This is a genomic window from Caloramator mitchellensis, from assembly GCF_001440545.1.
Lineage (GTDB): Bacteria > Bacillota > Clostridia > Clostridiales > Caloramatoraceae > Caloramator > Caloramator mitchellensis.
In genome coordinates, this window is record NZ_LKHP01000011.1 from 1 (window position 1) to 57,671 (window position 57,671).

Below are 57,671 nucleotides of genomic sequence, written 5' to 3' on the forward strand. Positions count from 1 at the left end.
ATATTACACTTTAGTATGTTCACTTGTTATTTTAAATTATATTTATCATGCTGCATATTTCTCTCTTTTTCTTCTTTTTTCGACTATCGACACACTAGGTAGTGTGTATTGGTGACATTCACTTGATTTCTTTACTTCTTGAGTTGTCTGTCAATTAGGACAAGTTAAAGTCATAGAATTAATGGTAAATATGAAATACTCAACCAAACAAATTTCGCATTTTCAAAGCATTGAAAATACATAATTTTTCAATTTACAAAATCTATATTTCTTAACTTGATAAATCTAATAATTAATGAATGAGAAACTCACAAAACTCTTTTTCTTTAACTGCTTTAATTGCTATGATATTAACTCAAACCTGATTGGGTTCATCGGAAATACATGTCAAACAAAGAAAAAGTATATGTAATTAGATAAGCTACTGTTTAATTGTGCAACTCCTAAGCAAAAACAATAAGGAAATATAGTGAAAAACTGAATGGTTGATTTAATTAACATAATCGATTTAAACCATTCATATTTCTAGTGTTTTTTATACCAGCAGGAGAAATAGGTTAACGACATCTGTCACCTACTTACAGAGGTAGGCGAGTTCTACTAGTATTAAATAAAAAATCCATGAAAGTTTATTATAAACTGCCATGGACTCGTCCAAATTGCTAAACAATTCAAGAACTCAAGAAATCAAGTGAATGTCACTTCTTGAGAAATTTTATTGCAATGATGAATATTATTATGCTTATGAACTGTGAAGTTGAGAGCATGCCCACATTTCCACGGAAGTCGCCGCGGAAAAATTCTATTATGAATCTTCCAACGCTGTATAAAATCATGTAAAGGCCTGCTACTTGTCCGTCTTTTCTCTCTTTCTTTGCAAACCATATGAGTATTAGAAAGAAGGCGAAGTTCCCTATGCTGGATATAATTTGCGTTGGGATTAGTTTTACCCCGTTTGGTGCAAAGGGTGAAATTTTAAATACTATACCGAATATTGAGTTGGTTTCTCGTCCATAGCAGCAGCCTGCTCCAAGGCATCCTATTCTTCCTATGCCCTGTGCAAATGCAATCGCGGGTGCTGTAAGGTCAAAGTATCTTATAAAGTTTAGCCCCTTTACTTTGCAGTATATGTAAGCTGCAAGGACTCCACCGATAAGTGCCCCGTAAACTACAAAGCCGCTTGTTAACATATATATTATTGCCTTTGGGTTTTTAAAAAGGGTTGGTGCTTCTGCTATTATATAAAGAAGCTTTGCCCCTACAATACCGCCTATTATTCCGTAAAAGGCTATGTCGTAAATGCTGTCCTTTGAAAATCCTCTTTTTTCTCCTCTTTTGACGGTTATTAAAATGGCTGATAGAATGGCAACCGCCATTAAAAATCCATATGTGTAAATTGTAACTGGTCCTATTTTAAATAATATTGGATGCATATTGCCCTCCTTAGTAGTATATTCTTTCTATTAACATTCCAATAGAAAGTATGATTATTGAGTATAATACGATAAAAAGTCCATTCCAGAACCCTTCGCCCTGAAATTCTTCTAATGATTCTGCCTCAGCAGCTTCGGCGTAAGGATTTGAAAATAAATTGTAAAATCCGTAAAGTGGACTTTTGCGCCTTAGCATTGCAATCTTAGGGTCCTCGTCCTTTTTAAAAAGCTGTGGGACTGAAAGTATTGAGGCAAAAATCCCGAATCCATATAAAGTGTAAAAAATATATTTAAGCATATCGCCTTTTTTGGCAAAGGCAATTAGCGCAGCTATTACTGATAATGCAAAGCATGTTATTAATGCGTAAATTATACTCTTTTTAAATCCGTTTATAATATACTTTTTCTTTTGCTCCTTCATACGACACCTCTTCCTATGTTTTCAAATTAATTTTATCACTATTTTGAAACTTTAACAACAATAATAAGAAAAGCACCCGCATTGGGTGCTACATCATTACCATTCCTGTCCATGGGTTATATATCATTATCCACATTCCTTTTTTATCGTCAATTTTCAGCCACTTTTTAAAACCGGTTGCTCCAAAATACGGCTGGTCTTTTTTGTTGTTTTCTCCTTCTATTCCATAGATTACATATTCTATCTCGCCCTCATCGTCGTATTTAAGTCCAAAATAGTAGTGTCCTGCCTTTTTAGCATACATGATATAGTTCATGTATGGATATGCAAGAAGAATATGATAGATAACACAGAAGTATGGCATATATTTAGGGTCCATCATCGGCCTTTCAAGTGGAATGCGCCACCATCTTGTGTTTTCCATTTCTGTCTTTAGCCTTAACTCTTCGTGTCGTTTTAAAAGCTTATGAAATACCTTTGCATAACCTGATTCTTTATATTCATATTTTTCCTTTTCACCATCTCTTGTTTCGGTAATCTCAACTTCCTCGTTGTTTATCTTCTTTATCTCATCCTTTATTCTCTCTTCATACTCCTTAAACTTTAATGCCTCTTCGCTAAGTTCCTCTTCCTCTAATTCATCAGGGGTTTCCTCTATCCTTGCCCTTAAATTCAGCCTTTCCTTCCAGCTGCTTCTATCTTTACCAACCTGCCCCGAAAGCGGTGCCACTACGCTTTCTCCTTCAACAAGTATTGCGGCTACATTGAACCTGTCGATGTGATTTCCTGTTTCTGCAATGTCATCCTCCCTATATTCCCACCAAATTTCCCCGCGTCCTGTTTCATCAACATTTATATTGCCGAGCCTCGCAAGAATAGGTGGATTCTTTGTTGAGTCAATTAGACAAGCTGTATATGGCCCCTTTTCCGTCAAAAGGTTTTGAACATAGAAAGTTACTTTGCTTCTTCCATTTTTATTCTCTATTTTAGCATACCCAGTAGGCGGTTTATCCTGCGCAATCCCAAACCCCTTATCATCCTCTTGAAATATAATAAAATATCTTGTATAAGCCCTCTTATTTGCCACCTTTTCCCCTCCCAAAAAATTCATCATTACATTATATGCATGATGAGGGGAAAAAGTGACATTCACTTGATTTCTTGACTTCTTGAATTGTTTGTCAATTTGGACAAGGAAAATGAAACCTCATTAGACAGTGCTGCATACTCTTCAATGGATAGCGTCTCTCCCCTTCTTTTGGCATCTATCCCTGCCCTTTCCATAGCGCCTTCGAGAATGTCCTGGCTTATTCCAAGCGTTTTTAGAGCATTATGCAGTGTTTTTCGTCTCATGTTAAATGCAGCTTTTATAATGTTGAAGAACAGTTTTTCATCTTCAACATCCACTCTTTTCTTGTCCAATACATCCAGTCTTATAACAGCCGACTCAACCTTAGGAGGTGGCACAAAACAGTTTTGGCTCACCTTTGCAACCTTTTTAATATCGCAGTGATACTGGCATAGCAGCGACAAAGTCCCGTATTCATCTGTATCAGGCTTTGCAACTATTCTGTCCGCCACTTCCTTTTGAATCATAATAATCATGGATTTAATTTTTGCACCTTCGTTAAGTATCTTCGCAATTATTGGAGTCGTAACATAGTAGGGTAGATTTGCAACAACCTTAACATTGTCAAGCTGCTCCTTTTCGATTATTTCATTAAAATCAACCTTCAAAGCGTCGGCGTTAATTACCTTTATATTTGGATAATTTGCAAGAGTTTCATCCAAAATTGGAATAAGCGTTTTATCTATCTCAATTGCAATAACCTTTTTGGCCCTTTTTGCCATCTCCTGCGTTAGTGTTCCAATCCCAGGGCCTATTTCTATAACGCTTGAATTTTCATTCAGCTCAGCTGCGTCAACAATCTTATTTAAAATATTTTCGTCAATCAAAAAGTTTTGTCCAAGATTCTTGTTGAACTTAAATTCAAAATGTTTAACTATGTCCATTGTTTTTGATTTGATTCCCATTATTTCACCTCAATTTTTTAAGGGCATTTTGAAACTCTTCCCTTGTTATTCCGTATCTGTTTAATCTGTTTAGAAATGTCTTTGCGTTGCAGTGGCCTATTCCAAGCTCTTTGCCTAATATATCCCTTAGCTGTGCAGAATTTTCAAACCCAGTTAACTTGTTTTTCAAAAGGTCATCGTATGTAAACTCATTTCTTGATACATCCACCTCAGTCTTTACCTTAGAAAGAGCCTCTATAATGGATTCAACTGATGCATTCTCGATGCCTATATCCCCATCCTTCATGGCAAATTCCCTGGGCAGAAAAGCGTGCTTTGCCTTAGGAAATATTTTGGACAACTTTTCCCTTATCTTTTCTCCCGAAAAGTCAGGGTCCGTAAATATTATTATTCCCCTTTTTTCATATGCACCTTTAATCTCATCCAATATTTTTTTATTTATCCCAAAGCCGCTCGTTACAATGCAGTCTGCGTCTACTGCTCTTTTGACCGCCAAAAGGTCTCCCTTGCCTTCGACTATTATTACTTCTTTTATCATTTTTGCCTCCTGTAAAATCATTGTATATGCATCCAAACAAAGCCTAAATCAAGTTTTCCTAAAAATAATATAATAATAAAATGTTGAAAAGTCAAAATGCTGTGATTTACAAAAAAAACAAGGCAGATTGCTCTGCCTTATCTTAGGATGTAAACATCCACATATTTAGTATACCAATTTCTAAATTCCTTTGTCCCGGGCTCAAAGTAAAGGTCTATTTTGTTTCCATTTACTCCTCCGCCAACGTCTTCAGCAATAGCAAATCCATATCCTTCGATATAGAGTCTCGTTCCAAGAGGTATAACATCTGGGTCAACTGCAACTGTTGAGTAGCCGTTTGGGTTTCTTCTTGCCCTTGTTCCTGTGGCAGTAATTCCAAAACCAGGGTCTCCCGGACGTTTTCCGGTGCTCTCAAAACTTGCAGTATAGCTTGTCGCCTTCATAGTAAGCTTTCTTACATAGGCAACTGCTTCGCTACCTCTTGATGGGGTAAAAAATCCAAGTGTCCCAACGGAAATTATTTTATCTATTGGCTTTCTTTTGACTGTTTCTCCAATTTTCTTGGATGATATCATTTTACCATCCTCGTAGACTACCTTTGTGGCTACTTCGATTATTCCATCGGAGCCGTTTTGGATTATCTTGCTTGTTCCCTTTAACATATCAAAGTTAGGCTTTTTTACAACCTTGTAAGGGATAATTTTAGATGAAAGTATAGTCGTTTCGACTACTCTCGTCACCTTAACCTCCAAATTAGGAGAAACTAATGAGTTTAGTTTAGGATAAACCTTATCCTTTTCATTTAGAATTATCCCTTCGCTCTTTAGAAGGTTTTCAACCGTTTCTTCGGCTGATTTTACCTTTAGTTCCCTGCCGTCAACTTTGATTGTAACAGGAACTGCTCTTTTTATTGAGATTGTCATGTCCTTTTTAACTTTGCTGTCTATATTAGGATAAACTATGTCCTTTTCTCCTATGTTGATTCCATTGTCTTTAAGTAGTGCCCCAACCGTTCTTGAATGGGTTTTGAATGTTTTAATCTTGCCGTCAACAAGAACAGTCACTTTCTTCTCAGCCAAAGTGCTTATTGTAAATAGTGTGATAAAAATAAGCACGGCGAGTGCTATTGCCCGGGCTTTGTTGAGTCTAATCCCTTGCATTTGCATGCCTCCTTTCATGGGGTATCGGGACTTTTGAAATTATAAACCATTCGACATAATTTGTCAAATTTTGAATTTTTTATGAATAAAATATTGATAAGTCCGCTTTTCTCCCTATCCCTGAAAAGAGGTTATAATGTTTTAATTTTAATTTATTATAATATTTTTTGCAAGGCAAAATTTGGATATGTATATTATATCACTATTTTCCATTTATATCCATATATTTTTTGCCTCTTTTTATATTTTATACAATTTTAAATTGTTTTATACACGAAATAATTCTGCTGCATTTTTATAAGTTTTATTCTTCGCCTCTTCAAAGCTTATATTTTTTATTTCTGCAATCTTTTGAATTATAAAATGCAATAGGGATGAGTCGTTTCTCTCCCCTCTGTGCGGATGAGGTGCCATGTATGGACAATCTGTTTCTACTAATATATATTCAAGAGGAATGTTTTGAACCACCTCAACTGCCTTTTTAGCGTTTTTGAATGTAACAACTCCTGTAAAACCCAAAGAGTATCCAAGCTTTACAAATTCCTTTGCAAACTCAAGGCTTCCTGAATAGCAGTGCAATACTCCCCTTAGTCCCTTAAACTCCTTTAGAACCCTTAAAGTGTCATCGTGGGCTTCCCTGTTGTGAATCACAACAGGCATATCAAGCTGCCTTGCAAGGTCAAGCTGCTCCCTAAATGCCTTCATCTGCATAGTTCTATCATAGTCCCAGTAATAATCAAGCCCAATCTCTCCTATTGCCACTATCTTTTCATTTTTGGACAAATCCCCTATTAAATTAATATTCACATCGCGGCTAAACTCTGGATGAACACCCACCGCCCCATAAAAAACATCATGTTTTCTTGTAAGTTCTATTGTTGAATAACAGGATTCTATGCTTGAAGCACAGTTCAATACCCTTGTAACCCCTGCTTCCTGTATTTTTCTAATAACCTCGTCCCTATCCTCATCAAACGCTCTATCGTCATAATGTGCATGCGAATCAAACATAACTACACCTCCATTGGTGACATTCACTTGATTTCTTGACTTCTTGAATTGTTTGACAATTTATATTCCACTTATTAATTTAACATCCATATCAATATTTATAATTATACTGATGGAAAACACTAATGGAATTACTATAGCAATAATCAATGTCATCAACTTCTCCTTAGTATTAAACAAACTCTAATGTGGCACCTTACTATAAGGGATATAGTGTATATAATCCCACGAAATGATTTTTTTAACCTTATAATCATTTCATGGGATTTATATATTAAAACAAATCTTTTAAATTACTTCACCTGGCTTCCTGCGTCGATATCCTCATCAACAGTTCCAAGAACGAGCTTGCTGTAATCCTCAGTAGATGCTGCAAGAATCATTCCGTATGAATCTACTCCTCTTAATTTAACAGGCTTTAGATTTGCTACAAGAATTACATTCTTTCCAACAAGCTTTTCTGGTTCATAATATTTTGCAATTCCAGAAACGACCTGTCTTTCTTCTCCTCCAAGGTCAACTTTAAGTTTAAGCAGCTTATCCGCTCCTTTAATTCTTTCGGCCTCTAAAACCTTTGCAACCCTTAAATCTATCTTATCAAATTCGTCGATTGTAATCTCTGGCTTAATCGGCACCATCTTCTTTGCCTCCTTCTGCTGATTCAACTTCTCAAGCTCCTCAAGTTTCTTCTCAACGTCTATTCTCGGGAACATAATATCGCCCCTCTTAACTAAAAGAGCATCAACAGCTCCAAATTCGAGCGCCTTCTCCCAAGTTAAAATAGTTCCTTCAAATCCAAACTGCTCGTTTATCTTAACCGATGTTGATGGCATGAATGAAGAAATAAGTATTGATACAATTCTTATAGCTTCGGTTAGGTTGTATAGAACTCCCATAAGCCTATCCTTGTTTTCCTCATCCTTTGCAAGAACCCACGGCATTGTCTCGTCGATGTATTTGTTTGCACGTCTGACTAGGGTCCAAATTTCTTCAAGTGCATCTGAAACTTTTAAATCATCCATAAGTTTTTCAACTTTAACTGGAACTTCAAGTGCAACCCTTCTTAAATCTTCGTCAAACTCCCCTTCAAATTTTCCCTTTCTAAGCTCACCCTTAAAGTATTTTTCTATCATGGTTAAAGTTCTTGAAACAAGGTTTCCTAAATCATTTGCAAGGTCGGAGTTAATCCTTTTTATGAACATTTCGCTTGTGAAGTTTCCATCTGAACCGAATGGAATTTCTCTTAAAAGGTAGTATCTTACTGCATCAACACCGAAATGTTCGGATAATATAACCGGGTCAACAACATTTCCCTTTGATTTAGACATCTTACCGCCGTCAACCAAAAGCCAGCCATGACCAAATACCGTTTTAGGCAGTGGAATATCGAGCGCCATTAGCATTATTGGCCAAATTATTGTATGGAACCTTACTATATCCTTTCCAACAAGATGAACATCTGCTGGCCAGTATTTTTCGTATAATGATTTTTCATCGCTTCCATATCCAAGCGCTGTTATGTAGTTTGATAGAGCGTCTATCCAAACATACACAACATGCTTTTCGTCAAATGAAACTGGAATTCCCCATGTAAAGGATGTCCTTGAAACGCAAAGGTCCTCAAGCCCTGGTTTTATGAAGTTGTTTATCATTTCGTTCTTTCTTTTTTCAGGCAAGATAAAATCTGGATGTTCTTCGATGTATTTAAGTAGTTTATCCTGATATTTAGAGAGCCTGAAAAAGTATGCCTCTTCCTTTGTCCACTCAACTTCTCTTCCACAGTCCGGACACTTTCCATCCACAAGCTGTGTTTCGGTAAAGAAGGATTCACATGGCGTGCAATACCATCCTTCATAGTAGCCTTTGTATATATCTCCCTTATCGTATAGCTTTTTGAAAATATCCTGCACAGCCTTTATGTGATAATCGTCGGTTGTTCTTATGAACTTGTCGTAGGATATGTTCATAAGCTTCCACAAATCCTTTATAGATGCCACTATCTTGTCAACATATTCCTTAGGTGTAACTCCCTTTTTCTCTGCAATCCTTTGAATCTTTTGGCCGTGCTCATCTGTTCCAGTTAGGAAGAAAACATCGTAGCCATTTAATCTTTTGAATCTTGCAAGCGCGTCAGCAACAACAGTAGTATATGTGTTGCCTATGTGCAGCTTATCGCTTGGATAATAGATTGGTGTTGTTATATAATATTTACCCTTCATAGCGCTCCTCCTTTTTTATTACTGATAATAGTCGCGAGAAAAAATTATATGATAATGTTGATTTATTGATGTATTGTTTAATGGTTGACAATAAACATAGTTTTTAACACAAAGTTTAAATTGTTTCCTTGTCCAAATTGACAAACAAATCAAGAAGTCAAGAAATCAAGTGAATGTCACTCAAAAAGAAAACCCCGCCCGGTTTAGGGGCGAGGTGCCGCGTTACCACCCTAATTCGCTCGAGCCTCACGACTCAAGCCTTAGCAGGTTTAATCGATAACCTGAAGATAACGGATAAACCGTGAATGCCTACTAAGCTTCAGCAAACAAGCTCCGGAGCCATGTTCACACACTTTGCACTACCGGCTTTCACCTTCCCCGGCTCTCTTTTGAATGCTCTATGTGCTACTCTTTCCTTCACAGCTTTATTTATATTATGCTATTTATTCACAAGTTTATACAAAATATAGTATGTTGTCAACTGTTTTACTTAAGATCAAATGGCTTAAGCAGCAATTCAACCTCTTTATCCATTTCTTTCATTTTAGTAAAGGTCCATCCTTCTACCTTATTTACATCAACACCCATTTCCTTTAATTCGCCTGGATTTAATATTAAAACTAAATCCTTATCGTTTGTATCAACATCTTTTGCCCACTCTACTTTATATCCTTCTTTTAGTGTTAGACCAAAATGCTGCAATTCTTCATGATAGCCTATTAAATCCCTGTGCTTGTCTATTATGCTTGAAAATGTTACAGCGCCATCCTTTTGGTCGGATTTAATATCATTTTCGCTTATATCAAAATTGAATATTAACTTTTTTCCATCATATTTAATATATTCTGGCAGTTTGTTTGTATCAAGTCCTGCATTTATAAATGGAGTGGCATCAACTTCAAAAACAATATCGCTTTTATTTCCCTTAAAATTTGTTCCCCACTCAAATGTTTCATTTGAAGGCAAGCTGAATACAAATCTTTGTTTGTTTGAAACAAAACCTATACTATCAACGTTTTTTTCATACAACTTCTTGAATGAGCTCTTGCTGTTTTTTCCAACAACATCGGTTGCACTACATGCTGATAATAGCAATGAAATAGCAAGCGTTAAAACTAAAAATATCTTTTTCATGATTATACCCCCTTATGGTAAATTACTTTATATGATTAGAGCAGCCCTTAGGCTGCCCATTACATATTTTCTATTGATACTACATCATATCCTGCATCTTCAACTGCTTCTTTCATTTTTGCATCGTCAAGGTTTTCTCCTTCAACAAGAGCATATTTTCCATTTAGATTAACCTCTAAAACATCAACCCCTGCTTCTAAAAGAGCATTCTTAACATGCATTACACAGTGGTTGCAGGTCATGCCTTCTATGTTCAGCTTCTTCTTCATAACATCACCTCCTTTTCATTGGTGCCATTCACTTGATTTCTTGACTTCTTGATTTGTTTGTCAATTTGGACATGGTCACCTAAATCTTCTAAGCCTTAAAGCATTGGCTACTACTGAAACAGAGCTTAAACTCATAGCTGCTGCAGCAATCATTGGATTGAGCCTTGGCCCTCCAAATAATGTTAAAACTCCTGCTGCAACTGGAATTCCTATTACGTTGTAGAAAAACGCCCAGAACAGGTTCTGCTTTATATTTCTTATGGTAGCCTTGCTGAGCCTTATTGCCTTTACAACGTCTAATAAATCGTTCCTCATCAGAACTATATCAGCAGATTCGATTGCAACGTCTGTTCCTGAGCCTATTGCAATTCCGACATCCGCCTGAACAAGCGCAGGTGCATCGTTTATTCCATCACCAACCATTGCAACAACTCTGCCGCCTTCCTGAACCTTTTTAACCTCGTTTGCCTTATCCTGCGGTAGAACCTCTGCAAGAACCTTGTCTATTCCAACTTCCCTTGCAATAGCAGCGGCAGTTTTTCTATTATCACCTGTTAGCATAATAACTTCTATTCCAAGCTCGTGAAGTTTTCTTACAGCCTCTTTACTGCTCTCCTTTGGTGCATCTGCAACAGCAATAACTCCAACAAGCTTTTTATCCATTGCGATAAACATCGGCGTTTTGCCGTTTTCTGCATATTCCTCAAACTTAGCCTGACCAACAGATACATCCACGCCATTTGATTCCATAAGTTTTTTATTACCTATCAATATTTCTCTTTGTTCAATTGAAGCTTTAATTCCATGTCCTGGAACGGCAGTAAATGATTCAACATTTGATAAGTTTAGCCCCTTTTCTTCTGCTCCCTTAACAATAGCCTGTGCTATCGGGTGCTCAGATGCCTTTTCACAGGATGCAGCAATAGATAGAACTTCATTCTCATGCAAATCAATAGCATAAAGGTCAGTAACCTTTGGTTTTCCTTCAGTTATTGTTCCTGTTTTATCAAAAATTATAGTCTGAATTTTGTGGGCTGTTTCAAGCGCCTCTCCTGTTTTTATAAGAATTCCGTTTTCTGCACCTTTTCCTGAACCAACCATTATTGCAGTTGGAGTGGCAAGTCCTAGAGCACATGGACAAGCGATAACAAGTATTGCTATAAATATTGTCATCGAGAAGATAAAGCCCTTTCCAGCTATCATCCAAGCTATAAATGTTAATATAGCAATAGCAATCACTATTGGAACAAAGTAGCCAGAGATAATATCCGCCATCCTTGCGATAGGCGCCTTTGAACCCTGTGCCCTTTCAACAAGCTTTATAATCTGTGCAAGGGCTGTATCTTTTCCTACCTTTGTCGCCTTGAACTTAATATACCCATTCTTATTTATCGTTGCTGCAAAAACCTTATCGCCAGATTTTTTATCAACAGGTATGCTCTCGCCTGTTAGCATCGATTCGTCAATGCTTGTTTCACCTTCAATTATTTCTCCGTCAACAGGTATTTTTTCACCCGGCTTTACGATAATTATATCGCCTGCTTCAACCTCTTCAATTGGAATTGTCATCTCTTTATCATCCTGAATAATTGTTGCCGTTTTGGGCTGAAGTCCTACAAGCTTTTTAATTGCCTCACTTGTTCTTCCCTTCGTCTTTGCCTCAAGGTATTTTCCAAGAAGAATTAAAGTGATAATGGTCGCCGCAGATTCAAAATAAAGGTCCTTTGCGTATTCTGTATTCAGGTTGGATATTTGATATGTTGCAAATAATCCATATATAACTGCAGCAGAGGTCCCTATTGCAATTAAGCTATCCATGTTGGGTGCACCCTTTATAAGGCTTTTGAATCCTACGATATAAAACCTTCTTCCGGCGTATAACGAGGGTATAACTAAAGCTAGCTGAATTAATGCAAAGTTCAAAGGATACTCGTGTGCTTCAATTATTTTAGGAAGCTTGAGCCCCATCATATGTCCCATTGCGATTATAAGCAAAGGAACAGTAGCAATCGCTGAAATTATAAAATTGTTAAAAAGAGTTTTTGCCTCCCTTTCCTTTCTCTCCTGGTCTTTGTCGATAGACTTGTCCTCTTCTGAAAGCGGTTCATATCCAGCCTTTTTTATTGCTTCTTTTATCTGAGTGAGCCTTACCTTTGTTGGGTCATATTCGACAAACAAATTTTCGGCAGCAAAATTAACCTCCGCTTTGACAACGCCTTTGAGCCTTCTTACCGAAAACTCAACTGCCTTAACACAGGATGCACATGTCATCCCGCCAATTCCAATTGTAACTTCCTTTGTTGATTTTTCCTCTTCCGCAGAGTATCCTGCCTTTTCAATCGCCTTTATTATTTCATCAACCGATGTTTTTGCCTCATCATACTTTACATAGAGCTTTTCAGCAGCAAAATTTATATTTGCCTCTTCAACTCCACTAACCTTTTTCGATGCCCTTTCAACTGCCCTTGCGCAAGCTGCACAGGTCATCCCTCCAATTTTAAGCATCTTCTCCATAGTGACGCCTCCTGACATTTACTATTTTAATAATTTTTCCATAATATCGATTATCTCATCTACCTTTTCTTCTGCCTGGTCATGCATGAAAGCTAATTTAACGCAGTTGTTCAAGTGGTCCTTTAAAATAAGCATATTAGCCTTTTTAAGAAGCGATTGTGCTGCGATAATTTGTGTGGATATATCCACGCAGTATCTTCCCTCATCTATCATCTTAAGTATTCCTTCAATCTGTCCTTTTGCAGTTCTTAAATATTTCGCTGCTTCATCTCTTTTGTGCAATCTTATCCCTCCCTTAGCCCCTCCCCTATGGGGGGTGGTTAATATAATTATAAAACTTATTTTATTCACTCGTCAATATCCAATTTTATTTTTCACTAAACTTTTTTGATTTTAAAGCTTCATTTGCAAATTATTTATTACAACAGCTTGACCGAATTGACAAACAAATCAAGAAGTCAAGAAATCAAGTGAATGTCACCTATTTATACACTTCTACGATGTAGCCTTGGCCGTAAACGTCGTCGCTTCCAACAGCTTTTAATATAATTTCATCCCTGCCGTCTCCGTCTATGTCGATTACATCCTCTACGTTTCGGACATAATATGCATAAAGACGGGCTCTTCTGTTTCCAAAATTTTGTTTTAGTTTAAGATTTTTATCATAAACTTCCATCTTTTGTATCTTCCCTATTTTAAGGGACATATTGTTTCTGTATATGCTCGAAACTATAAACCCATCACCAAACTTAAATATGTTGTTTATTCCATTTTTTTTAAAGTCCTTTTTATATTGAAATGCAAACCTGCCTTCCAGGAATTTATAATAATAAAACATGTTTCTTTCATCCGCCTTTGTTACAACATATATTCCATTATCAACATAAAAGCATTGTGGTATTATGTCCTCCCCCATTTTGCCGCTGTAGATGAGTTTCAACCCGTTTTGATATTTATACACCTGAACATTGCCGTTTCTATCAAGCAATACTGCCTCATCAAAATCATCTTCATCCAGCTTACCGCATTTTAACATGAATATATCGAAATTATTAAGCTTATCCTTTGAGACTATTTTCCCATTTTCATCGATAAGCACAATATCACCATTGGGTGAAACCCCAACTATTTCTAATTTTCCTCTAAAATTAACGCTTGATATATATTGAAGGGGCAAATCAATCCTGAAAAGAAATTCACCCACTATTTTTTTATCAACAATGTTTAGCTTGAAGAATTCGCTGTATCTTAGCTTGTTTGAGAGGCGAACAAGCTGTCTTTTGCCGTTCATGTCAACAACCGCAGTGTATTTTCTTCCAAGGGTTTTTAAGTATAACTCATCCTGGGTAAGGCTGAGCAGATTATCCCCATCAAAACTTTGGAAATATTCGTCTGATACTGCAACCTTTTTGAGCCCGATAAGCCCAATCTCATTGAATACAAAATTTGATGAAAATTTTATTAGTGAGATAATAAACAAAATATTTATTGCATAAAATAGGCGTTTATCTTTTTTTACTTCAATTTCCTCGTTATATGTAACATATGTATTTGAAGCAATGTCATGCAGACATCTTCTGTCTTTATCAAAAAAGGCATATAAATATCCGATATAATAAAAAGCTGATGCAATTCTGTATATTTCTCTTTTTAGGCAATTTAAAAAGGAATTGTTTTTAAGTTTTAAGTTCAATAGTCTCATGCCAAAGGTGCTTCCTAAAAATGTGCAGCTTAAAACTTTATATAAAAAAAACATAGCGTTTGCAATAACAAAACCCAAGACGCCAAGCTTTAAAAGAAAATAATAAACTATTGCATAAATAATGTAATCAATAAAAAAAGAAGCAGCACGGGATAGAATAATCATAATCATCACCAAGATTATTTTTCCCGAATTGCTTCTTAAATATTTAAAATTTGATTCCAATTTTCTTTCGTCAAGCGTTTTCTGAAAATAAATAATTAATTTAGCCAAGCTCCATCTCGACAAACAATTTAAAAATTAATTGCAGCATTTATTTAATAAAATTTTGACATTGCCACTGCCCAAAAGCTAATCTTGTCCAAATTGACAAACAAATCAAGAAGTCAAGAAATCAAGTGAATGTCACTTAACAATAGCCTTGGTTTTCCAGCGACCACTGAAGTAGTAGGAAAAGCTTAATGTCATGCCCACCAAAAAGCCTATGCCAATTGAATACCAGACACCAACAAGGCCCATAGATTTTGATAATATGTTGGCAAGAGGTATTCTAACAAACCAGAGGGCAACGAGTGTTATGAGCATCGCAACAAATGTGTCGCCAGAGCCTCTTACAACTCCGTTTGCAACAAACATGAATGTAAATGCAAAGTAGAACATTCCAAGTATTTTCAGGTATTGGACTCCTAAAGCTATAACTTCTTTATCCTTAATAAACATCATTATCAAATACTTTGGTATGCCAAGGGTTATAAACAATGTAAATATCGATATAACAAGTCCTATAAGAAGAGCTGCCTTAAAGCCGCGCTTTACTCGGTCCAATTTTTTTGCACCAAGATTTTGCCCTGTAAAGGATGAAACCGACATCGCAATGCTCATTGATGGCATAAACACAAAGGATTCAACCCTTGATGCAGCCCCAAACGCTGCCATTGCGTTTGCTCCAAATCTATTTATAATGGCGTTTAGAAACACTCCAGCAACCGAAACAAGAGTCTGCTGAATTGCCATGGGAAAGCCTATTTTAAATATAAGCTTCATAATTTGAGAATCAAACCTTAATTCATTTAATTTTGCCCTGAAAATTTCATGTTTTCTATAAAGATAGATGTATCCAAGAACAAATGATATAGCCTGCGAAATAACTGTAGCATAAGCTGCCCCTGCAACTCCAAGCTTTAGTATGTATATAAAAATAGGGTCGAGTATTATATTAACAACAGTTGCTATAATTAGAAAATATAATGGAGTCTTTGAATCCCCCATCCCTCTTAAAATAGCACTCAGTCCGTTATAACCATATAAAAATATCATTCCGCCAAACATTATATTAAGATAAACAATTGAATCCTTCAAAATTTCAGCAGGAGTATCAATTAAAACAAGTATAGGTTTTGAAAAAATAAGCCCTATTATAGTAGTTAATATCGACGCAACTATTAGCATCAACAATGTATTGTCGATTGTTTTTTTAACATTGTCCATATCCTTTGCACCATAGTATTGGGATATTATAATGGTGGTTCCCATGGTAAGCCCCATAACCAGTGATATAAGCATAAAAATTATTGGGAAGCTTACAGCAACCGCTGCAAGACCTTTGCTTCCAACAATTTGTCCAACCCATATGCTATCAACAGTATTATATAAAGCTTGAAATAAATTCCCCAAAAGCATTGGAAGCGCAAACAGTAAAATATGTTTTGCTTCGCTCCCCTGTGTCATATCCTTCACAAAACCGCCTCCTTAGTTATTGCATTTTTTATCTAATAATGCCCATTTACTATTCTAAACCATTTTTTACAAAATTGAAATACTTATTATTGATTAAAACACCAGCCTCACTGCTATTATCGTTGCAACTACATGAGTTAAAAGGCTTACCAAAACTGCATGCCTTGTGTTTTTTATACCCACCACTCCAAAATAAACCGTCAAAGTATAAAAAATAGTCTCCGTCGAGCCCATCATAACTGCAGCAATCTTTGCCTCAATTGAATCCACACCAAAATTTCTGCAAATATCCGTCAAAAGCCCAAGCGATCCGCTCCCCGAAAGGGGCTTTATAATAAACATAGGAAGCACGCCCTTTGGAATACCCAAAATATTAGTAATCGGCATTAAAAAATTTATCAAATAATCAAGAGCCCCTGACCTTCTAAACACATCTATCGCAAACAGCATGGTCAAAAGATACGGTGCTATCTTATAAACAGTCAAAAACCCATCCCTTGCCCCTGCTACAAATTCATCAAACACGTTTACCCTTTTAATATACCCAAAAGTCACAACCAAAATCAAAAATATAGGCACAAAAAGCATACATATCCCCCCATTGGTGACATTCACTTGATTTCTTGACTTCTTGAATTGTTTGTCAATTTTACATTGCTAATCTTATTAAATCGCCCATCAATAATTTTATCTAAAACAAGACCTATTATTAACGCAATTATGGAGGTGATTATCGTTGGAGCAACTATATCTGATGGATTTTTTGACCCCATCGCTGCCCTAATAGATATGACCGTTGAGGGAATAAACTGAATGGAAGCTGAGTTTATTATCAAAAAAGTAATCATATAGCTCGACGCCGTATCTTTATTTGGATTTATTTTTTGCAGCTCCTCCATAGCCTTAAGTCCAAATGGTGTTGCTGCATTTGAAAGCCCAAACATATTGCTGGTTATGTTCATCATAATATTAAAAAATGCAGTTCTCGACCTTTGATAAAGCCCTGGAAAAATGAATCGCAGCGGTAAACTCAATATCCTTCCAATTACATCAATTATTCCGCTTTTTTCGCAGATTCTCATGACACCTGACCAAAACGCCATTATTCCTAAAAGAGCAATCAACAACTCTGTCGAGCGCTGTGCCGATTCTGTAATCGCGCTCATCAGCTCCTGCCCGTTTCCCTTTATCACAAATGAAATTATCCCTAAAAATATCATGAAAAACCATATCCTATTAACCATTCCCCCACCCCCATTGGTGACATTCACTTGATTTCTTGACTTCTTGAATTGTTTGTCAATTTAAAAATCAATACATATTATGCCGCAGACATTATTAATATGTTGTAATCAAACAATTCATGCTTTATTCTTCATTTCATTTAATATTACCTTCAAAACAAATGAACTTTATCTTTCTATTACTAAACATAATTTAACTAAAAGTGAATTATAATATCTATTTACTAATTACTTTTCGATATTATACAAAATATACTTATATTTTTAACAAAAACTTTACACATTTTAATAATTATGTGTTATAATGAAGTTACAGAATATTTTTTCATCTTGGTTCCTATTTTATATAAAGGAGAGATGAGGATGATTTATAAACCAAACGAAGTCAAGAGCCTCAAAAAAGGACAAAGCATTAACGTTGAAATCAACGAAGCATTAATGGTTCTAAGGCGAAACTTCTGCGGGGTTTATGAGCTCTATTCACAAAAAAATCAAAGACATGTTGAATATTTCGATAATCTAAACTTTTTCAAGATAAGATATGCAGATCTTAACAAAAAATTCCCACTTGTTAATCTTTCTATGCAGCGACTTGAAATATTCTCAATATCTAAAAAAATCCCAAAGGAAAGCCTTTTAAAGTGGTTCAATGAATACGGAAAAATTATCCACGAGAATACAAAATATCTTGATGGAATTAAGATTGAGTATTATATCTGGATTTCAGAAACCGACGGCTCTGCCTCAAGGTTTAATATAGCTGAATTCGATGATGAATATACTTTAAATATACCTGCTAAAATAGCAAGAAAAGCATCATAAAAGAAGGCTATCACATTTGCAAAAAGCAAGTGTGATAGCCCTTATAATTATTAAAACCACCATCTTTTTTCAATATTCACAGTAAGAACACAAACTTAATTCAAATAATATCTAAAAGCACTAAAAACTCCGTTCCCTTTCCAACCTCACTTTTTACTAAAATCTCCCCTCCATGAAGTCTTATAATTTCCCTTGCAATTGAAAGGCCAAGTCCTCCGACTCCCTTTTCCTTTGCTCTATAAAATCTTTCAAATATATATGGAAGATATTCATTGTCAATTCCCTCACCATCATCCTTGATGCTAATCTTAATATTGTCATCCTTAATGAGCCTCACTTCAATTTTGCCATCATCACCCGTGTGCTTTATTGAGTTGCTAATTATATTTAAAATCGCCATTTTAAAATACTCTGCATCTAAAGCAATTTCAGCATAATCCCCAGCTAATTTTATCTCTCTATTTCCCTTCAATATTTTAACCTTATCAATAGCCTCCTGCAAAAGCTCCAATAAATTCACAGTTTCCATTTTCAATGTTATATTTCCTGATTCAATTTTTGAAAGAGTCAAATTCTCATTTACAAGTTTATTAAGTCTTTCAACTTCTTCAATTATTGCTCCTATATATTCCTTTTTCTGCTCCTCAGGCACTAAATCATCATAAAGCGCTTCTGCATAACCCTTTATAATTCCAAGAGGCGTTCTAAATTCGTGAGTCACATTTGCAATAAAATCTCGCCTTAACTTTTCAGTTCTTGATAAGCTAACTGCCATATCATTTATAGTTTTTGCAAGTTCTCCTATTTCGTCACTTGAGGTTATATTAACTCTAGTTTCATAATCCCCTTTTGAAATTTTCTCCGCTGCATTTTTTATATTTAAAATTGGATTTGTAAATGAGCTGCTTAATATAATTGCCCCAAGTATTGAAATTATAATAGCAATTATTAAAAGAACCGTAAATTGACCTTTTAGTCTTGCAACATCATTTTTAACTGTAAAAGATGGAATATGAATAAAAATTGCACCTTTAACATTTTCATTCTTTATTGGATATCCAAGAGTTAAAAGCTGACTCTGCCGTAACATTATTTCATCCTGTGCATAAACCAACTCCCCACCAATTATTTTACCTAAATACTGTGATTCAATCTTAGCAGTTCTTCCAAACATAAAATTGCCGCTTTGAAAAATGATATTCCCTTTTTCGTCAAATATGCTAACTCGTCCGCCAACTGTATTTGCTACACCTAAGGCAGTTTCTTTCATTTTATCAATATCTTCTTTATAATACGAAGCTATCTTCTGAGCATAATTAACAAGCCTATCCCTCTCATTTGCATTATAAAACCTTGTAATCAAATTCCCTTGTAAAAGATAATTGACAAATAAAAGTATCATCAGGAGTAAGCTAGTATAAACCAATAATTTTAATCTTATTCCCTTCATTTTTTCACCTCAAACTTATAACCAACACCTCTAACAGTTTCGATGTAATCTCTATACTCGCCAAGCTTTTCCCTTAAATTTTTCACATGTGTATCAACTGTTCTTAAATCTCCATAATAATCATATCCCCATACTCCATTTAAAATCTGTTCTCGAGAGAGGGCTGTTTTTGGCCTTTCATATAAATAAATCAATAAGTCAAACTCTTTTGGTGTCAAATCTACCCTTTCACCCATTATAAAAACTTCCCTCGCAGCCTTATCTATTATAAAATTCTCTTGCATTGCATCGCTATTCTTGCTTACCCTTTTCAAAATAGCCTTTACTCTTGCAACTATTTCCCTTGGGCTAGCAGGCTTTACAACATAATCATCCACTCCAAGCTCAAAACCAAATATCTTATCCTCTTCCTCTCCTCTTGCTGTTAGCATAATAACTGGGACTTCGCTTATTTTCCTTATCTGTCTTAATGTGCTCCAGCCATCCCTTTTAGGAAGCATAACATCCAGAACAACAATAGAGTGAAAATCTTTTGAAAATTTATCGACTGCTTCTTCTCCATCTGATGCTTCGTCTACCTTAAAACCTTCCTTTTCAAGATAAAGCTTTAAAACTTTTCTTAATCTATCCTCATCTTCAACAAGTAAAATATTTGCCATTATACCACCTCAATTTTATTTTAATCTATTTTAATTCCACATTGAATAATCTTCACCAAATCTACACAATTGAATCACAATATCAACATAACTCAATGGCATAATTAAAGCATAAGGTAAATCAAGGAGGTTGATTTTATGAAAATGAAAAAATTTGCAATCGCAATTGCAGCTACAACTTTAATAGGCTCTACAGCAATGGCCTATGCTGCAACAAGACCAGTTGACATCGTGTCAAAACTTACAGGAAAGAGCGTTGAAGCTTTATATCAGGAAAGACAATCAGGTAAAACCTACGGCACAATAGCAAAAGAGGCTGGAAAACTAGACGAGTTTAAGGCGGAAATGTTAAAGGAAAAGAAAGCTTTACTTGATGAAAGAGTAAAATCTGGAGTTTTAACTCAAGCCCAAGCTGACGAAATCTACAACGCTATTAAAAATAACCAGGTTACATGTGATGGGACAGGCACTGCAAAAATTGGCCAAAAATATGGTGTAGGATTTGGTCATGGAATGGGAATGGGTCAAGGTAGAGGTCAGGGATTAAGAAACGGTTATGGCAGAGGTGCAGCAAACGGATTTGGATTCAGAATGAATCAAAACTTAAACAAGTAACTTCTGAATACTGTGAAATCTAAATGCGTATGAATTTAAACCTGAGGGCCGTCTTGAATCTACAACTTACAAGACAGCTCCCTGGTTTTTTGATGGTCTTATAAAGTCTAATTTGTTTTATTCTTTAATCTTGCAGAAAATATGAAGTGCTCAAAATTTACTCTAAGTTTCCACTAGGTTTTGATGATTATTTAAAATACACAACTTTGTCAACCTATATTATAATCTATTCCTGCGGCTTGAATTTTGTAAAAAACAGTTTTTCTTCTTGTCCAAATTGTCAAACAAATCAAGAAGTCAAGAAATCAAGTGAATGTCACTTATAAAGCCTTTTTACATATTCGATGGCGTCGTCGCGGGACTTGATATTTCCCAGGAAAGTTTCCTCTTGAACAGCATCTAATACTTCACCCACGAATTTACCCTTTTTTCCTGTAAGTTTGATAACATCATCACCGTTAATTAGCTTAGTAGGGACATTCTTCTTCTTATAATACTTATCAATCAATTCCATGCAAAAGCTGAAATATCTTTCCTTTTCGTTGCTATTGTCTAGCAGCCTTCTTGTTGCAGTCACGTCAAACAAAGAAGCCAGAATAACATCCAGAATATTTTCCCCAAAATCTTTAATAAGCCTAAAGAGTGCCCTGTCGCTTGCTCCAGTCTTAAAAAGCCCTAAAATTCTCATGTGCCCCTTAATAACTGAAACACAAACATCCCTCTGTTCCTTCGAAAAATTGTATCTATTGTCAATTTCTTTAAATTCATCAAAGCCGGTTGCATCGTGCCCCTTAAATGTAATCTTATCCCCTTCTTGCCTAAATGCCTTAGGCTTTCCGATATCATGCAAAAGCGTTGCAAGCTTTAAAACGGTTAATCTCTTTACTCCTGATAGTTTTTCTTCTAAATGGCTTTTAATTTCATCACCGTGCTTTGTTTTAAAGACATCCTCAATCATATCTTCAAATGTTTTTATTGCATACATAGAATGGGTAAAAGCATCAACAGTATGGTATTTACACTTTCCAACAAGCTTCATCTTTTCAAAGACGGGAAATATTTCTGATAAAAGACCTATGTCGTCAAGCTCTAACAAATACTTATAGCTGTTGTTGCTCTCGAGTATTTTGAATATCTCATCTATTATCCTCTCGCCTGATGATTCATTTATTCTATTATGATTATTTTTTATAAATTCAAGCACAGCTTCATCAATCTTAAAGTCAGTTTTACTTCTTAGTCTAAATGCCCTCAGCATTCTCAAAGGGTCATCTGAAAGAGCATCATCATAGGCAAGTTTAATTATTTTACTCTCTAAATCATGTCTTCCGCCTAAAACATCAATCACATTGCCACTCAAATCCATAGCCATAGCATTAATAGTAAAGTCTCTTCTTTTTAGGTCTTCCTCTAATGTCTCCCCCTTAAATTTACAGAAGTCATAGGTCTTATCTTCTAACACAACCCTTGCAACATCGTCGTGCATTAAAAATACCGAGCCTCCATAAAAATTTGCAAATTTTTCAGCTATGTTATAAAAATTTTTACCTAACGCAACATCTATATCCTTTGGCTCAATACCTAACAAAGTATCCCTTACAGCTCCCCCAACTATATAGATTTCATAATCTTTTTTATCTGAAAAGAATCTTTTCAACTTATCCATATTTCTCACCCTTTTAAAATATCAAACTGTCTTACAATATTTACTTTGCAACATACATATCGCCAAGAGGTGTTTTTTTATAGTCGATATATCCCTTATCAACTAAGTTATCCAAAAGATTTCTTAAAGTCTCAACATTTGGTGCAACATCAGAGCCTATTTCATCCAATACGCTTATAAATTTAGTAGGCATGATGGGCAGCACCCTTTTAATCCTATCGTAAGCTTCCCTGTATTTTTTATTCATCATATCGTCAAGCTCGTCAAATGGGTTTTCACCATGGCTTGAAGTAGTCATCGCCATCCTAACCCTTATAGCAACTGTCCTTCCTATTATAGCAGATGATACAAACGCATCACCCGATGTCAAATAAGGAAGACGCTTTGCCTCCTCTGAAGTTATGTCAGTCTCTTCTTTTATAATATCTATATCAGAGGCTCTGACTGTTCTAAACACTATTTTAGTATTAAGCTGTGCTGTAATAGTCTCATCCAAAAGAGCAGGTCTTTGGGTTGCAAGTATTAAAAATACCCCGTATTTTCTTCCTTCCTGTGCAATTTCCTTGATTATTGATTTGGATGGAGTCTCGTAACCCTTAGGTGCAAAATTATGGCTCTCATCAAATGCAAGAATAAACGGTGGGAAAAACTCAGCAGCTTCTCCCCTTTGCTTCGAGTCCCTGTATTCCCTTCTTTTATAATACAGATTGCTTATCAAATAGGTGGAAAATACGTTTAAAACCTTAATAGGTCCCTGAACGATTACAGTTTTACCAGCTAAAAGATTGTTTTCAACAGGCCTTATATCGCTTGTGAATATTCCGTCTCTATATAACCTTTGAAGTCTCCACAAAACACCGTTTAATGATGCTGCTGGAATGCTGCTGTTCTTTTTAAAAACTTCAAGCATATCCTCAAGGTCTCTTATTCTTTCCTTTTCACCTTTAGTTTGTGCTTCCTGCAAAAGTTTATTAATCTTATTTTCATTTCCTATTTCAAAGGCTTCTTTTAAAAGATTAAGTCTTCTTTCAAATGTTAAATAACTATCTCTATATTCATGCAAACTTTGTATTACATTTGCCATCGAATCCGTAAGCGTTCCAGCTGCAGCAGATGAGATTATGTTTATAAGGTCCCTTGTATTTAAATCCTGAAACTTAATTCCAATATCCCTTCCTATTTGAAGGCAGGCAAACTTATCTTTAAAGTCTATTGCATACTTGCTATCAAGGCCGCTCCTTTGTGAAAAATCCATTTCATAATGAGGGTCAAGAACAACGGTTGGAATATTTAATTTCATAATCTCTTCAAGTATTACCCTCATGCCAAATGATTTTCCAGAACCGGAACCTCCGAATATCCCAATATGCGGATATTGATTCATGGATTTTATATCAAATACAAACGGAACTCCATTTTGCAATTGTATATTGCCATTTTCAAAAAGGCAAAGTTTATCCTCGAATACTGGGTCTAATGAAGTTTTAAGCTCCTCCGTTGACTTGATAACCCCAAGAACAAGCCCGTTTTCGGGATTTACGCTGACTAAAAGGTCCCTGACTTCACTAAAGCTTGGAACTCTAACCAAACTTCCAGTAGCTACTGGATATTTCGCCTCAACTATTAGCCTCACCTTTGCGATATATATAGTGTTTTCATCGACTTCATATCCAAGATTTTTCAAAGAGTTTAAAACTTCCCTGTCTGCCATCTCGCCGTTTATATTTAGCGATAAAAATTTATTATACGATGAAGTTTCAACAACCTCACCTCTTAAGATTCCCTGCATCTTATCTTCAATTATAAGTATCTGATTAATCTTAAAAGGATTATCCTTTGAAACTACATAAATCTCCTGCTGATTTGTAATTCCTGCAACCTGCATCATAATTCCCCCTATCTTTTGCTTCTCTTAGGATTAAAAATTCTCTCTCTTATGCCCCTATCTATAGTGCTCTCAATTAAAGTCTTAACCATTTCATCCGTTACCTTAACCTCTCTATCTACTAAGTCGAGCCATAGTGGAATTCCTCTTCCTTCCCTCGGAGTTAAAGTATATAAAAGATTGCATAGCTTAAATCCTTCGTCAAACTGTTCTTCTAAAAAATCAAGTCCAATAACCTGGGGGTCGCTCGACAACCTTGCAAAAATGGTTCTAATTCCCTTTTGCTTTTTCTCTGTCTTAACCTTTTCGTTTAATTCAAGAGCCTCTCCTTCTTGTAAAATTCCAAACAAAACCTCTCTATCATAAACAACATTTGAATATTTTATCTCTTCTTTTATAATATTTCCAATGTCCTTAGTCTTAACCTCTTCAGTAACTCCTATGATAATCTTGTTATTTCTTAGCGCTGCATCCTTTAGTTTCTGCCACTCTAAAGGGCAGTCTATTCCATAATGCATCAATGAACCATCCATAAGTATTATATTTGATTTAAAATTTTCGATTGCATGCATTGCAGCATCAAGCTCAAGCTTTGACATCCTTGCCCTTCTTCGCTGCTCATCCTGAAGCTGTCCATCCTCCTCTTCAAACAACGGAGCATACACATCCTGAATAAGCTTTGATTCGTTTAAAGTAGATTTTGCAAGCGCCTGAACTATTGAAATGTAATGTGGATAAATTCCCCCATAATTGTTAATAGAACCATCTACACCTATTATTCCGTCTGTTGCAATATTTGAAATTTCATCTGCACTTAACCTTTTAAAAACAAACCTTCTACTTACTTTATCTAAAATTTCATCTATCTTGTTATTCTTAAAGAATTCATACTCATTTTTTAGCTTTTCATTCAATATATTTAGCTTTTGCTTTAGCGCTTCAAACTCCATAAAACCACCTCAAAATAATTATACCCTTCCAATTGGTGCCTGTCACTTGATTTCTTGACTTCTTGATTTGTTTGACAATTAGGACAAGGGATAGAGTTTTAAATATAAAAAACCCCGCAATGAATGAAGGTAGCATCTTTAATAAATGCCACTATCATTTGCGGGACTAATAAAAGTCAAATTTTTATGTTAGTTTCAAATCATTTCCTTTATCTTTTCAAATAGCTCATCTGCTGTATCGGCCTGCACCAATTCATCATCTACAAGCGCATATGGGCCCACCGCACAATCTCCGCAATAACCAAGACAGGATTCGACTTCCACTTCAACTCCATCCAGTGTCTTTAGCTTCTCTACAACCTCATCAGTTCCATGAGAAAAGTTGTTTTCACAAAACTTTATAACTGGCATGTTATCACCCCTTAAACACTTTATATTTTAAGTTTATCCATAATATAATCTATAGATACATTTTCAAAATTTAAATTACCTAAATCAATTTCTTTTTGAATAGCAGACTTTATCTTTGGAGATTTTTTAGTATCCCCAATTATTATCCCCCCAACAATTTTATTGTCCTTAATAAAAATCCGTTTGTAATTTCCTTCATCACTTTCTTCTACAATAGAATTATCTGCAAAATTTTCTTCAACCATCCCCATAGAAAACAATGATAAATTAAATGCGTTTAATGTTGTAACAGGAACGATGTGTTCATATTTAGCATCCTTCCCAACAATATTATACCCAGCAACCTTTCCCTGTTCTATTGCAATATTCCAAAGTCCAAATATATTCCCATAAAATTCTACAACATCGCCTGCTGCATATACATCAGTTGCACTTGTCTCCATTTTTTCATTTACAATAACTCCTTTGTTAAACATAACTTTTGAGTTTTCTAAATAATCTATATTAGGACTTATACCTGTTGCGTATATTATCATATCTGATGATATTTTTTCCCCTGTATCCAAGATTACACCTTCTGCATGCTCATCACCATATACTTCCTCAACGTTCCTCCCAAGTTTTATATCAATTCCAAATGATTTTATGGCCTTCTCTACAATTTGAGATGACTTTTCATCAAGCTGTTTTGGCATAAGCCTTTCGGAAATTTCAACTATAGTTACTTTCTTCCCATGCTGATTTAATATCCAGGCAGTTTCAAGCCCTTGAATACCTCCACCTATTTGAATAATGTTGTGCGCCATTTTAATTCCTTCTATTATCGTTTTTGCATCCTTTAAAGTTCTTAATGTATAAACTCCTTTCTTTTCAATACCTGGTATTGGAGGGGTATAATTTTTTGCACCGCTTGCCAGCAAAAGTTTGTAGTATGATATAGGCTTCCAGTCTTCTAGATATATAAGTTTATTGTTGGTATCAATAGATAAAACCCTTGTGTTTAGATTTATCTCAACACCATTTTTATCATACCAATCCTTTTTTTGCAGTAATATTTTATCATCCTCTAATTTATCAAATAGACCCTTTGATAGCCTTATTCTGTTATATGGATAAAAATCTTCATCGCCAAACAAAAGTATATTGCTTTTCAAATCCTCTTCTCTAATGGCCTTTATCGCGGATATAGCAGCAATTCCATTTCCAACAATAACAATATTCAAAAGCCCTCGCCTCCTTAATTATATATTTTTTCAAAAAATAGATTTTTTATCATTACTTATGAATAAACAGTTCGCGCTTTTTGCAAACTAAACTTGAATAAAGAAAGGGAGGTATTGTAAATGAGTGACAGCGATATAAAAAAATCATTTTCCGAAAGTGCTAAAAGAATGAGCGGAGATACTCACAGCTTTGGATATCACCTTAGTGACAGCGGATTTAACGACCCAAATTCACATGAAGATATACATAACAAGCTTAATGTAGACTATGAATCAATTGAAAAATCCCCACCTATGGAAGAAGTGCATAAATGGCAGAGGGAACATATTAAAACTAATGATCAATCAAAGGAAGGCTTTCCGTTAAACGTAATAATTGACCCTGCAATGCGTGAAATGTATCAAGTAGTTCATAATGCTGGGATGACAAACGTATTTGATAGATTCAGCCAGCAACAGCCTATACAATGTAAATTCTGTGTAGAGGGACTTTCCTGTCAGCTTTGTGCAAATGGACCATGCAGAATAAGTCCCAAGGTTCCAAGGGGAGTTTGTGGAGTAGATGCTCATACAATGGTTGCAAGAAACTTTATGTATAGACACGTTACAATAGGAACATCAGCAAATATCTTCCATGCTCATCAGGCAGCAAGAACATTAAAGGCTGCAGGAGAACACCCTGAAAGTGGACTTAAGATTAGAGATGCTGAAAAGCTTAAAAAATATGCTGAAATGGCTGGACTTGATATTAACAAACCATCAAATCAGCTTGCAGTTGATTTTGCAAACTGGGTTATGGATGATATACATTCGCCCTTCCATACTCCTTCAAAAACTGTTGAAGCCTTTGCTCCTGCAAAACGCAAAGAGCTTTGGAGAAAACTTGACCTATTCCCTGGCGGAGGCTATAGTGAGGTAGCATATGCGCAGACGAGATGTATGACAAACTTTACATCAGACCCGGTTGAATTTCTTTTAAACAGCGTAAGGCTTGGTATTGCTAACGAATATCAGGGACTTTTCATGCTGGATATATTACAGGAAATATTAATGGGAACTCAAGAAATAGCAATGAAAAAGCAAAACATGGGATTGCTAAAAGAAAATACGATAAATATTATTACAAACGGTCATATGCCTCTACTTGCTCACGTGGTAATCGACCTTGCATCAACAGATGAATGGCAGCAAAAAGCAAGGGATGCCGGCGCTGATGGATTCCAAATACTAGGTCATGTTTGCGAAGGTCAGCAGCTTATAAATTATCAAGGAACTCACAATCAAAAGGCATATACAGGACAAGAGGGAGAATGGCTGTCAGAAGAATATCTTATTGCAACAGGTGTTGTAGATCTATTTATGTTCGACTACAACTGCACGGTTCCTACCCTACCAATCTATGCTAAAAGATTTGGAACAAAGCTTGTAAGTTCACACCCTGTAATAAAGCTTCAAGGAACAGAAACTCTAGATTTTATTCCGGAAAAAATGAGCGAGCAGGCAGCTAAGGTTTTAAATATGGCAATTGAATCGTTTAAAAATAGAAAATCTGAAAACAGGAAGGTATATATACCACCTCACGTTTCAGAATGTATGGTTGGATTTAGCACTGAATCTGTGAAAAAGGCGCTTGGTGGCAGCTTCAAACCATTAATTGAACAAATTGCTAATGGTAATATTAGAGGCATTGCAACAATAGTTGGCTGCACAACAGCAAGATATGGTCAGGGAGGAAGCAATATATTTAAAATTACAAAGGGACTAATTGAAAATAATATACTTGTATTGTCAGGTGGCTGCACATCATCTGTTATGGAATACACTGGCCTTACTAATCCTAATGCTGCAGATGAAGCAGGTGAAGGTTTAAAATCTGTTTGCAAGCAGCTTGGAATACCACCTGTTCTAACCTATGGTGCTTGTGTTGACATAGGTAAGATGACACAAACAGCTAAGGAAATTGCTGACGAACTTGGAGTAGATACAAATAAACTGCCTTTAGTAATAGGTGCACCAGAATATCTAGAACAAAAAGCTGTTGCTGATGCCTGCACAGCTGTTGCCCTTGGTTGGCTTGTTCACATTGCACCAGTTCCATCAATCACAGGAAGCGATTTAGTAGTAAAGACTCTTACAGAAACAACCGAAACATTAGGGCTTGGCAAAGTTGTTGTAGAAATGGATGCTGAAAAAACTGTTAAAATATACGTTGACCATATTGAAAAAAAGCGTAAAGAATTAGGTATATAATAAATTAGGGGCTGCGGCAAAATAAGTTAAATATATTTGTGCAACAGCCCCTAAAAATTATATCATTTCTTTTATTTTATCGAAAAGAGCATCTGGACTATCGGCTTCGATAATTTCACCATCAACAAGTGCATATGGTCCTGCTGCACAGTTGCCGCAATAACCAAGGCAAGGTGCCACTTCAACTGAAACTCCTTCAAGAAGTCTTAGCTTTTCTACAGTTGTATCTGTGCCATGTGCAAAATTATTTTCGCAGAATTGAATAACCGCCATAAAATCACCTCAAAATAATCAATTTTTATTGATAACTATTATCATATAATAATTATAACACCGTATGATGAATTTGTAAATCGTTAAAATTGTTAATAAATTAACTTTAAATTTATAGTAAAATTTCAATTTAAGATATTGACTATTAATGGGAATACTGTTATTATTTAATTAAGAAATGTCGAATAATGTTGATAGGAGGAGAAATAATGAAATCAACAGGTGTTGTAAGAAAAGTAGACGAGCTAGGTAGAATAGTAATTCCAATCGAATTAAGAAGAACTTTGGAAATTGGTGAAAAGGATGCTCTTGAAATTTACGTAGATGGTGAGCAAATAATACTTAAAAAGTATCAACCAGCTTGCATATTCTGCGGAGATGCAAGGGATGTAATAAACTACAAAGGCAAAAATATTTGCAAAGTTTGCTTAAACGAATTAAAAAACGATAGATAATCCCCTTTAGGCATGCAGATTACCCCCCATACATACTGCATGCCTTTTTTATATATCTAACACCATTTTGTAAACTTCAGATTTTGGAATATTTCTTTCCTTTGCAACCTTTTTTATCGCATCCATCTTGCTAAATCCTTCTTCAATATATTTTTTTACATGTTCTTCAATCGAAATCTCGCTCAAAGTTTCTTCCATTTTCTTTTCTTTTTCTTCCTTTGAAAGACCCTCTAATATAAGCACAAATTCACCAAGAGGCTTTTTTTGTTTAAACGTGTCGATCGCCTCTTTTAAGGTGCATCTTATTATTTCTTCATATTTTTTAGTAAGCTCCCTGCAAAGTGCAATTTTTCTATTTCCAAATGTTTTGTAAAGGTCTTCTAATGTTCTCTCAAGCTTATGTGGAGCCTCATAAAAAATAATAGTTCTTTCTTCATCCAAAAGAGCCTCCAGCCTTTCCCTCCTGCCCTTTTTATCAACAGGCAAAAAACCTTCAAATACAAATCGAGAAGTATTAAGCCCAGAAACTATAAGAGCATTTACAAATGCTGTAGGACCTGGTATGCCAAAAACTTTAATATCGTTTTCTATTGCCATCTTGACAAGAGCCTCTCCAGGGTCAGAAATCCCAGGGGTTCCAGCATCAGTAACAAGTGCCATGCTCTCTCCTTCTAAAACCCTTTTTATTATCTTTTCTCCGCTCTCGTATTTATTATGTTCATGATAGCTTATTAAAGGCTTCTTTATTTCAAAATGATTTAAAAGCTTTAATGTTTGCCTTGTATCCTCCGCTGCAATAAAATGAACGGATTTCAATATCTCAAGCGCTCTTAATGTTATATCGCCCAAATTTCCGATAGGCGTTGCCACAAGATAAATATAACCTGCCATTTTTACCTCCCCATAGGTGACATTCACTTGATTTCTTGACTTCTTGATTTGTTTGTCAATTTTAACAAGCTATCTATCACCCATATTATACATTTTTAAAACTTCCTCTGTGTAATTCCCATTTTCATCATAAACAAAAAGCGGTTTTTCTACTTTCAAAAATTCTCCACCAGCCTTTACAGCTTCAATTAAAACCATGTTAGGCTCCTTATCAATCTTAGGATGCACAAATCTAATTCTTTTTAGTGCAAATTTATGGTTGCTAAGCCCCACTATAATATCTTTTAATCTTTCGGGACGATGAATCATGTAAAATCTGCCATAGCCCTTTAAAAGCCTTGAAGCAGAAAAAATGAGTTCGTCAAGATTAATTAGAATCTCGTGCCTTGAAATTGCCTTTTTGTCTTCTGGATTTTTAAGACCCGTATCGCTTTTTTTATAGGGTGGATTAGACACAACAACATCAAATGAGTTTATGCCAATCGTTCTAAAGCAATCCTTGATGTCACCTTCATAAATTTCAATCTTTTCTTCCAATTTATTTAACTCAATGCTTCTTCTTGCCATTTCTGCAACTTGGCTTTGTATCTCAACTCCAATTATCTTGCTAGGTTTGTATTTTCCATACATAAGAAGGGGAATTATCCCCGTTCCGGTTCCTAAATCCACTACCTTCTCCTTTTTCCTTGCAAAAGCAAAGGAAGATAACAAAACCGCATCTATTCCAAAGCAAAACCAATCAGGGTTTTGAATTATCCTTAAATTTTCAAGTTGCAAATCATCAACTCTTTCTCCCGTTTTTAGCATATCATCACCCATAGTAATTATACAGTATATATCTTTTTTTGTGAACTTCTAAACTATATTAGGGCATTTTTGATTTGCTGCTATTTTGAAGCTATCATAATCCATTGTCCTTAATGAGAAGCTCGATTTTGCAATGAGCATGGATATGAAGTTTTCAAGCAAACTTCTTGATATCATTACAATTAGTGTCTTTTATCATTTATCCGTAAGATTTCAGTCCAAAGTCCGCTTTCTGATTTTTCAAATTACGTCGCGGTGCATATTCTTTCCCTATACTAACCGTCGTCACTATTCAACCTACTACGGGACTTTAATGATAAGATTATGTATATTTAGCACGCACATAAAAAATCCATGTGAACGGATTCACACGGATTATAAAAGCTATCTTATTTAATTTTATTTGAAAGACTCCTGAGCTTAAGCATATGCGTGAAATGATTTAGAAGCTATCCTATATAATTACACTTGCTACAATCGCGCAATTCTTGTCCAAATTGACAAACAAATCAAGAAGTCAAGAAATCAAGTGAATGTCACCTATTAATACAGTTCCATTTCAAATATTTTTTTAATTTCATCAAGGTTCCTTGTTTTTGAAAGTGCAACGATAAGTTTTATTCTTGCCTTTTGGCCAGGGAGATTGTCGCCGAAAATAACGCCTATGTTTCTTAAGTTTTTACCTCCGCCAGGGTAGCCGTAGGAATCAAGAACTCTTCCTTGAAAGCATCTTGAAACAACAACAACCGGTATATTATTATCGATTGCTCTCATTATACCATCAACCATCAAAGGTGGAACATTTCCGCGGCCCATTCCTTCAATTACAAATCCATCTATACCTCTATCGATACAGAAATTTATATAGCTTGAATCCATTCCTGCAACTGCTTTAATAAGTTCAACTTTTGCGTCAATTTTCTCAATTTCTATGCTCTGTTTTCTTTTAGTGTCTCTATAGAATATTACTTTATTGCTGTCAACAATTCCAATAGGTCCTGCGTTTGGAGATTGGAATGCGTTAAGGCTCATAGAATTTGCCTTTGTAACTTCACTTGCAAGAAGCAGTTCGCTGTTAAAGCAAACAAGAACGCCTCTTCCTACTGCCTCATTAGAAATAGCCGTGCAGATTGAAGCTGCAAGGTTGTGCGGACCGTCATATCCAAGCTCTGAACTATTTCTCATAGCACCTGTAACGATAACCGGCTTTTCTGAATCAAGAGTCAAATCAAGCAGATAAGCAGTTTCTTCTAATGAATCCGTCCCATGAGTTACAACAACCCCTGTTATATCTTCGCGGTTTAAAAGTTCCTTTATAAACTTAGACAGCTCAAACATTTTTTCAAGAGTCATATGAGGACCTGGTAAATTTGAAAACGTATAGGGTTCAATTTCCGCATAACCTTCAATGCCTGTAACCATTGAAAGTATCTCCTGAGCCGAAAGAGTAGGAACCGCTGCTTTAATCCTTGGGTCTACCTTCATTGAGATTGTCCCACCATTGAATACTATTGCTACCTTTTTCATAAAAAATCCTCCCTAAAGTGCCAGGCACTTAAGATTAAGTTCAATTATATTATATAATAAATATAAAGTGATAGAAATACTTGCATAAAATTTTATTAATTTAACTTTCGCGTGAAGGAAAACTTTCATGCGATGAATTATAAATAGTTGTTGATAATTGGAATTTATCATAGTAAAATATTATTATACCCCACCAGGGCAGGAGGTGTTTTATGAAGGATATTACATTCGGAATTGTTTTTCTAGAAGGAGTTGCGTCATTTTTGTCCCCTTGTTTTTTGCCATTGATTCCGGTATATCTTGCTTATTTATCGGGTGAGGCAAAGGATAAAAGATTAGTAAAAAACTCAATATCATTTATACTTGGATTTACTTTAATATTTGTCTTGCTTGGTGCAACAGCAAGTGGAGTTGGCAAGTTCCTGCTCGCATACAGGGATTTGTTTGATAAGGTCCTTGGAGTAGTAATCATAATAATGGGACTATTTTATCTTGATATAATAAAATCAAATTTTTTGATGATGGAAAGAAAAGTTAATATAGAAACACAGAACCAAGGCTTTTTAAAAGGTTTTTTACTTGGAGTTGGGCTTGCTTTTGGATGGACTCCATGTATAGGGCCAATTCTTGCATCGGTTCTTGCAATTGCAGCAAGCAAAAGCTCAATGATATTTGGTATAATACTTTTATTTATATATTCAATGGGAATAGCGGTTCCATTTATAATAATGGCTTATTTGATTCAAAGGTTTAACATAAAGACAAATGTATTAATGAAAAAAGCTAAAATAGTTAAACTAATTACAGGGGTTATAATGATTTTAACTGGAATAATGCTATTTACTGGATATTTTGAAAGACTATCAAGTTACTTGTGGAGGTTATAATCATGAACAAAAAATCAATTTATATTTTAATTATTGTTTTTCTTGTGGTGCTATTAGGATATAGCTTCACTAAGCTTGGCCCAAGTTCGGGAGAGCAAAATATACAGAATATAAATGAACAAACAAATCAGAGCACGCTTGAAGGTGCAAAGGATTTTGAACTTGAAAATTTGAATGGAGATAAAGTCAAGCTTTCAGACTACAAAGGGAAAGTCATTGTTTTAAACTTCTTTGCAACTTGGTGCCCACCTTGTAAAGCTGAACTTCCTGGATTTGTTAAGGTTGTTGAAGAGTATAAAGACAAGGATGTAGTTTTTTTATTTGTTGATGTTGGAGAAGACAATTCAACTGTAAAGGGATTTTTAGATGAAAATGGATATAAATTCACACCCCTTATGGACTATGACGGCAAGGTTTCTGATATGTATGGAGTAAGGGGAATTCCGACAACCTTCATAATCAGCAAAGGCTTTGAACAAAAAGAGCAGCATGTCGGATTCATGGATGAAGGAACCCTAAAGGATTTAATCGATGCTGCACTTTGGTGACATTCACTTGATTTCTTGACTTCTTGATTTGTTTGTCAATTTGGACAAGTCTAAAGAAAAATAGTTTTAGCAAAAGCCCAGGGTTGTTTTTTAACTTGCCCTGGGCTAATTATAAATTTATTAAGTTTTGTCTATTTCAGCATCTGCCTTCTAATTTCAATCTGTTTTCTAAACATCTCGCGATAAAGTTCATCCCTTGTTGATTCAGGTATATTTACAAAGTGAAATTTAAAATATTCATGGTCACCTACAGTTGTCGAAAAAACAATTTTTCCAGGTATTTTAATCGTTGTTTTATCGTCAAATTCTATTTGTAATATCCCTATCTCACCCTTTATATGCTTTCTTTTTTCCACATCGAAAACCATAAAAGTAGTTGATGCGGCAGATATTTTGAATATGTTTACATCTATTGCTTCAACAGGGTTTATTTTAATGAATTTTGCATTCAAATTCCATATTATGCTAAACGAGTCGCTAGAATCTTTTACCTTTACTTCATCAATAACAATGGTATAGTCCTCAATATAGCGGATTTTTACTTCTGCTTCTATTAAATTTTGTTGCTTTTCGATAAACAAGCTAGTTGTAAGAACTTTTGCGATATCTACCTCTTTTCCAAAATCAATATTTGTTGACTTAAAAATATGCTTGTCTCCTTCCTTTATCAAAAAACCATCATCCGTTATCATTCTTTTTTCTGTATTTATTACAATGCTGGCAGGAAGCATTAATTCGTTTCCAATTTGATTAAAGGTGCTAAGCTTTTTGCAAAGAACTTGTATCATTGCATCAGCAGCCACTGGGTCAAATTGTTTGCCTATGTTAAGATTTATTTCCAAAATTATCTCATTTATACTCTTTGCCTTTTTATAGGCCCTCTCAGAAAGCATCGACGTCACTGCATCTGCCACAGCAATAATTCTGCATTCTAATGGTATTTCCTCTCCCTTTAATCCGTCAGGGTACCCCTTGCCATCATATCTTTCATGGTGGTGCTTTATAAAGTATGGAACGTCCTTTAGTGTTTCTATGCTTGTAAATAGGTCGTGTGTTATGAAAAATCCATATTCAACATGCTTTTTAACAGCCTCGTATTCTTCTTCTGTAAGCTTATCCTTTTTATTTAAAATATTAGCATCAATAAATATATTACCAATATCAAGAAATATTGAGGCAAAATATAATGCTTCTTTTTTATTATTATCTATTCCAAGTTTTTCCGCGACTTCCATGACCCATGATGCAAGATTGTATCCTCTATTAATCATATAAGGTTGCTTTTCCTTAAGTATTTTGTTTAAAATCATCAGATTGTTTAATATCTTATTTACTTCGTTTTCTTTGTCAAAATTCAGACCAAGATTCATAGATATGGCAATAATTAAGCTTATAAATTCATAGTTAAGTAGCATATTATCATCAATATCTACTTTGTTTTCAAATGACGACAAATATATGCAACCAATTAAACTTTCCTTAAATATCACAGGAATATATACTTCAACCTTTGCCCCATCTGTCAAAGGTGAGTAAATATTTTCATTTTCAAAATCTGCAATTATTATTTCTCTCTTTTCTAATATTTTTTTTAGAATGCTTTTATTTGAGTCAATCAAAAATAGTTTGTTGCAATTTAAACTATCTTCTGGAATGCTCAATATGCAGGTTGCATAAGTTTGATAAGCATTAAAAAACATAAGCCTTCCAGATTCACAATTTGTTAAATCAAGAATCTGCGATAATTTCTTTTTGAGAATTTTTAGTGAAACATCAACGTTTATGCTGGGCAATTCTCTGTAGGTTAGCATATAATCACCTCATTTGCAAATAAGATGCTAATAAATATAATTGACAAACACTAAATAAGCTTAACCCGTGGGGTAAAATAATATTTTTAAATAATGCCTCATTTTCAAAATATTCTTTATTATGAGTAATTATACAAGATAACCAGACAGCTATCAACCCAAAACCAATCTAGTTTGTCCTAATTTTCAAACAATTCAAGAACTCAAGAAATCAAGTGAATGTCACTCAAAAAAAATCAATTATACTTATATAAGCTAAAACTTGGAATATTTTGATATTATCGAAAATTATAAAAAAAGAATTTTTATAATTGATAAAATTCAAATCGTATGTTAAAATCTAATTAAAATATACAAACAGAGGGGGATTTACACATGGATTTAGCTCAAATTGTTGACTTTCTAAACAGTCTTGTTTGGAGCAAAGCACTTATCTATCTATGTCTTGCTGTCGGCGTATATTTTTCGCTGAGAATGAGATTTTTCCAGGTAAGACACATTAAAGAAATGTTCAAACTCCTTATTGGCGGTGGAGACTCAGAAAGAGGTCTTTCATCATTCCAAGCCTTCTCCCTTGCAGTATCAGGTCGTGTTGGAACTGGTAATATAGCTGGTGTTGCAACAGCTATAGCAATGGGCGGTCCTGGAGCAGTTTTCTGGATGTGGGCAATTGCATTTTTAGGTGCAGGTTCAGCTTACGTTGAATCAGTTCTTGCTCAGATTTACAAAGAAGAAAGAGACGGACAATACAGAGGAGGTCCAGCATACTACATCGAAAAGGGAATGGGAATGAAGTGGTATGCAGTTACATTTGCAGTTTCAACAATGGTTGCCTGCGGTCTATTACTTCCAGGCGTTCAGGCAAACAGCATAGCTGCAGGTGTTAAGAACGCGTTTGGCGTAACTCCTTGGATTACTGGTTTAGGAATTGTTATTTTATTAGGACTTATAATTTTCGGTGGGGTTAAGAGAATAGGTAAAGCAGCAGAACTTATAGTTCCATTTATGGCTGGCGGTTATATTTTAGTTTCATTGATAATAATAGCTGTAAATATAACTGAACTTCCAGGCGTTCTTGCTCTAATTTTCAAGAGTGCATTTGGTATGGACGCTGTATTTGGTGGTATATTAGGTTCAGCTATTTCATGGGGTGTTAAGAGAGGTATATACTCAAACGAAGCTGGACAGGGAACAGGCCCAATGGCTGCTGCTACAGCTGAAGTTTCACACCCAGCAAAGCAAGGTTTCGTTCAGGCATTCTCAGTATATGTTGACACATTATTCGTATGTTCAGCAACTGCTTTCATGATTCTTATAACTGGAAAATACAATGTTCATAATCCAGCAGGCGGATTCTTTGTAGAAAACCTCCCTGGAATAGAATATGGTCCTGCATTTACTCAAAAGGCAGTTGAAACATTGTTCCCATCATTTGGTGCGGCATTCGTTTCAATAGCGCTATTCTTCTTTGCATTTACTACACTTATGGCTTACTACTACTATTCAGAAACAAGCTTAGCTTATCTTGTTAACGATGAAGGCAAGAGAAAGCTTTACATCAATATATTAAGAGTTGCTCTTCTTGTATCAACATTTTATGGAACAGTTAGAACAGCTTCATTTGCCTGGGGACTTGGAGACTTAGGTGTTGGTATAATGGCATGGCTAAATATAATAGCTATATTAATACTTCAAAAGCCAGCCCTTGAAACTCTTAAGGACTATGAAGAGCAGAAGAAGCAGGGTCTTGACCCAGTATTTGACCCAGCTAAATACGGCATAAAGAATGCAGATATATGGTATGAAATAAATAAGAACAGGAAAGTAGCTAACAAATAATCATAACCATCCGAAAGATGGGTGTTTTGCTCAAAAGTTTAAAATTTTTGTGTTAAGTGATTGAAAACCTCTTTCTTGGTAGGAATCAAATATAAACCAAGAAAGAGGTTTTTTATGTCATTATTAACAAAAGAACAATTGAAATGTTTAAAGCAATTACAGACATTTATATTGCACTTTAAGAACTTTTCTAATATAATCTACAAGAAATGCTTTAATCAGATATTTTAAAACTATATATAAAGTAGCAAATAAAGAAATTACAAGAGATAAATTCGAAAGTGTAATTAAGAAACGGAAAAGTGAATGTCAATTTACAATAAAGAGTTAGAATATTCTAAGTCCGTTTTACAAATACCCTGAATAAGTTAGAAAATAATGTATACAATTAATATTTTAATAGGCAATTAAGAAAAGTAAAAAATCAAAGGCTATATTTACAAGCGATGAATCATTAGAAAAGATGCTTTTCTTAGTATCCAAGTATATACTAAAAAATGGACATTTAGATTTAGAAATTTGTATATGCTTTTAAATCACTTACTGATATGTATCCAGAAAGAGCGGGGGAATTTAAAAAAACCTCGCCGCAGAAAATTTTTAACTACCTAAATTATCCTCTCATCCCTTTCACATTATTATTAAAGCCTTCAATCTTGCAAAGCATCTAAGACAGCCTAATTCGCCTCTTATCTCTCATTAGTTAAAATCACACCTTAGCAAAAACTTCACCTTAAGCTCCCTTGTCCTAATTGCCAAACAAATCAAGAAGTCAAGAAATCAAGTGAATGGCACTTGACTTGTCCATTATTATCTTAGATAATTATCTTAACCATATTTATTAATTCATTGCATAAAGGGGGATTATTATGAGCAATGCAAAAAAACTAGGTCTTTGGACGCTTGTTATGCTTACCTTCGTTCCAACATTCGGGTTCGGTAACATAACGTCAAATGCAGTTTATCTTGGGCCTGCAGCAATTCCATCATGGCTTTTGGTATCATTGTTATACTTCTTCCCACTGTCAATCATGATTGCGGAATTGGCTTCAGCAAACCAGGACAAAGAAGGTGGTCTTTACACTTGGATTGAAAGTGTAATCGGACCAAAGTGGGCGTTTATAGGAACATGGTCGTATTTCGTTGCTAACTTGTTCTATCTTCAAATGGTGTTCGCAAGAATACCAGTTGCAACTTCATGGGCTATATTTGGCGAAAACAGATTCAACGACCAAAATGCTCACCTATTGCCATACTTGAGCATAGTTATTGCAATAATATTAACTTATATTGCAACAACTGGCGTTAAGAAATTCTCAAAGCTTAGCGACTTTGGTGGAAAATTTACTTTGGCAGCAACAGTAATATTTATAGTTTTTGCTATAGTTGGTTATTTTGCTGGAACTCCTTCAGCAACTCAATTTACTGCTGAAAACACTATCCCTAAATTTGACAGCGCATATTTTGCAACATTCTCATGGCTATTATTTGCAGTTGCGGGTGCAGAAGTTGCAGGAACTTATATAAAGGATGTCGACAACCCAGAAAAGACATTCCCTAAGGCAGTATTGATTGCTACAGTATTTATTGCAATTGCATACGTTATAGGTTCTGTTGCAGTTTCACTTGTCGCATCACCTGAAGTTCTTGAACAAGAAAACCTTAAGAATGCAGGTTATGTAGTTTACAAGATACTTGCTGAAAACTGGGGAATCAATGGAAAGATAGTTGTTCAAATATACGCATTAATTTTCACAATTACTTCAATTGCAGCATATATAGTTTGGATTGAATCACCAATCAGAGCTATGTTTGCTGAAGTTCCAGAAGGAACATTCCCGAAATTCTTAACTGAAAAATCAGAGGATGGAACATTAAAGAAGGCTCTATGGGCACAATGTGCGCTTGTTGTAGTTATGATTGCTGTTCCACTTTTAGGACTTAACTCAATAGATGCATTCTTTAAACTATTAGCTGACCTATCAGCTCTATCACTTGTAATTCCATATGTTGTATTGATTGGAGCATATATAGTGTTCAAGCTAAGAGGAACAAAGGCTCCATTCACATTCTTTAAATCAAACGCAGGTGCAATGACATTTGCTTGGATCGCAATGGTTCTTTCAATTGCAGGTTTCTTTGGAGCAGGACTTGACTATGTTTTAGGTTCAGAAACTACAAAGGACGCTGTTGTATCAATAGTTAAAACCTACGGCGGCCCAATAATACTAATTCTTCTTGGCTATGTTTTAACCTACTTCACAAAGCTTGCCAACAAGAAGTCTGGTGACATTCACTTGAATTCTTGACTTCTTGATTTGTTTGGCAATTCGGACAAGCGATATAAAAATAAAGACCTCCCGTAAAACGGGTGGTCTTTTTTTATTACTAAAAATTCATATTGTTCTAATCTTATTCACCATGCCTTTAAACTGAGGAATTAGTGATATCAATATACACAATAATAGGTCTGGTCCTAGGTAGGATACATTATAAACTATTGAATACCAGAAAGGATTCATCCCCTCTGGAGCATAGCTTGCAAAGAAAATTGCCCCTGATAATATATGGAATATCATTCTTCCAACTCCACCTATCATAATCGCAACTGTAAAATTCCTTCTATATAATCCCGCAAGTCCAAGTGCAGCAAAAGCAAATGGGTAGTCTACAAGAACCTGTGCCCAATGGACAATATATGGTTCCTGTATAAATTGTAAGAGCCCATAAACAGCCCCTGCTAAAAGTCCTTCTCTTACTCCAAACAAATATGCGAATAACATTATTGGAATCATGCTACCAAGCGTAACTGTTCCCCCCTGTGGCATCTGAAGGAACTTAACAAATGACAATACGAATGACATCGCAATCAAAAGGCTTGCAAATGTTAATTTTCTTGTAGTCATCTTTTCATTTGATTTTGAAAATTTCAGTAGGGCAAGCCCTACAAGAACAAGTGCTACCACCAGCACCCATGAGATTAGAGTGATTTTTGAGATGCTCTCAAACACGTTTAAAAATTGCATAAAAAAACCTCCTTTTGAGCCGTCGCAAAAAGGAGAGTAGGAGCACTACTTTCGCTTCCCTTCGCTGGTATTACCCAGTTCAGGTTCCAAGGGTCGAAGGATGTCCTTCCTCTCAGCATAAAGCTCCCCTAGCGAACGGCATTTTATTTTTTCACTTCATTTAAAGTATAACATTAATTCTCCTATTTGGCAATTCATAAGTGACATTCACTTGATTTCTTGACTTCTTGAATTGAATGACAATTTGGACAAGGGCTTTTATTATATACTTTTTTACTGCAATTTCTAAATAGGTCCATGAATAATTTAAACAGCCCTTACATAAAACTTAATAACCATGATTTCTCGACTTTTCAATAGTCCATATTTATGCTCAGGACAAGTAGATCTAAGCGGACAACAAGGGTATAGTCTTGTAAAGATATGCCTATTGAATACAAAGAAAAGTTTGGTGTTACTTTATGAATGAGCCAAGCCTAAGAAATCATCCATGAGCCTTATTAGAAATACATATAAGATAATCGCAACAACCCTTAAAAAAGAGAGCTGCTAAAATTTTACTTATACTATCAGATAATGAAAGAAAATCAAAGTAATTTAAAGATTTTAGACTTAATTCCGACTATTTTGCTCAACATTGATTTTGAATATATGCCCAAAATGTATTATTATAATATTGAGAATGTTATGCAATTAAATAAATGAGGAGATGAAAAAATGTCAAACCTACTGAAAATCAATAATCTACATGTTAATGTTGACGATAAAGAAATTTTAAAAGGGCTGAATTTAGAGATAAATAAAGGTGAAATACATGTGTTGATGGGGCCTAATGGAGCTGGCAAATCTACTCTATCCTATGCTCTTATGGGCCATCCAAGATATAAAGTAACAGATGGAGAGATGATATTTGAAGGAGAAGTTATAAATGAACTTAGAGCCGATGAAAGAGCAAAAAGAGGAATATTCTTATCCTTTCAACACCCTGAAGAAGTTCAGGGAATTACAGTTGAAAACTTTTTAAAGGCCGCAAAGTCTTCACAGACAGGCCAACTCGTAAAGGTTATAGAATTTAAAAGGGAATTATTAAATAAAATGAGTAAGCTGGAAATGAGCCCTGAATATGCAAAGCGATACTTAAATTTCGGCTTTTCAGGTGGGGAAAAGAAGAAAAATGAAATACTTCAGATGGCAATCTTAAATCCAAAACTTATTATTCTCGATGAAACAGATTCTGGGCTTGACGTTGATGCCATTAGAATAGTTTCAAAGGGTGTAAATGAATTTAAGTCAAAAGATGCTTCAATACTTATAATTACCCATCATATCAAAATACTTGATTACTTAAAACCAGATTTTGTTCATGTTCTTGTTGATGGAAGGATTGTTACTACAGGCGACTTTAAACTTGCCGTAGAAATTCAAGAAAAGGGATATGATGCAGTAAAGGCATTAGCTAATTAGGTGGTGTTGGTATGGGAAAAAAGAAAACGATTATAAACGAATTAGAGCGCGGAATATATGATATTAAAAACGAATTAAGGTATAAATATAAGGCAAAGAGCGGTTTAACTAAAGAAATTGTTGAGGAGATATCCTATCAAAAAAATGAACCCAAGTGGATGAGGGATTTCAGACTAAAATCTCTTGAAATATACAATAAAATATCTGTTCCCACCTGGGGCCCTGATATTAGCGAAGTAAACCTTGATAACATAGTAACATATATTAAGCCTGATGTTGACCTAAAAACTAGTTGGGATGAAGTCCCTAAGGATATTAAGAAAACATTTGACCTTCTTGGAATACCTCAGGCAGAAAAAGAGGCTTTAGCTGGAGTCGGTGCACAATTTGACTCAGAAGTAGTTTATCACAACATAAAGGAAGAACTCGTAAACTTAGGCGTTATTTACACCGATATGGAAACTGCAGTTAGGGAATATGAGGATATAGTCAAAAAATATTTTATGAAGCTTGTTCCTCCAAACGACCATAAGTTTGCAGCACTTCATGGTGCCGTATGGTCCGGAGGCTCATTTGTTTATGTTCCTAAGGGAATAAACGTTGAAATACCTCTTCAATCCTATTTCAGATTAAACGCTCCTGGAGCCGGTCAGTTTGAGCATACTCTTATTATAGTTGAAGAAGGTGCAAAGCTTCATTTTATCGAAGGCTGCTCTGCTCCTAAATACTCTGTTATCAACCTTCACGCAGGATGCGTTGAGCTTTTCGTAAAAGAAGGGGCAACATTAAGGTATTCAACAATCGAAAACTGGTCAAAGAATATGTATAACCTTAATACAAAAAGAGCAATAGTTGAAAAAAATGGGACCATCGAATGGGTATCAGGCTCCTTTGGTTCAAAGGTTTCGATGCTCTATCCCATGAGCATATTAAAGGGAGAAGGCGCAAAGGCCGAATTTACTGGAATAACTTTTGCAGGTAACGGACAGCATCTTGACACTGGTGCAAAAATAGTTCACGCTGCACCATATACTTCCTCTAATATTAACTCAAAATCAATCTCAAAGGACGGAGGAGTTGCACTTTACAGGGGAGTTGTAAAAATAAGCAAGGATGCTCATCATTCAAAATCAACCATATCCTGTGAGAGCCTGATGCTTGATGATAAATCAAAATCCGACACAATCCCAGTTATAAAGGTTGAAAACGATGAGGTTGATTTAGGCCACGAAGCAAAGATTGGAAGAATCAGCGATGACGTAATATTTTACCTGATGAGCAGGGGGATTTCTGAAAAGGAAGCAAAAGCCATGATAGTTAGGGGTTTTGTTGAGCCAATATCAAAGGAATTGCCTCTTGAATATGCAGTTGAGATGAACAATCTTATTAATATAGAACTTGAAGGAACCATAGGTTAGGAGTGAGGCTATGAAATTAAATGAATTGCCAGTTAAAACTTATAGATGGCTTAATGTAAACGAATACATTTTTGAAGATGTTTTAGAATATAAAAAATTTAAAGGAAGGATTGAAATAACATCAGACAATGATATTCTGATTAAAAATTCCCTTGATGTTGATACGCAATATTTCGATAAAACAGAAGAGGAATCTTCTTTCGAAATGCAAAATTATATAAATGAAAATTTTAACTCAGGAGTTTTTATACACGCTAAAAAATCCCATCAAATACCTGTAAAAATAGACTTTAAAGTTGAAAGCGATGACTTACTTATAGATAAAAATATTATAATCGCAGATGAAAACAGCAATATAACTATAATATTCAACTACGAAGGTGCGGGTAAATCAAATCACTTTGGAATTACAAAAATATTTGCTAAAAAAAATTCAATTGTAAATATAATTAAGGTTCAAAGATTGAATGATTCTTCTACACACATAGATACTGTTTTAGGATACGCTGATGACGGAGCTAATATAAAATTTATTCAGGTTGAAGTGGGCGCAAAAAATGCAATAACAAATTATTTTACAAGACTTAATGGATTTTCGAGCAGCTCCGATATTAAGGCTATTTATTTTGGAGACAAAGAAAGGGTCCTTGATTTGAGCTACAAAACGTATCATATTGGCAGAAAAACTAAAGGCAATATAGAAGTTAAAGGCGCATTGAAGGACGATGCAAAGAAGATTTTCAAGGGAACACTGGATTTTGTAAAGGGCTGTAAAATGTCAAAGGGAAGTGAAGAGGAATACACCATACTTCTCAGCAAAGATGCAAAATCAGACTCGGTTCCGCTTCTTCTATGCAGCGAGGATGATGTCGAAGGTGCACACGCTGCAAGCACTGGAAAACTTGACGAAAATAAATTGTTCTACATCATGAGTAGAGGCTTTACCGAGAATCAGGCAAAACTTCTGCTTATTGAAGCTTCTCTAAAGCCTGTAATTGATTTAATACCAGATGAAAAAATAAGGGAAGAAATCTGGAATTCAATCGAAGGGAGAATTGATAATGTTTAATGTAGACAAAATAAGGGACGATTTTCCCATATTAGAAAGACACGTTAACAATAAAAGGCTTGTTTATCTTGATAATGCAGCAACCACTCAAAAACCTGAGAGCGTAATCAAATCAATAAAGAAATACTATGAAAAATTCAACGGAAACCCCCATAGAAGCCTCCACGCATTAAGCGCTTTATCAACCGAAATATACGATGCTTCTAAGGAAAAGGTAAGGCAATTTATAAATGCTGACTCTGTAAGGGAGATTATATATACAAAAAACGCCTCTGAAGCAATAAATTTAGTTGCCAATTCATATGGCCTAAATTTTATTGAAAAGGGAGACGAGATTGTAATTTCAATAATGGAACACCACAGCAACATCCTTCCATGGCAAAAGGTAGCAAAGGCAAAGGGCGCGGTTTTAAAATACATGTATATAAACGATGAGGGAATTATTCCCGAATCCGAGTTTGAAAAAATTACTGATAAGACAAAGTTTGTATCCATCGTCCATGTTTCAAATGTTCTTGGAACTGTAAACCCTGTTAAAAAGATTATTGAGATAGCTCATAGTTTTGATGCAAAGGTTCTTGTGGACGCTGCCCAGAGCATCCCTCACATGAAGGTTGATGTTAAGGATTTAGATGCAGATTTTTTAGTATTTTCTGCACATAAAATGCTCGGCCCTATGGGAATTGGAGTTTTGTATGGAAAGGAGAATTTGCTTGATACAATGCCTCCATTTTTGATGGGCGGAGATATGATTGAGTATGTAACCGAACAAGATGCAACCTTTGCTGAGCTTCCATATAAATTTGAAGCTGGGACTCAAAATGTAGATGGAGCAATGGGCCTTTCAGCCGCAATGGACTATTTAAATAAAATTGGAATTGATTCAATCCATGAGTATGAGGAAAGGCTTATAAATTATGCCTACGATAAAATATCAGTAATTCCTCATGTTAAAATAATAGGTCCAAAGGAGCGTTCATCGGTTATTTCTTTTACAGTCGATGATGTTCACCCCCACGATGTAGCAACGATTCTCGACAGTTACGGAATTGCAATAAGGGCAGGCCACCATTGTGCTCAGCCTCTTATGAGATATTTGAATCTCCCTGCTACATCAAGAATGAGCGTATATTTTTACAACACATATGAGGAAATTGACTATTTCGTTGAAAGTTTGAAAAATGTAAGGAAGTGGTTAGGATATGGAGCTTAATGAACTGTATAATGAAATTATAATGGAGCATGTCCAGAGCGGTCACAATAGAAGGCATATAGATGGTGCCGATGTTAAGGAACATGGCCATAACCCAAGCTGCGGAGATGATTTAACCCTTGAAGTTAAATTTGAAGGGGATTTAATAACTGATGCTGCCTTTACTGGAGTTGGCTGTGCAATTTCTCAAGCCTCAACATCTATAATGATTGACTTGATTAAAGGAAAAAGCAAAGACGAAGCTCTACGCCTTGTTGAAACATTTTTAGGTATGATTAAAAGGGAAATAAAAGATGAGAAAGACCTTCAAATGCTTGAGGATGCTATTATTTTAAAAAATATTTCTAATATGCCTGCAAGGGTAAAATGCGCTACCCTCGCCTGGCACACTCTAAAGCAGGCTATAAATAGGTGACATTCACTTGATTTCTTGACTTCTTGATTTGTTTGTCAATTTGGACAAAGCCCTAGGATTAATTTCATACCTTTATTCATATCTCTAAATAAATCTTTAGTTTATGAAGGTATGCTCAAAATATATCCTAGGGCTTAATTAAATCATGACGTATCATATAAGATACATATCAATCATGTCAAGCAATATTTTCTCTGTTTCTCCAATTTTTAGTCATTGTTCATATAATTTTCAGCGCCAGAATATAGGCAATCCTCTACAGCATCCATATCCTTCATCGCTGACATTATAGAGGTATTTTGCTCTCTACTCATTCTCATCATAAAAATCCAAAAACGAATACTTTTTTCCCTTGTTCTGCCATCCTAAAATTGCTTCCATATTTACATTTTCAGCAGCTTTAAAAATAGATTTTTCAACATCTGGGAAGTCCTTTTTAATATTTTTAATAAATTCCTTTATCTCATACCTTTTGTTTCCAATCTTTTTAGCCGCCACCATACAAGCGCAATTCAATGGCCAGATTCCTGTATAATTAGTAAATTGCTCGATATGATGCTCTTCAATATAATACATAGGCCTTATAAGTTCCATGCCTTCAAAATTTTGTGCCTTTAACTTTGGCATCATTGTTTTGAAGTTCCCAGAATAAAGAACATTTAAGAGCGTTGTTTCAATTACATCGTTATAATGATGCCCAAGAGCGAGTTTGTTGCATCCTAATTCCTTTGCTTTATTATAAAGTGCACCCCTTCTCATTCTTGCACACATATAGCACGGATAGTCCTTTGCTATTCTATCAACGACTTCAAAAATCTTTCCGTCAAATATATGAACAGGTATGTTAAGATATTTGCAATTTTCCTCTAAAAGCTTTTTAATATCTGGATGATATCCTGGATCCATAGCGATAAATTCAACTTCAAATTTAATCTTATTGTGCTTTACAAGTTCTTGAAAAAGTTTCGCCATAAGCAAGCTGTCTTTGCCCCCGGATATCGCAACAGCTACCTTATCTCCATCTTGAATTAAATTATAGTCGCTAATAGCCCTTACAAATTTTGAATATAATTTATGCCTGTATCTTGTTATTATGCTTCTTTCAATTTCTGAAAGAGGTTTTCTTTCGCCTTCCGGAACAAGGACAGGACATGTGCTTTGAATACTATTATCCATCTAATCACCTCTGATACTTAATTTATAGCTCTATAACCTTTTCATTAAACCCGTTATCCCCAACAATATAGCAGCTTTTATTCAATAGGTTAACAGATTAAACTAAATAATATAACTTATGATAAAATATCTGCTTTTTTATTATACCTATCAGTTATTATATAACATAACTAGGTCTTTTAAAAGTTAATTTAATTACCAGTCAATGATGTTAAAGAATTATCAGCTTTCTATAATCTGAATTTTATAATTTTGCGCATTATTATTTTATTACTTCAATATATGTTATATAATAATATTAGGATTATGCTACAACATTCCCCCAAAAAATTTATATTGAGGTGATTAAATGAAACAGGTTAATCTTGAATGGGGCAAACTTGGATTCAACTACATTAAAACAGACTTTAGGTATGTTTCTATTTGGAAAGATGGTGAATGGGATGGGGGAAAATTAGTAGAGGACAATAAGATATGCATAAGCGAAGGTTCAACAGCTATACACTACGGACAACAGTGTTTTGAAGGTCTGAAGGCATATAAAACAAAGGACGGAAAAATACAATTGTTCAGGCCTGATCAAAACGCAAAGAGAATGAACCAAAGTGCAAGAAGACTTTTAATGCCTGAGATTCCAGAAGAAAAGTTCATCGATGCGTGTATTCAAGTCGTTAAGGCTAATGAACATTTTGTGCCACCATATGGAAGCGGTGCAACTCTTTATTTAAGACCATATCTAATTGGTATCGGCGACAATTTAGGAGTTAAACCAGCACCAGAGTATATGTTTTCTGTTTTCTGCTCACCAGTTGGACCATATTTTAAAGGCGGTCTCGCTCCAGTTAACTTCATGATTTCAGACTATGACAGGGCTGCACCTCATGGAACAGGAGCTGCAAAGGTCGGAGGCAACTATGCAGGAAGTATGCTACCGCATGAAATTGCAGTAAAAAGAGGGTTTGCAGACTGTATATACTTAGACCCTGCAACACATACAAAAATAGAAGAAGTAGGAGCCGCAAACTTCTTTGGAATTACAAAAGACAACAAATTTGTTACACCAAAATCACCATCGATACTGCCAAGTATAACTAAGTATTCACTTATGGACGTTGCAGAAAAATATCTTGGTATGGAAGTTGAAGAAAGAGACGTTTACATTGACAAATTAGATGAATTTATAGAAGCTGGTGCCTGTGGAACAGCTGCTGTTATTACTCCAATTGGAGGAATTGAATACAAAGGGAAACTTCACGTATTCCATAGCACTACAGAAGTAGGTCCAATAACAAGAAAGCTTTATGACACGCTTGTCGGCATTCAATTTGGTGATGTTGAAGCACCAGAAGGGTGGATTGTAGAAGTTAATTAATAAGTGCCTGTCACTTTACTTCTTGATTTGTTTGACAATCTAGACAAGCACCCAAAAATATTAATGGTTTGTTTAAAAAAGCTGCCTCATATAGGGCAGCTTTTTTAATAAGTATTAATTATTCGCTATATATTCCTAATTTAAATTTTAAACTTTTATTTCAAAATAATACTCAAAAATAATTTAAATTTAATCAGTTAAAATGATTTTTTTATTTTATTTCAATGAGCTTATTGATTTCGCTTTATAACTCCAAAGTTTCTAAAAAATATTATTCACTATATTATTTACTAAGGTTTATACTTATTTAAGACTTCTTTAAATTCTTCTATACTTAAGATAACCTATTTAAGCCTTTAATTTTATTAACACCAAGGTTAATTTTTCCTGTCCAAATTGCTAAACAATTCAAGAACTCAAGAAATCAAGTGAATGTCACTTAATAGTGACAAACACATAGAATTCGTAGCCTTTGCCGCCTCTATTAGTATCAAGGCCCTGCTCAAGATCGGTCTTTCCAATGCTGATAAAGTTGAATTGAATCTTTACCTTTATAAACTGATTCTCATCAACAAAGCTCATTTCATCAGGAGAAAGGGTATGCTTATTTGTAATAACATCTTTGTTCTTTTCGATTATCTGTTTAACAACTAAGTCCAGGTCTTTTGAGTAGATTTCTTTTCCTTTATCAAGAATCCTTACAACTGCAGTATCATAGTCATATTTTACTGCTAAACCATTATAAGTTGCATTATCAAGCATGTATCTTGTATCAAGGAAGTAATCGTAATCTTTTATATCAAGTGATCTGTAGTTCGGATCCCTTTCTATTGTATAATACTCAATTGGATATATATATCCGCTCTGGCTTTCAAACCCAAACACAGTTTTCATATCCTTTATTTCAAAATTGTCTGGAAGATGCTTAACATCCTTTAGTGAATGGTTACGTTCAAAATACTCAAGTATCATGCTTATTTGTAGTTTATCTTCTTTACTTATATTAGCATTGGGGACTACTTTGCCATCCTTTAGCATTTGATTTTTAACCAATATAGATTCAAACCTTTTGTTCTGGCTATATTTTGATATGCTGAAGCTGCTCAAAGGTCCAAAGGTTGATATAAGTATTACTAAAGCAAGTGTAGTCGGAATTACAATGTTTATTAATTTTCTTGTAAATGCAAAATATATCATTATCAAGAATACCCATATCCCCATAACAAGGACATAATATCTGTTTTCAGTAATTCCATACTGATTGATTCTTATTCCAATCGATACAAACATCATTACAAGTATTGGAAGTATAACCTTGGGAATAACCTTCAAAAATATTCTTGCCCATTTGTTTTCCTCAATAATTGGAGTTATAAAGAATAAAACAGCCGTTACTATAATTGAATACCATAGAACAAGGTGGGAGACTATTCCCTGTGGAAAAACCCTTGTTATCAATATTTTAAAAAAGTAAATATATAAAATGGTAGTATATGCACTCAAAAGAGGCATTACTATATAAAGAATCAATACCTTAAATAACTTTATAAAGTTTTCCTTTGTAAATTCTTCATGTTTTAATGGAACATTTGCTAAAAAATAAGTAGGTGCAAACACTAATGCAACAAGTAAAAATGTATAGTAATATATTTGAGACTTAATATTAACACCCAAAAGCTGATCAATTGTAAATAATATTGCTGCAAGACCTAAATACAGAACACCTGAATAAAGAACGGTCGTAAAAAATGAAGCGAATATTTTAACAACATACATCTCAAAGTTTTGTCTTTTCGGCCAATATGGTATGAATACAAAAGCTATATAAAACATTAAATTTGTTGCAAAGAATCTTGACATTGTTACCATCTTAAAGTCTTTTATAAACATGAAGTAGTAGGCTAATACAAAAATAGCTCCGATTGCATGATAAATTATTGCCCTTTTATTGCTCTCTTCCTTTTCAAGAATCATCTTTATGCAAAGAGACAGCGCCATACCAATTGCTATTGCCATAGCGATTTTGCTTAATGTATCGGTATTGTAAACTCCTCCTGTTTTAGTTTCAAGCTCTTGAATAGTAATAAGCAGTATTGCAAGAGCTGTTGAAAGAATTATTGTTACAGGGAACCTTCGCGTGCTAAGATAAATTGCGGAGAGGATGTTTTTAATGTGTTTTGTAATGTTCATAAGAATTCTCCTTTACTGTTTCTTTATATAAGTATAACATAAGTTGAGGATATAAAGAAGTTTGAAATTTCTTAAAAAACAATAAAATCAAAACCTTAGGTGGAAGAAATATAGTTAATATGTTATAATGTTTTTAATTGTTGTAATATTGGAGGAAAAGCAAATGAAAATAAGCAGATTTGGAAAAAACATCATAAAATTAATTGCAAAAATTTCAGCTGCTTTTATGATTATTATGTTTCTGGCCTACGCTTTTGTTTTCTATTCTGCATTAACTAAACTTCAAGGTGAAGTATTATCCACTGCAAAAAAAGCTGCAACACTTGTTAATGGAGACAAACTAGAAAATGTATGGATAAGTAATAATATGAATTCTCCAGAGTTTAAAGAAATTCAGGAAACATTGATTCGAGCTAAAAGCGAAAGCACCGCAAAATTTATTTATAGTCTTTATGTTGATAATGATAAAGTTTATTTCATAGTTGATGGCTCTGTCGAAAATGCTGCTGCATTGGGTGAAGAATACATATTGAAAAATGAAATGGTTAGAGCAATGAAGGGTGAAGCATCAGTTTTAAAAATCCCTATAAAGGATAAATGGGGAACGTTTATATCAGCCTACGCTCCCATCAAAAACTCAAATGGGAAAATAGTAGGTATTGCTGCTGCTGATATGGATATCGCAGTATATGAATACATAAATACCAAGTTATTAATATCTATGATATATATTTTATTGTTTTTAATATTAATTACTAGCTTGATTGTAAATAACTATTCTAAGAAAGTAGTATCGCAAATAGATAAGGCACTTTTAGGTATAAATACTCTTTCAACTGGAGATCTAACTGTCAAATTAAGTGCAAATACAAAAGATGAAATTGAAGATATTATTAATAAAACTGATGAATTCAGGGTAACAGTTAATAGTATTTTATCCTCAATAAAGCAAAACTTCATAAAATTGTCCGAACATGCAAATATTCTGTCAAGTATATCATTTGAACTTTCAAAGGCTTCACACGAAGTTTCAACTTCAATGCAAGGCTCAAGCTGCGAAGCAGAAAATCAAAATCAGAGCATTGAGCAAATAGTTGAATTAACAAAAGATTTTAACACCAACCTAGAAAAGGTAATAAACCTTATTCAAATTATTGATATTGATGCAAGAAACATGGGCTATCTTGCCGACAACGGAAATAATAATATTAAGTCCTTAAATTCTTCAACTGAAGAAGTAAACTCAAATTTTGACATGGTTTTAAACAATATTGAAAACCTTGATTCAAACATAAGCAAAATTGGTGAAATCTCAAGTTTGATAAACAGCATAGCAGAACAAACAAATCTTCTTGCATTAAATGCTGCTATAGAGGCTGCAAGGGCAGGGGAATCTGGAAAAGGATTTGCCGTAGTTGCAGAAGAGATAAGAAAACTTGCTGAGAAATCAAAAGAATCAGCTCAAGACATAAATGAGATAATAAATTCCGTTGCTTCTGAAAATAAAATGGTTGTTCAAAATGCTAACAGAATGAAGGGTATACTGAAAAAACAACATGAAATAAATGATAATACTGCTAATATATTTAAAGAACTTCTACAGACAATCAATAGCCTATTACCAAAAATAAATGAAGCCTATAACAGCGCATTTGATATTGGCAACATGAAGAATCAAATACTTGTTAACCTTGAAAAATCATCAGAAAATCTAAACAAAATTTCAGATGCAATATCGGAAATTGCAGCTACTTCTGAAGAATTAAATGCTTCCTCAGATGAGGTTTCAAACTCATCTGTAAAATTAAAGCAAATGTCCGAGGAAATGTTGGCTCAAATCAGCAAATTTAAACTTGAAGATTAAACAATTAAATAGTATATTAAAAATAAGCACAATATATTTCAACATTATTCGATATATTGTGCTTTATTTATTATTAAATAATACATAATAAACTATACTTATCTTAATAATAAGAATATAAACACTCAGCATTGGAGGTTTTATCATGAACGTTGAATATATAAATCCATTTTTAGAATCATGTAAATCGGTCTTACAACAACTTGGTAATATAACCTTTGAACCTGGAAAATTATTTTTAAAGCATGGCATGCAGGATACTCAAGAAGTTGTAATTACAATTGGCGTTGCAAAGGATGTTCAGGGAAATTTTATAATGAACATAGATAAAGAAACCGCTCTTAAGATTGCTTCGGTAATGATGGGTGGTTATCCTTGCACTGAGCTTGATGAGCTGTCAACTTCCGCTGTATCGGAACTTTCAAACATGATTGCAGGAAATGCCAGCACGCATTTTTTTGAAAAAGGTAAATCCATCGATATAACTCCACCACTTGTCCATGTAGGTGAAAAGGCAAAGATTAATTATGCACTTCCTACTGTTTGCGTTCCATTAAAATTGTCCATAGGTGGAACCATAGAGATGGATTTGATGATTAAATAATGGCTTATGGCTGAATTTTCCATTCTTGAACGTCTTAATTTCTACTCATAATATATTAAACTACTTAAAAAGAATAATTTTAAATGTTTGGCTAACAAAATAAATAAAAATCTAAGAGCTACCTCTTCTGAGGTAGCTCTTAGATTAACGCATTAATTTTAGATTAACTTGTCCTAATTGTCAAACAAATCAAGAAGTCAAGAAATCAAGTGAATGTCACCTTTTATTTCTTGTCTTAACGTCGAATATAACTGCTGCTGCAAGAACAGCACCTCTGATTATATATTGATATGAAATTCCAACTCCCATAAGATTCATACCGCTTGTTAACGATGACATAACAAATGCACCGATTATTGAGCCGGTTATTTTACCAACTCCACCTGCAGCTGAAACTCCTCCAACATAAGCAGCAGCAATTGCGTCAAGTTCAAACAACGTTCCTGCTGTAGTTGTAGCTGACTGCAAACGTGCGCTATACAATATTCCTGAAAGTGCAGCAAGTGTTCCCATAGAGCCAAATACTATTAGGGTAATCTTGCTAACATCAATACCGCTTAATTTTGCAGCTTCTGGGTTACCTCCAACTGCATATATATGTCTTCCAAGGGTTGTTTTTGTTGTAATGACATGATAAAGCGCTGTAACAATTATAACAATTACAACAGTCCATGAAAGCCCATTATATCCTGAAAGTATGAATGTTATATAGGCTATTATCGCAGATACAAAAACTAATTTTGCAATAAACATCTTATATGAAACAACTTCAAAATTATATTTCATTTTATTCTTTCTTGTATTAAATTCGCTCCATACATAGAATAATATTGCCATGATGCCAAGTATTATTGTTAATACATGGACTCCTTTAATATTCGCAATGTCTGGAATAAACCCATTTCCAATTGCATTGAAGCTTGGATTTGGAATGATTATAGTTCCTGTTTTTTCTGTTGCAAGAAGAAGTGCTCCTCTAAAGACAAGCATACCTGCAAGTGTAGCTACGAATGCTGGAATCCCAACATTAGCAACAAGGTATCCATTAAATAAACCTATTAAAAGCCCTAATAAAAGAGCAACTATTATAGCCACGATTACAGGAACATTAAACTTTGTTAATAGAATAGCCACAATGGCACCTAAGAAACCAGCAAGAAATCCTACCGACAAATCAATATGTCTTATCACTATTACAAGCGTCATACCAACTGCCAAAACTGCTACATAACCAGTTTGATTAATAAGATTGCTTATATTTCTTGAGGAAATAAAAACCCCATTAGTTGCAATTGAAAATATTATCATAATTACTGCAAGCGCAATATACATTCCGTATTCACGAATATTTTGTTTTAATAAACCCTTAAATTCATTAAAAAAACTCATAACAATGCCTCCTAATCAGTTGCAAGTTCCATTATTTTTTCCTGAGTCGCCTCTTCGATTGGTAATTCACCCACCATCCTACCGCCTGACATAACGTAAACCCTATCGCTCATTCCAAGAACTTCTGGCAACTCAGATGAAATCATTATAATACTCATTCCCTGTCTTACAAGCTCATTCATCAATGTATAAATTTCATATTTTGCTCCAACGTCTATTCCTCTTGTTGGCTCGTCCAATATCAGAACCTGAGGCCTTGTGAATAACCACTTACCAAGTGAAACCTTCTGCTGGTTTCCACCACTCAAATTGCCCACCTTTTGTTCTACGCTTGGCGCCTTTATTTTTAAAGATGCCTTATATTCATTAGCAACTTTAATTTCCTCATTTTCATTGATAAAAACTCTATCTACAAGCTCCTTTAGATTTGCAATGCTTATATTTGATTTAATATCATCTATCAAAATAAGCCCATTGCCCTTTCTATCCTCAGTAACATAGGCAACTCCCTGTTTTATAGCATCCTTTGGTTTAAGGAATTTGTGCTTTTTGCCGTTAACATATATATCTCCCTTTACTTTGTATCCCTTTGGGTTTCCAAATATGCTAAGAGCAAGTTCTGTTCTTCCTGCTCCCATAAGACCCGCTATTCCAACTATTTCGCCTTTTCTTACGTTGAAGCTTACATCCTTCAATATTTCTCTTCCAAGGAATGGATCATAGGCACTTAAATTCTTTACTTCAAGAACCTTATCTCCAAACTCCTTTATTTTTCTTTTAGGATAAATATCGTCGATTTCGCGTCCAACCATATGCTTTATTATTATATTTTCAGATATCTTCTCCTTTGTTGCGTCCATAGAAGATATAGTTTTTCCATCTCTTAAAACCGTAATAGAATCAGCAATAGCTGTTACTTCCTTTAATTTATGTGAAATCAAAATACAAGTAACACCCTGTTCTTTTAATTCCCTAATTAATTTAAGTAAATTTTCGCTATCATCTTCATTCAAAGCAGCAGTTGGCTCGTCCAGAATCAATAGTTTAACGTTTTTACTAAGAGCCTTTGCAATTTCAACAAGCTGCTGCATCCCAACTCCTAAATCCTTAACCTTTAAAGAAGGGTTTATATTGAGCCTTACCTTCTTGAGCATTTCTTTAGCTCTTGCTACAGTCTCATCCCAATCGATAAATCTTCCCTTTTTAATTTCATGCCCTAAAAATATATTTTCATAAACAGTAAGTTCAGGAATTAGAGCAAGTTCCTGATAAATAGTTACGATACCAACTTTTTCGCTGTCGTATATATGATTAAATTTTTGAACCTTTCCGTCAAATACAATATCACCTGAATATTCTCCGAAAGGATAAACACCGCTTAAAACCTTCATAAGCGTTGATTTTCCTGAACCATTTTCTCCAACTAAGCAGTGTATTTCTCCCCTTTTAACCTTAAAGTCAACATTATCAAGTGCCTTAACTCCTGGAAATGTCTTTGTTATATTTCTCATTTCTAAAATATATTCACTCATATACTGCTCGCTCCTTGAAAAGACGTTTATTTGACAAATGAATAGTGATAGCACATGCTACCACTATTCATATTTTTAGTCTATTATTTTAAGCCTGTGAAATCTGATGCATTATAGTATCCTGAATCAATAAGAGCTGACTTAACGTTATCTTGAGTTACAACTATAACTTCTGTTTGCTTTGCCTTAACATCAATCTTGCCGTTGTTGTATGAACCAGTTGTTTGTGGTTCCTTGCCTTCTAATAAGTCCTTTGCCATTCCTATAGCGTCCTTAACAAGTGTTCTAACATCCTTAAATACTGTCATTGATTGTTTTCCATCGATGATGTATTGAACTGATGCCTTTTCAGCGTCCTGTCCAGTTACCTTATAGCTTGTAACATCCTTGTCAGCTGCAAATGCGTCTGCTATAGCACGAGCTGTTCCATCGTTTGGAGCAAGTATAAATACGTTACCCTTGTCTTCCTTCTTAGCTGCTGTTAAGTGAGCTTCTGCCTTATTCTTAGCTTCATTGAAGTCCCAGTTAGTAGTTACTTGTCCTATAATCTTGCT

Annotated in this window: 50 protein-coding genes, 1 riboswitch and 1 other annotated feature (1 of these 52 running past the window's edge); of the genes, 16 read left to right on the plus strand and 34 right to left on the minus strand. The window is 34.8% G+C overall.

What is annotated here, in order from left to right:
- Positions 1-698: 698 nt before the first annotated feature.
- The 16 genes from lgt to ABG79_RS09100 form a co-directional block, all read right to left on the minus strand.
- Positions 699-1,433 (minus strand): prolipoprotein diacylglyceryl transferase, encoded by a 735-nt coding sequence (lgt, locus tag ABG79_RS09025; RefSeq protein WP_057979151.1) that lies wholly within the window; start codon positions 1,431-1,433, stop codon positions 699-701.
- A gap of 10 nt (positions 1,434-1,443) precedes the next feature.
- The gene (locus ABG79_RS09030) at positions 1,444-1,854 is read right to left on the minus strand and encodes a hypothetical protein (RefSeq protein ID WP_057979152.1); all 411 of its coding nucleotides are present in this window, start codon (positions 1,852-1,854) and stop codon (positions 1,444-1,446) included.
- 88 nt (positions 1,855-1,942) lie between these two features.
- Positions 1,943-2,941 carry a DUF7922 domain-containing protein gene (locus ABG79_RS09035; RefSeq protein WP_057979153.1) on the minus strand — a complete coding sequence of 333 codons (999 nt, stop codon included), beginning with the start codon at positions 2,939-2,941 and terminating at the stop codon, positions 1,943-1,945.
- 62 nt (positions 2,942-3,003) lie between these two features.
- Complete coding sequence (rsmA, locus tag ABG79_RS09040) at positions 3,004-3,888, minus strand: 16S rRNA (adenine(1518)-N(6)/adenine(1519)-N(6))-dimethyltransferase RsmA (protein ID WP_057979154.1); 885 nt, start codon at positions 3,886-3,888, stop codon at positions 3,004-3,006.
- A gap of 4 nt (positions 3,889-3,892) precedes the next feature.
- Positions 3,893-4,426 carry a ribonuclease M5 gene (gene rnmV / locus ABG79_RS09045; RefSeq protein WP_057979204.1) on the minus strand — a complete coding sequence of 178 codons (534 nt, stop codon included), beginning with the start codon at positions 4,424-4,426 and terminating at the stop codon, positions 3,893-3,895.
- 137 nt (positions 4,427-4,563) lie between these two features.
- Entirely contained in the window at positions 4,564-5,586 is a 1,023-nt protein-coding gene (locus ABG79_RS09050; RefSeq protein WP_057979155.1) for a ubiquitin-like domain-containing protein, read from the minus strand.
- Between the two features lie 267 nt (positions 5,587-5,853).
- On the minus strand, positions 5,854-6,597 hold the full coding sequence (locus ABG79_RS09055; protein ID WP_057979156.1) for a TatD family hydrolase: 744 nt from the start codon (positions 6,595-6,597) through the stop codon (positions 5,854-5,856).
- A gap of 293 nt (positions 6,598-6,890) precedes the next feature.
- Positions 6,891-8,816: a methionine--tRNA ligase gene (metG, locus tag ABG79_RS09060; RefSeq protein ID WP_057979157.1), complete on the minus strand. Its 1,926-nt coding sequence runs from the start codon at positions 8,814-8,816 to the stop codon at positions 6,891-6,893.
- Positions 8,817-9,018: 202 nt separating this feature from the next.
- Positions 9,019-9,246 (minus strand) — a binding site (T-box leader).
- A gap of 56 nt (positions 9,247-9,302) precedes the next feature.
- Entirely contained in the window at positions 9,303-9,950 is a 648-nt protein-coding gene (locus tag ABG79_RS09065; RefSeq protein ID WP_057979158.1) for a membrane lipoprotein lipid attachment site-containing protein, read from the minus strand.
- A 59-nt stretch (positions 9,951-10,009) separates the two neighbouring features.
- Positions 10,010-10,219 carry a heavy-metal-associated domain-containing protein gene (locus tag ABG79_RS09070; RefSeq protein ID WP_057979159.1) on the minus strand — a complete coding sequence of 70 codons (210 nt, stop codon included), beginning with the start codon at positions 10,217-10,219 and terminating at the stop codon, positions 10,010-10,012.
- Positions 10,220-10,294: 75 nt separating this feature from the next.
- A complete protein-coding gene (locus ABG79_RS09075; RefSeq protein ID WP_057979160.1) occupies positions 10,295-12,733 on the minus strand; it encodes a heavy metal translocating P-type ATPase in 2,439 nt (812 codons plus the stop codon).
- Positions 12,734-12,754: 21 nt separating this feature from the next.
- A complete protein-coding gene (locus ABG79_RS09080; protein ID WP_057979161.1) occupies positions 12,755-13,015 on the minus strand; it encodes a metal-sensing transcriptional repressor in 261 nt (86 codons plus the stop codon).
- Between the two features lie 199 nt (positions 13,016-13,214).
- Positions 13,215-14,708, minus strand: a complete 1,494-nt coding sequence (locus tag ABG79_RS09085; protein WP_057979162.1) for an RDD family protein — start codon at positions 14,706-14,708, stop codon at positions 13,215-13,217.
- 132 nt (positions 14,709-14,840) lie between these two features.
- The gene (locus tag ABG79_RS09090; RefSeq protein ID WP_242859328.1) at positions 14,841-16,163 is read right to left on the minus strand and encodes an MATE family efflux transporter; all 1,323 of its coding nucleotides are present in this window, start codon (positions 16,161-16,163) and stop codon (positions 14,841-14,843) included.
- A gap of 102 nt (positions 16,164-16,265) precedes the next feature.
- Positions 16,266-16,760: a spore maturation protein gene (locus ABG79_RS09095; protein WP_057979164.1), complete on the minus strand. Its 495-nt coding sequence runs from the start codon at positions 16,758-16,760 to the stop codon at positions 16,266-16,268.
- A 23-nt stretch (positions 16,761-16,783) separates the two neighbouring features.
- Positions 16,784-17,416, minus strand: coding sequence for a nucleoside recognition domain-containing protein (locus tag ABG79_RS09100; RefSeq protein WP_083490402.1), 633 nt, complete (start codon positions 17,414-17,416; stop codon positions 16,784-16,786).
- A 363-nt stretch (positions 17,417-17,779) separates the two neighbouring features.
- Between ABG79_RS09100 and ABG79_RS09105 the strand changes: the two genes are divergently transcribed.
- Positions 17,780-18,238, plus strand: a complete 459-nt coding sequence (locus ABG79_RS09105) for a hypothetical protein (RefSeq protein ID WP_057979165.1) — start codon at positions 17,780-17,782, stop codon at positions 18,236-18,238.
- A 100-nt stretch (positions 18,239-18,338) separates the two neighbouring features.
- On the opposite strand, the gene ABG79_RS09110 is transcribed toward ABG79_RS09105, so the two are convergent.
- Together ABG79_RS09110 and ABG79_RS09115 are read right to left on the minus strand one after the other, a co-directional pair.
- Positions 18,339-19,688: a HAMP domain-containing sensor histidine kinase gene (locus ABG79_RS09110; protein WP_057979166.1), complete on the minus strand. Its 1,350-nt coding sequence runs from the start codon at positions 19,686-19,688 to the stop codon at positions 18,339-18,341.
- Entirely contained in the window at positions 19,685-20,347 is a 663-nt protein-coding gene (locus ABG79_RS09115; RefSeq protein ID WP_057979167.1) for a response regulator transcription factor, read from the minus strand. Before ABG79_RS09115 ends, ABG79_RS09110 begins: the two co-directional genes overlap by 4 nt.
- Before the next feature lie 138 nt (positions 20,348-20,485).
- Between ABG79_RS09115 and ABG79_RS09120 the strand changes: the two genes are divergently transcribed.
- Positions 20,486-20,962, plus strand: coding sequence for a DUF2680 domain-containing protein (locus ABG79_RS09120; protein ID WP_057979168.1), 477 nt, complete (start codon positions 20,486-20,488; stop codon positions 20,960-20,962).
- A 316-nt stretch (positions 20,963-21,278) separates the two neighbouring features.
- On the opposite strand, the gene ABG79_RS09125 is transcribed toward ABG79_RS09120, so the two are convergent.
- The 5 genes from ABG79_RS09125 to ABG79_RS09145 all read right to left on the minus strand — a co-directional run bounded on the left by ABG79_RS09125 (position 21,279) and on the right by ABG79_RS09145 (position 27,097).
- On the minus strand, positions 21,279-22,628 hold the full coding sequence (locus ABG79_RS09125; RefSeq protein WP_057979169.1) for a CCA tRNA nucleotidyltransferase: 1,350 nt from the start codon (positions 22,626-22,628) through the stop codon (positions 21,279-21,281).
- Positions 22,629-22,668: 40 nt separating this feature from the next.
- Complete coding sequence (locus ABG79_RS09130) at positions 22,669-24,513, minus strand: ATP-binding protein (RefSeq protein WP_057979170.1); 1,845 nt, start codon at positions 24,511-24,513, stop codon at positions 22,669-22,671.
- 11 nt (positions 24,514-24,524) lie between these two features.
- Positions 24,525-25,463, minus strand: coding sequence for a DNA double-strand break repair nuclease NurA (locus ABG79_RS09135; protein ID WP_057979171.1), 939 nt, complete (start codon positions 25,461-25,463; stop codon positions 24,525-24,527).
- Between the two features lie 195 nt (positions 25,464-25,658).
- Positions 25,659-25,874, minus strand: coding sequence for a YuzB family protein (locus ABG79_RS09140; RefSeq protein WP_057979172.1), 216 nt, complete (start codon positions 25,872-25,874; stop codon positions 25,659-25,661).
- 20 nt (positions 25,875-25,894) lie between these two features.
- Positions 25,895-27,097 carry an NAD(P)/FAD-dependent oxidoreductase gene (locus ABG79_RS09145; protein WP_057979173.1) on the minus strand — a complete coding sequence of 401 codons (1,203 nt, stop codon included), beginning with the start codon at positions 27,095-27,097 and terminating at the stop codon, positions 25,895-25,897.
- Between the two features lie 120 nt (positions 27,098-27,217).
- Between ABG79_RS09145 and cooS the strand changes: the two genes are divergently transcribed.
- Positions 27,218-29,347 carry an anaerobic carbon-monoxide dehydrogenase catalytic subunit gene (gene cooS / locus ABG79_RS09150; protein ID WP_057979174.1) on the plus strand — a complete coding sequence of 710 codons (2,130 nt, stop codon included), beginning with the start codon at positions 27,218-27,220 and terminating at the stop codon, positions 29,345-29,347.
- 57 nt (positions 29,348-29,404) lie between these two features.
- On the opposite strand, the gene ABG79_RS09155 is transcribed toward cooS, so the two are convergent.
- Positions 29,405-29,620, minus strand: coding sequence for a YuzB family protein (locus tag ABG79_RS09155; RefSeq protein ID WP_057979175.1), 216 nt, complete (start codon positions 29,618-29,620; stop codon positions 29,405-29,407).
- Between the two features lie 209 nt (positions 29,621-29,829).
- Here ABG79_RS09155 and ABG79_RS09160 point away from each other — a divergent pair, with 209 nt between their 5' ends.
- Positions 29,830-30,075: an AbrB/MazE/SpoVT family DNA-binding domain-containing protein gene (locus tag ABG79_RS09160; RefSeq protein WP_057979176.1), complete on the plus strand. Its 246-nt coding sequence runs from the start codon at positions 29,830-29,832 to the stop codon at positions 30,073-30,075.
- Between the two features lie 48 nt (positions 30,076-30,123).
- Here ABG79_RS09160 and rsmI read toward each other — a convergent pair whose 3' ends face one another.
- From rsmI to ABG79_RS09175, 3 genes are all read right to left on the minus strand, one after another.
- The gene (rsmI, locus tag ABG79_RS09165) at positions 30,124-30,966 is read right to left on the minus strand and encodes a 16S rRNA (cytidine(1402)-2'-O)-methyltransferase (protein WP_057979177.1); all 843 of its coding nucleotides are present in this window, start codon (positions 30,964-30,966) and stop codon (positions 30,124-30,126) included.
- A 69-nt stretch (positions 30,967-31,035) separates the two neighbouring features.
- Positions 31,036-31,773, minus strand: coding sequence for a tRNA1(Val) (adenine(37)-N6)-methyltransferase (locus ABG79_RS09170; protein WP_083490403.1), 738 nt, complete (start codon positions 31,771-31,773; stop codon positions 31,036-31,038).
- A gap of 543 nt (positions 31,774-32,316) precedes the next feature.
- Positions 32,317-33,300 (minus strand): asparaginase, encoded by a 984-nt coding sequence (locus ABG79_RS09175; protein WP_057979179.1) that lies wholly within the window; start codon positions 33,298-33,300, stop codon positions 32,317-32,319.
- 212 nt (positions 33,301-33,512) lie between these two features.
- Here ABG79_RS09175 and ABG79_RS09180 point away from each other — a divergent pair, with 212 nt between their 5' ends.
- Positions 33,513-34,187, plus strand: coding sequence for a cytochrome c biogenesis CcdA family protein (locus ABG79_RS09180; RefSeq protein ID WP_057979180.1), 675 nt, complete (start codon positions 33,513-33,515; stop codon positions 34,185-34,187).
- A 2-nt stretch (positions 34,188-34,189) separates the two neighbouring features.
- The gene (locus ABG79_RS09185; RefSeq protein WP_057979181.1) at positions 34,190-34,735 is read left to right on the plus strand and encodes a TlpA family protein disulfide reductase; all 546 of its coding nucleotides are present in this window, start codon (positions 34,190-34,192) and stop codon (positions 34,733-34,735) included.
- A 131-nt stretch (positions 34,736-34,866) separates the two neighbouring features.
- On the opposite strand, the gene ABG79_RS09190 is transcribed toward ABG79_RS09185, so the two are convergent.
- Positions 34,867-36,546, minus strand: a complete 1,680-nt coding sequence (locus ABG79_RS09190) for an HD domain-containing phosphohydrolase (RefSeq protein WP_057979182.1) — start codon at positions 36,544-36,546, stop codon at positions 34,867-34,869.
- 375 nt (positions 36,547-36,921) lie between these two features.
- Here ABG79_RS09190 and ABG79_RS09195 point away from each other — a divergent pair, with 375 nt between their 5' ends.
- Both ABG79_RS09195 and ABG79_RS09200 read left to right on the plus strand, forming a co-directional pair.
- Complete coding sequence (locus ABG79_RS09195; RefSeq protein ID WP_057979183.1) at positions 36,922-38,385, plus strand: alanine/glycine:cation symporter family protein; 1,464 nt, start codon at positions 36,922-36,924, stop codon at positions 38,383-38,385.
- 869 nt (positions 38,386-39,254) lie between these two features.
- The gene (locus tag ABG79_RS09200) at positions 39,255-40,694 is read left to right on the plus strand and encodes an amino acid permease (RefSeq protein WP_057979184.1); all 1,440 of its coding nucleotides are present in this window, start codon (positions 39,255-39,257) and stop codon (positions 40,692-40,694) included.
- 87 nt (positions 40,695-40,781) lie between these two features.
- On the opposite strand, the gene thiT is transcribed toward ABG79_RS09200, so the two are convergent.
- Positions 40,782-41,411, minus strand: coding sequence for an energy-coupled thiamine transporter ThiT (gene thiT / locus ABG79_RS09205; protein WP_057979185.1), 630 nt, complete (start codon positions 41,409-41,411; stop codon positions 40,782-40,784).
- A gap of 39 nt (positions 41,412-41,450) precedes the next feature.
- A riboswitch (TPP riboswitch) is annotated at positions 41,451-41,551 on the minus strand.
- 577 nt (positions 41,552-42,128) lie between these two features.
- Between thiT and sufC the strand changes: the two genes are divergently transcribed.
- The 5 genes from sufC to sufU are packed head-to-tail and all read left to right on the plus strand — an operon-like array spanning position 42,129 to position 46,990.
- Positions 42,129-42,875 carry a Fe-S cluster assembly ATPase SufC gene (gene sufC / locus ABG79_RS09210; protein ID WP_057979186.1) on the plus strand — a complete coding sequence of 249 codons (747 nt, stop codon included), beginning with the start codon at positions 42,129-42,131 and terminating at the stop codon, positions 42,873-42,875.
- Positions 42,876-42,886: 11 nt separating this feature from the next.
- Complete coding sequence (sufB, locus tag ABG79_RS09215) at positions 42,887-44,293, plus strand: Fe-S cluster assembly protein SufB (protein ID WP_057979187.1); 1,407 nt, start codon at positions 42,887-42,889, stop codon at positions 44,291-44,293.
- 10 nt (positions 44,294-44,303) lie between these two features.
- Positions 44,304-45,362 (plus strand): Fe-S cluster assembly protein SufD, encoded by a 1,059-nt coding sequence (gene sufD / locus ABG79_RS09220; RefSeq protein WP_057979188.1) that lies wholly within the window; start codon positions 44,304-44,306, stop codon positions 45,360-45,362.
- On the plus strand, positions 45,355-46,575 hold the full coding sequence (locus tag ABG79_RS09225; protein ID WP_057979189.1) for a cysteine desulfurase: 1,221 nt from the start codon (positions 45,355-45,357) through the stop codon (positions 46,573-46,575). The genes sufD and ABG79_RS09225 overlap by 8 nt, the downstream gene beginning before the upstream one ends.
- Positions 46,565-46,990, plus strand: a complete 426-nt coding sequence (gene sufU / locus ABG79_RS09230) for a Fe-S cluster assembly sulfur transfer protein SufU (protein ID WP_057979190.1) — start codon at positions 46,565-46,567, stop codon at positions 46,988-46,990. The genes ABG79_RS09225 and sufU overlap by 11 nt, the downstream gene beginning before the upstream one ends.
- Positions 46,991-47,296: 306 nt before the next feature.
- Here sufU and ABG79_RS09235 read toward each other — a convergent pair whose 3' ends face one another.
- On the minus strand, positions 47,297-48,166 hold the full coding sequence (locus tag ABG79_RS09235; RefSeq protein ID WP_057979191.1) for a tRNA 2-thiocytidine biosynthesis TtcA family protein: 870 nt from the start codon (positions 48,164-48,166) through the stop codon (positions 47,297-47,299).
- A 349-nt stretch (positions 48,167-48,515) separates the two neighbouring features.
- Here ABG79_RS09235 and ABG79_RS09240 point away from each other — a divergent pair, with 349 nt between their 5' ends.
- On the plus strand, positions 48,516-49,538 hold the full coding sequence (locus ABG79_RS09240; RefSeq protein WP_057979192.1) for a branched-chain amino acid aminotransferase: 1,023 nt from the start codon (positions 48,516-48,518) through the stop codon (positions 49,536-49,538).
- Between the two features lie 435 nt (positions 49,539-49,973).
- Here the strand turns inward: ABG79_RS09240 and ABG79_RS09245 are convergent, their stop codons facing one another.
- Complete coding sequence (locus ABG79_RS09245) at positions 49,974-51,728, minus strand: DUF4153 domain-containing protein (RefSeq protein WP_057979193.1); 1,755 nt, start codon at positions 51,726-51,728, stop codon at positions 49,974-49,976.
- A gap of 163 nt (positions 51,729-51,891) precedes the next feature.
- On the opposite strand from ABG79_RS09245, the gene ABG79_RS09250 reads away from it, so the two are divergent.
- Together ABG79_RS09250 and ABG79_RS09255 are read left to right on the plus strand one after the other, a co-directional pair.
- Positions 51,892-53,592, plus strand: a complete 1,701-nt coding sequence (locus ABG79_RS09250) for a methyl-accepting chemotaxis protein (RefSeq protein WP_160318232.1) — start codon at positions 51,892-51,894, stop codon at positions 53,590-53,592.
- A 145-nt stretch (positions 53,593-53,737) separates the two neighbouring features.
- On the plus strand, positions 53,738-54,196 hold the full coding sequence (locus tag ABG79_RS09255; RefSeq protein ID WP_057979195.1) for a chemotaxis protein CheX: 459 nt from the start codon (positions 53,738-53,740) through the stop codon (positions 54,194-54,196).
- 216 nt (positions 54,197-54,412) lie between these two features.
- Here the strand turns inward: ABG79_RS09255 and ABG79_RS09260 are convergent, their stop codons facing one another.
- The 3 genes from ABG79_RS09260 to ABG79_RS09270 form a co-directional block, all read right to left on the minus strand.
- Positions 54,413-55,585: a sugar ABC transporter permease gene (locus tag ABG79_RS09260; RefSeq protein WP_057979196.1), complete on the minus strand. Its 1,173-nt coding sequence runs from the start codon at positions 55,583-55,585 to the stop codon at positions 54,413-54,415.
- A gap of 11 nt (positions 55,586-55,596) precedes the next feature.
- On the minus strand, positions 55,597-57,117 hold the full coding sequence (locus tag ABG79_RS09265) for a xylose ABC transporter ATP-binding protein (protein ID WP_057979197.1): 1,521 nt from the start codon (positions 57,115-57,117) through the stop codon (positions 55,597-55,599).
- Between the two features lie 83 nt (positions 57,118-57,200).
- Positions 57,201-57,671, minus strand: partial view of a sugar ABC transporter substrate-binding protein gene (locus ABG79_RS09270; RefSeq protein ID WP_057979198.1) — the 3' portion only. It continues 615 nt past the right edge of the window; only the last 471 of its 1,086 coding nucleotides appear in the window; the start codon falls outside the window, past its right edge — the gene reads right to left on this strand; it ends in the stop codon at positions 57,201-57,203.

What these genes read in the sequence shown, in the direction of transcription:
- ABG79_RS09260 (WP_057979196.1), bottom strand. Translation starts at nt 55,585, where the DNA reads ATGAGTTTTTTTAATGAATTTAAGGGTTTATTAAAACAAAATATTCGT.
- ABG79_RS09075 (WP_057979160.1), bottom strand. Translation starts at nt 12,733, where the DNA reads ATGGAGAAGATGCTTAAAATTGGAGGGATGACCTGTGCAGCTTGCGCA.
- ABG79_RS09180 (WP_057979180.1), top strand. Translation starts at nt 33,513, where the DNA reads ATGAAGGATATTACATTCGGAATTGTTTTTCTAGAAGGAGTTGCGTCA.
- ABG79_RS09170 (WP_083490403.1), bottom strand. Translation starts at nt 31,773, where the DNA reads ATGCTAAAAACGGGAGAAAGAGTTGATGATTTGCAACTTGAAAATTTA.
- metG (WP_057979157.1), bottom strand. Translation starts at nt 8,816, where the DNA reads ATGAAGGGTAAATATTATATAACAACACCAATCTATTATCCAAGCGAT.
- ABG79_RS09235 (WP_057979191.1), bottom strand. Translation starts at nt 48,166, where the DNA reads ATGGATAATAGTATTCAAAGCACATGTCCTGTCCTTGTTCCGGAAGGC.
- sufB (WP_057979187.1), top strand. Translation starts at nt 42,887, where the DNA reads ATGGGAAAAAAGAAAACGATTATAAACGAATTAGAGCGCGGAATATAT.
- ABG79_RS09255 (WP_057979195.1), top strand. Translation starts at nt 53,738, where the DNA reads ATGAACGTTGAATATATAAATCCATTTTTAGAATCATGTAAATCGGTC.
- sufD (WP_057979188.1), top strand. Translation starts at nt 44,304, where the DNA reads ATGAAATTAAATGAATTGCCAGTTAAAACTTATAGATGGCTTAATGTA.
- ABG79_RS09245 (WP_057979193.1), bottom strand. Translation starts at nt 51,728, where the DNA reads ATGAACATTACAAAACACATTAAAAACATCCTCTCCGCAATTTATCTT.
- ABG79_RS09115 (WP_057979167.1), bottom strand. Translation starts at nt 20,347, where the DNA reads ATGGCAAATATTTTACTTGTTGAAGATGAGGATAGATTAAGAAAAGTT.
- thiT (WP_057979185.1), bottom strand. Translation starts at nt 41,411, where the DNA reads ATGCAATTTTTAAACGTGTTTGAGAGCATCTCAAAAATCACTCTAATC.
- ABG79_RS09105 (WP_057979165.1), top strand. Translation starts at nt 17,780, where the DNA reads ATGATTTATAAACCAAACGAAGTCAAGAGCCTCAAAAAAGGACAAAGC.
- ABG79_RS09065 (WP_057979158.1), bottom strand. Translation starts at nt 9,950, where the DNA reads ATGAAAAAGATATTTTTAGTTTTAACGCTTGCTATTTCATTGCTATTA.
- ABG79_RS09055 (WP_057979156.1), bottom strand. Translation starts at nt 6,597, where the DNA reads ATGTTTGATTCGCATGCACATTATGACGATAGAGCGTTTGATGAGGAT.
- ABG79_RS09240 (WP_057979192.1), top strand. Translation starts at nt 48,516, where the DNA reads ATGAAACAGGTTAATCTTGAATGGGGCAAACTTGGATTCAACTACATT.
- ABG79_RS09265 (WP_057979197.1), bottom strand. Translation starts at nt 57,117, where the DNA reads ATGAGTGAATATATTTTAGAAATGAGAAATATAACAAAGACATTTCCA.
- ABG79_RS09185 (WP_057979181.1), top strand. Translation starts at nt 34,190, where the DNA reads ATGAACAAAAAATCAATTTATATTTTAATTATTGTTTTTCTTGTGGTG.
- ABG79_RS09095 (WP_057979164.1), bottom strand. Translation starts at nt 16,760, where the DNA reads ATGCTTTTTGTGCCTATATTTTTGATTTTGGTTGTGACTTTTGGGTAT.
- cooS (WP_057979174.1), top strand. Translation starts at nt 27,218, where the DNA reads ATGAGTGACAGCGATATAAAAAAATCATTTTCCGAAAGTGCTAAAAGA.
- ABG79_RS09225 (WP_057979189.1), top strand. Translation starts at nt 45,355, where the DNA reads ATGTTTAATGTAGACAAAATAAGGGACGATTTTCCCATATTAGAAAGA.
- ABG79_RS09050 (WP_057979155.1), bottom strand. Translation starts at nt 5,586, where the DNA reads ATGCAAGGGATTAGACTCAACAAAGCCCGGGCAATAGCACTCGCCGTG.
- ABG79_RS09135 (WP_057979171.1), bottom strand. Translation starts at nt 25,463, where the DNA reads ATGGAGTTTGAAGCGCTAAAGCAAAAGCTAAATATATTGAATGAAAAG.
- ABG79_RS09140 (WP_057979172.1), bottom strand. Translation starts at nt 25,874, where the DNA reads ATGCCAGTTATAAAGTTTTGTGAAAACAACTTTTCTCATGGAACTGAT.
- ABG79_RS09155 (WP_057979175.1), bottom strand. Translation starts at nt 29,620, where the DNA reads ATGGCGGTTATTCAATTCTGCGAAAATAATTTTGCACATGGCACAGAT.
- lgt (WP_057979151.1), bottom strand. Translation starts at nt 1,433, where the DNA reads ATGCATCCAATATTATTTAAAATAGGACCAGTTACAATTTACACATAT.
- ABG79_RS09100 (WP_083490402.1), bottom strand. Translation starts at nt 17,416, where the DNA reads ATGGTTAATAGGATATGGTTTTTCATGATATTTTTAGGGATAATTTCA.
- ABG79_RS09195 (WP_057979183.1), top strand. Translation starts at nt 36,922, where the DNA reads ATGGATTTAGCTCAAATTGTTGACTTTCTAAACAGTCTTGTTTGGAGC.
- ABG79_RS09175 (WP_057979179.1), bottom strand. Translation starts at nt 33,300, where the DNA reads ATGAAAAAGGTAGCAATAGTATTCAATGGTGGGACAATCTCAATGAAG.
- ABG79_RS09190 (WP_057979182.1), bottom strand. Translation starts at nt 36,546, where the DNA reads ATGCTAACCTACAGAGAATTGCCCAGCATAAACGTTGATGTTTCACTA.
- ABG79_RS09030 (WP_057979152.1), bottom strand. Translation starts at nt 1,854, where the DNA reads ATGAAGGAGCAAAAGAAAAAGTATATTATAAACGGATTTAAAAAGAGT.
- ABG79_RS09125 (WP_057979169.1), bottom strand. Translation starts at nt 22,628, where the DNA reads ATGGATAAGTTGAAAAGATTCTTTTCAGATAAAAAAGATTATGAAATC.
- rnmV (WP_057979204.1), bottom strand. Translation starts at nt 4,426, where the DNA reads ATGATAAAAGAAGTAATAATAGTCGAAGGCAAGGGAGACCTTTTGGCG.
- ABG79_RS09200 (WP_057979184.1), top strand. Translation starts at nt 39,255, where the DNA reads ATGAGCAATGCAAAAAAACTAGGTCTTTGGACGCTTGTTATGCTTACC.
- rsmI (WP_057979177.1), bottom strand. Translation starts at nt 30,966, where the DNA reads ATGGCAGGTTATATTTATCTTGTGGCAACGCCTATCGGAAATTTGGGC.
- ABG79_RS09160 (WP_057979176.1), top strand. Translation starts at nt 29,830, where the DNA reads ATGAAATCAACAGGTGTTGTAAGAAAAGTAGACGAGCTAGGTAGAATA.
- sufU (WP_057979190.1), top strand. Translation starts at nt 46,565, where the DNA reads ATGGAGCTTAATGAACTGTATAATGAAATTATAATGGAGCATGTCCAG.
- ABG79_RS09250 (WP_160318232.1), top strand. Translation starts at nt 51,892, where the DNA reads ATGAAAATAAGCAGATTTGGAAAAAACATCATAAAATTAATTGCAAAA.
- sufC (WP_057979186.1), top strand. Translation starts at nt 42,129, where the DNA reads ATGTCAAACCTACTGAAAATCAATAATCTACATGTTAATGTTGACGAT.
- ABG79_RS09070 (WP_057979159.1), bottom strand. Translation starts at nt 10,219, where the DNA reads ATGAAGAAGAAGCTGAACATAGAAGGCATGACCTGCAACCACTGTGTA.
- ABG79_RS09090 (WP_242859328.1), bottom strand. Translation starts at nt 16,163, where the DNA reads ATGACACAGGGGAGCGAAGCAAAACATATTTTACTGTTTGCGCTTCCA.
- ABG79_RS09110 (WP_057979166.1), bottom strand. Translation starts at nt 19,688, where the DNA reads ATGAAGGGAATAAGATTAAAATTATTGGTTTATACTAGCTTACTCCTG.
- ABG79_RS09130 (WP_057979170.1), bottom strand. Translation starts at nt 24,513, where the DNA reads ATGCAGGTTGCAGGAATTACAAATCAGCAGGAGATTTATGTAGTTTCA.
- ABG79_RS09120 (WP_057979168.1), top strand. Translation starts at nt 20,486, where the DNA reads ATGAAAATGAAAAAATTTGCAATCGCAATTGCAGCTACAACTTTAATA.
- rsmA (WP_057979154.1), bottom strand. Translation starts at nt 3,888, where the DNA reads ATGGGAATCAAATCAAAAACAATGGACATAGTTAAACATTTTGAATTT.